This is a genomic window from Pseudomonas typographi, assembly GCF_014694385.1.
GTDB classification, from domain to species: domain Bacteria; phylum Pseudomonadota; class Gammaproteobacteria; order Pseudomonadales; family Pseudomonadaceae; genus Aquipseudomonas; species Aquipseudomonas typographi.
On sequence record NZ_JAAOCA010000032.1, the window covers coordinates 1 to 57,671 of the forward strand.

General features: G+C 62.3%; 45 protein-coding genes and 1 pseudogene (1 of these 46 running past the window's edge). 29 read left to right on the plus strand and 17 right to left on the minus strand.

Translation table 11 applies throughout. The annotated features are described in order from the left end of the window. Window positions 1-453 precede the first annotated feature (453 nt). Window positions 454-1,341, plus strand: coding sequence for a threonine/homoserine exporter RhtA (rhtA, locus tag HAQ05_RS21385; RefSeq protein ID WP_190424307.1), 888 nt, complete (start codon window positions 454-456; stop codon window positions 1,339-1,341). A 162-nt stretch (window positions 1,342-1,503) separates the two neighbouring features. Beyond that, the gene (locus HAQ05_RS21390) at window positions 1,504-1,785 is read left to right on the plus strand and encodes a hypothetical protein (RefSeq protein WP_190424309.1); all 282 of its coding nucleotides are present in this window, start codon (window positions 1,504-1,506) and stop codon (window positions 1,783-1,785) included. A gap of 27 nt (window positions 1,786-1,812) precedes the next feature. On the opposite strand, the gene HAQ05_RS21395 is transcribed toward HAQ05_RS21390, so the two are convergent. Then, window positions 1,813-3,606, minus strand: coding sequence for an aminopeptidase P family protein (locus HAQ05_RS21395; RefSeq protein WP_190424311.1), 1,794 nt, complete (start codon window positions 3,604-3,606; stop codon window positions 1,813-1,815). Between the two features lie 233 nt (window positions 3,607-3,839). On the opposite strand from HAQ05_RS21395, the gene HAQ05_RS21400 reads away from it, so the two are divergent. Beyond that, a complete protein-coding gene (locus tag HAQ05_RS21400; protein ID WP_190424313.1) occupies window positions 3,840-4,952 on the plus strand; it encodes a DUF3182 family protein in 1,113 nt (370 codons plus the stop codon). Next, window positions 4,885-5,697 carry an alpha/beta hydrolase family protein gene (locus HAQ05_RS21405; RefSeq protein ID WP_190424315.1) on the plus strand — a complete coding sequence of 271 codons (813 nt, stop codon included), beginning with the start codon at window positions 4,885-4,887 and terminating at the stop codon, window positions 5,695-5,697. The genes HAQ05_RS21400 and HAQ05_RS21405 overlap by 68 nt, the downstream gene beginning before the upstream one ends. 5 nt (window positions 5,698-5,702) lie before the next feature. On the opposite strand, the gene HAQ05_RS21410 is transcribed toward HAQ05_RS21405, so the two are convergent. Beyond that, on the minus strand, window positions 5,703-5,951 hold the full coding sequence (locus tag HAQ05_RS21410; RefSeq protein ID WP_190424317.1) for a hypothetical protein: 249 nt from the start codon (window positions 5,949-5,951) through the stop codon (window positions 5,703-5,705). Between the two features lie 274 nt (window positions 5,952-6,225). On the opposite strand from HAQ05_RS21410, the gene HAQ05_RS21415 reads away from it, so the two are divergent. Genes HAQ05_RS21415 through HAQ05_RS21440 form a run of 6 tightly spaced genes read left to right on the plus strand, consistent with a single transcriptional unit; the run spans window position 6,226 to window position 12,232 of the window. Beyond that, entirely contained in the window at window positions 6,226-9,141 is a 2,916-nt protein-coding gene (locus tag HAQ05_RS21415; protein ID WP_190424319.1) for a monovalent cation/H+ antiporter subunit A, read from the plus strand. Beyond that, complete coding sequence (locus tag HAQ05_RS21420; protein WP_190424321.1) at window positions 9,141-9,485, plus strand: Na+/H+ antiporter subunit C; 345 nt, start codon at window positions 9,141-9,143, stop codon at window positions 9,483-9,485. Before HAQ05_RS21415 ends, HAQ05_RS21420 begins: the two co-directional genes overlap by 1 nt. Beyond that, window positions 9,482-11,137, plus strand: a complete 1,656-nt coding sequence (locus tag HAQ05_RS21425; protein ID WP_190424323.1) for a monovalent cation/H+ antiporter subunit D — start codon at window positions 9,482-9,484, stop codon at window positions 11,135-11,137. Before HAQ05_RS21420 ends, HAQ05_RS21425 begins: the two co-directional genes overlap by 4 nt. Then, window positions 11,134-11,619 (plus strand): Na+/H+ antiporter subunit E, encoded by a 486-nt coding sequence (locus HAQ05_RS21430; protein ID WP_190424325.1) that lies wholly within the window; start codon window positions 11,134-11,136, stop codon window positions 11,617-11,619. Before HAQ05_RS21425 ends, HAQ05_RS21430 begins: the two co-directional genes overlap by 4 nt. Then, entirely contained in the window at window positions 11,616-11,894 is a 279-nt protein-coding gene (locus HAQ05_RS21435; protein WP_190424326.1) for a K+/H+ antiporter subunit F, read from the plus strand. The genes HAQ05_RS21430 and HAQ05_RS21435 overlap by 4 nt, the downstream gene beginning before the upstream one ends. Beyond that, a complete protein-coding gene (locus HAQ05_RS21440) occupies window positions 11,891-12,232 on the plus strand; it encodes a Na+/H+ antiporter subunit G (RefSeq protein WP_190424327.1) in 342 nt (113 codons plus the stop codon). The genes HAQ05_RS21435 and HAQ05_RS21440 overlap by 4 nt, the downstream gene beginning before the upstream one ends. Here HAQ05_RS21440 and HAQ05_RS21445 read toward each other — a convergent pair. Then, window positions 12,216-13,226 (minus strand): ABC transporter substrate-binding protein, encoded by a 1,011-nt coding sequence (locus HAQ05_RS21445; protein ID WP_190424328.1) that lies wholly within the window; start codon window positions 13,224-13,226, stop codon window positions 12,216-12,218. The genes HAQ05_RS21440 and HAQ05_RS21445 overlap by 17 nt on opposite strands. 67 nt (window positions 13,227-13,293) lie before the next feature. Further along, entirely contained in the window at window positions 13,294-13,761 is a 468-nt protein-coding gene (locus HAQ05_RS21450) for a hypothetical protein (RefSeq protein WP_190424330.1), read from the minus strand. Between the two features lie 278 nt (window positions 13,762-14,039). Between HAQ05_RS21450 and HAQ05_RS21455 the strand changes: the two genes are divergently transcribed. Further along, on the plus strand, window positions 14,040-14,324 hold the full coding sequence (locus tag HAQ05_RS21455) for a DUF2789 family protein (RefSeq protein ID WP_190424331.1): 285 nt from the start codon (window positions 14,040-14,042) through the stop codon (window positions 14,322-14,324). A gap of 615 nt (window positions 14,325-14,939) precedes the next feature. Here HAQ05_RS21455 and HAQ05_RS21460 read toward each other — a convergent pair. Then, window positions 14,940-15,344: a TraR/DksA family transcriptional regulator gene (locus HAQ05_RS21460; RefSeq protein WP_190424333.1), complete on the minus strand. Its 405-nt coding sequence runs from the start codon at window positions 15,342-15,344 to the stop codon at window positions 14,940-14,942. Window positions 15,345-15,701: 357 nt separating this feature from the next. On the opposite strand from HAQ05_RS21460, the gene efeU reads away from it, so the two are divergent. The 5 genes from efeU (at window position 15,702) to HAQ05_RS21485 (ending at window position 20,823) form a co-directional block, all read left to right on the plus strand. Beyond that, on the plus strand, window positions 15,702-16,547 hold the full coding sequence (gene efeU, locus HAQ05_RS21465) for an iron uptake transporter permease EfeU (RefSeq protein ID WP_190424335.1): 846 nt from the start codon (window positions 15,702-15,704) through the stop codon (window positions 16,545-16,547). A gap of 8 nt (window positions 16,548-16,555) precedes the next feature. Next, on the plus strand, window positions 16,556-17,746 hold the full coding sequence (gene efeO / locus HAQ05_RS21470; RefSeq protein WP_190424337.1) for an iron uptake system protein EfeO: 1,191 nt from the start codon (window positions 16,556-16,558) through the stop codon (window positions 17,744-17,746). Window positions 17,747-17,765: 19 nt separating this feature from the next. After that, a complete protein-coding gene (gene efeB, locus HAQ05_RS21475; RefSeq protein ID WP_190424339.1) occupies window positions 17,766-19,082 on the plus strand; it encodes an iron uptake transporter deferrochelatase/peroxidase subunit in 1,317 nt (438 codons plus the stop codon). Window positions 19,083-19,112: 30 nt separating this feature from the next. Further along, window positions 19,113-19,934 carry an iron uptake system protein EfeO gene (efeO, locus tag HAQ05_RS21480; RefSeq protein WP_190424341.1) on the plus strand — a complete coding sequence of 274 codons (822 nt, stop codon included), beginning with the start codon at window positions 19,113-19,115 and terminating at the stop codon, window positions 19,932-19,934. Between the two features lie 121 nt (window positions 19,935-20,055). Next, the gene (locus tag HAQ05_RS21485; RefSeq protein WP_190424346.1) at window positions 20,056-20,823 is read left to right on the plus strand and encodes an SDR family oxidoreductase; all 768 of its coding nucleotides are present in this window, start codon (window positions 20,056-20,058) and stop codon (window positions 20,821-20,823) included. A gap of 225 nt (window positions 20,824-21,048) precedes the next feature. Here the strand turns inward: HAQ05_RS21485 and nudC are convergent, their stop codons facing one another. From nudC to gnd, 6 genes are all read right to left on the minus strand, one after another. Further along, window positions 21,049-21,879, minus strand: coding sequence for an NAD(+) diphosphatase (gene nudC / locus HAQ05_RS21490; protein ID WP_190424347.1), 831 nt, complete (start codon window positions 21,877-21,879; stop codon window positions 21,049-21,051). Window positions 21,880-21,895: 16 nt separating this feature from the next. Beyond that, window positions 21,896-22,708, minus strand: a complete 813-nt coding sequence (locus HAQ05_RS21495; protein ID WP_190424349.1) for a crotonase/enoyl-CoA hydratase family protein — start codon at window positions 22,706-22,708, stop codon at window positions 21,896-21,898. A 73-nt stretch (window positions 22,709-22,781) separates the two neighbouring features. Then, the gene (locus tag HAQ05_RS21500) at window positions 22,782-24,626 is read right to left on the minus strand and encodes a glycoside hydrolase family 15 protein (RefSeq protein ID WP_190424351.1); all 1,845 of its coding nucleotides are present in this window, start codon (window positions 24,624-24,626) and stop codon (window positions 22,782-22,784) included. A gap of 23 nt (window positions 24,627-24,649) precedes the next feature. Then, the gene (locus HAQ05_RS21505; RefSeq protein WP_190424427.1) at window positions 24,650-25,471 is read right to left on the minus strand and encodes a Cof-type HAD-IIB family hydrolase; all 822 of its coding nucleotides are present in this window, start codon (window positions 25,469-25,471) and stop codon (window positions 24,650-24,652) included. Then, complete coding sequence (gene zwf / locus HAQ05_RS21510; RefSeq protein WP_190424353.1) at window positions 25,468-26,973, minus strand: glucose-6-phosphate dehydrogenase; 1,506 nt, start codon at window positions 26,971-26,973, stop codon at window positions 25,468-25,470. The genes HAQ05_RS21505 and zwf overlap by 4 nt, the downstream gene beginning before the upstream one ends. A gap of 65 nt (window positions 26,974-27,038) precedes the next feature. Then, a complete protein-coding gene (gene gnd, locus HAQ05_RS21515) occupies window positions 27,039-28,058 on the minus strand; it encodes a phosphogluconate dehydrogenase (NAD(+)-dependent, decarboxylating) (protein WP_338050274.1) in 1,020 nt (339 codons plus the stop codon). Window positions 28,059-28,331: 273 nt separating this feature from the next. Here gnd and HAQ05_RS21520 point away from each other — a divergent pair, with 273 nt between their 5' ends. Next, on the plus strand, window positions 28,332-28,514 hold the full coding sequence (locus tag HAQ05_RS21520; protein WP_190424357.1) for a DUF6026 family protein: 183 nt from the start codon (window positions 28,332-28,334) through the stop codon (window positions 28,512-28,514). Between the two features lie 56 nt (window positions 28,515-28,570). Here HAQ05_RS21520 and HAQ05_RS21525 read toward each other — a convergent pair whose 3' ends face one another. Further along, window positions 28,571-33,217 (minus strand): dermonecrotic toxin domain-containing protein, encoded by a 4,647-nt coding sequence (locus HAQ05_RS21525; protein WP_190424359.1) that lies wholly within the window; start codon window positions 33,215-33,217, stop codon window positions 28,571-28,573. A 405-nt stretch (window positions 33,218-33,622) separates the two neighbouring features. Here HAQ05_RS21525 and glgA point away from each other — a divergent pair, with 405 nt between their 5' ends. The 6 genes from glgA (at window position 33,623) to glgX (ending at window position 44,463) form a co-directional block, all read left to right on the plus strand. After that, a complete protein-coding gene (gene glgA / locus HAQ05_RS21530; protein ID WP_420825789.1) occupies window positions 33,623-35,125 on the plus strand; it encodes a glycogen synthase GlgA in 1,503 nt (500 codons plus the stop codon). Between the two features lie 17 nt (window positions 35,126-35,142). Continuing rightward, window positions 35,143-36,936 (plus strand): malto-oligosyltrehalose trehalohydrolase, encoded by a 1,794-nt coding sequence (gene treZ / locus HAQ05_RS21535; RefSeq protein ID WP_190424363.1) that lies wholly within the window; start codon window positions 35,143-35,145, stop codon window positions 36,934-36,936. After that, entirely contained in the window at window positions 36,937-39,033 is a 2,097-nt protein-coding gene (gene malQ / locus HAQ05_RS21540; protein WP_190424365.1) for a 4-alpha-glucanotransferase, read from the plus strand. Then, window positions 39,030-41,825 (plus strand): malto-oligosyltrehalose synthase, encoded by a 2,796-nt coding sequence (locus HAQ05_RS21545; protein ID WP_190424366.1) that lies wholly within the window; start codon window positions 39,030-39,032, stop codon window positions 41,823-41,825. Before malQ ends, HAQ05_RS21545 begins: the two co-directional genes overlap by 4 nt. A gap of 14 nt (window positions 41,826-41,839) precedes the next feature. Further along, window positions 41,840-42,184, plus strand: a complete 345-nt coding sequence (locus tag HAQ05_RS21550) for a DUF2934 domain-containing protein (protein ID WP_190424369.1) — start codon at window positions 41,840-41,842, stop codon at window positions 42,182-42,184. A gap of 131 nt (window positions 42,185-42,315) precedes the next feature. Continuing rightward, window positions 42,316-44,463, plus strand: a complete 2,148-nt coding sequence (gene glgX / locus HAQ05_RS21555) for a glycogen debranching protein GlgX (protein WP_190424370.1) — start codon at window positions 42,316-42,318, stop codon at window positions 44,461-44,463. Window positions 44,464-44,560: 97 nt separating this feature from the next. Here glgX and HAQ05_RS21560 read toward each other — a convergent pair whose 3' ends face one another. From HAQ05_RS21560 to HAQ05_RS21570, 3 genes are all read right to left on the minus strand, one after another. Further along, window positions 44,561-45,313, minus strand: a complete 753-nt coding sequence (locus HAQ05_RS21560) for a DeoR/GlpR family DNA-binding transcription regulator (RefSeq protein WP_190424429.1) — start codon at window positions 45,311-45,313, stop codon at window positions 44,561-44,563. 123 nt (window positions 45,314-45,436) lie between these two features. Continuing rightward, on the minus strand, window positions 45,437-46,786 hold the full coding sequence (locus tag HAQ05_RS21565) for a GntT/GntP/DsdX family permease (protein ID WP_190424390.1): 1,350 nt from the start codon (window positions 46,784-46,786) through the stop codon (window positions 45,437-45,439). Between the two features lie 61 nt (window positions 46,787-46,847). Next, window positions 46,848-48,221: a homoserine dehydrogenase gene (locus HAQ05_RS21570; RefSeq protein WP_190424392.1), complete on the minus strand. Its 1,374-nt coding sequence runs from the start codon at window positions 48,219-48,221 to the stop codon at window positions 46,848-46,850. A gap of 224 nt (window positions 48,222-48,445) precedes the next feature. On the opposite strand from HAQ05_RS21570, the gene otnK reads away from it, so the two are divergent. The 6 genes and pseudogenes from otnK (at window position 48,446) to HAQ05_RS21600 (ending at window position 56,161) form a co-directional block, all read left to right on the plus strand. Further along, window positions 48,446-49,741 (plus strand): 3-oxo-tetronate kinase, encoded by a 1,296-nt coding sequence (gene otnK / locus HAQ05_RS21575; RefSeq protein WP_190424394.1) that lies wholly within the window; start codon window positions 48,446-48,448, stop codon window positions 49,739-49,741. Further along, window positions 49,738-50,376, plus strand: a complete 639-nt coding sequence (gene otnC / locus HAQ05_RS21580; protein ID WP_190424396.1) for a 3-oxo-tetronate 4-phosphate decarboxylase — start codon at window positions 49,738-49,740, stop codon at window positions 50,374-50,376. The genes otnK and otnC overlap by 4 nt, the downstream gene beginning before the upstream one ends. Window positions 50,377-50,584: 208 nt before the next feature. Then, window positions 50,585-52,267, plus strand: a pseudogene (locus HAQ05_RS21585) (methyl-accepting chemotaxis protein). A gap of 117 nt (window positions 52,268-52,384) precedes the next feature. Continuing rightward, entirely contained in the window at window positions 52,385-53,107 is a 723-nt protein-coding gene (locus HAQ05_RS21590) for a gluconate 2-dehydrogenase subunit 3 family protein (RefSeq protein ID WP_190424398.1), read from the plus strand. A gap of 2 nt (window positions 53,108-53,109) precedes the next feature. Then, window positions 53,110-54,885, plus strand: coding sequence for a GMC family oxidoreductase (locus tag HAQ05_RS21595; RefSeq protein ID WP_190424400.1), 1,776 nt, complete (start codon window positions 53,110-53,112; stop codon window positions 54,883-54,885). A 10-nt stretch (window positions 54,886-54,895) separates the two neighbouring features. Beyond that, on the plus strand, window positions 54,896-56,161 hold the full coding sequence (locus tag HAQ05_RS21600) for a cytochrome c (protein WP_190424402.1): 1,266 nt from the start codon (window positions 54,896-54,898) through the stop codon (window positions 56,159-56,161). A gap of 440 nt (window positions 56,162-56,601) precedes the next feature. Here the strand turns inward: HAQ05_RS21600 and HAQ05_RS21605 are convergent, their stop codons facing one another. Beyond that, on the minus strand, window positions 56,602-56,919 hold the full coding sequence (locus HAQ05_RS21605) for a hypothetical protein (RefSeq protein WP_190424404.1): 318 nt from the start codon (window positions 56,917-56,919) through the stop codon (window positions 56,602-56,604). A 57-nt stretch (window positions 56,920-56,976) separates the two neighbouring features. Beyond that, on the minus strand, window positions 56,977-57,671 hold the end of the coding sequence (locus HAQ05_RS21610; RefSeq protein ID WP_190424407.1) for a hybrid sensor histidine kinase/response regulator. The gene runs 1,687 nt beyond the window's last position; 695 of the gene's 2,382 nt are visible here — the last part of the coding sequence; its start codon lies off the right edge, out of view; the stop codon is at window positions 56,977-56,979.

The following is a 57,671-nucleotide window of genomic DNA, read 5'->3' on the forward strand; positions in this document are numbered from 1 at the left end:
CCAACTCACAAGCACCCACACGAATTGCTTGATTCAGTTGTTAAAGAGCGGTGGGTTGAGCCTTCGCTTCAACCGAGGCGCGCATTCTACGCTAACCTCTCTTGCTGTCAAGCGGAATATTCAGAAGTTTTTCGAAGAAACCGTTCAACTTCAACCACTTGACACGCTTCAGACCTCTCGAAGCGGGAGGCGAATTCTACAGCCTTAACATCAGCTGTCAACCACCTTTTTCACCGCGTTCAATCCGGGGACTGAAGCCACTTCCCGCAGTTCGAAAACCCTAACCCCTTGATAAACAAAGTGTTTCGCGTTCCGTTGTCGCTGGAAGTGGTGCGCATTATAGAGGGCCGACGCGGCGCGTCAAGGTTTTTATGGCGCACCATACGCCATTTACTCTGCCAGCCCGTTTACAGCATGATGGGCGCCTTTTAACTACAGCATAAGCCCTCGTTCATGCCCGCTCCGAACCATGCTACCAGCAGCACTTTGTTACCTATCGGTTTACTCTTGATCGCCATGGCGTCCATCCAATTTGGCGCCACGCTGGCCAAAGGGTTGTTTCCGTTGGTGGGGGCCCAAGGTACGACTACCTTGCGCCTGGCGATTGCGGCGGTGCTGATGGTGCTCATATTGCGGCCGTGGCGCCTGCGTTTGGGTGCCACGGCGCTCAAACACGCCGCGCTGTATGGCCTGGCCTTAGGGGGGATGAATTTTTTCTTCTATATGGCAGTGCGCAGCGTACCCCTGGGCATCGCGGTTGCACTGGAATTCACTGGCCCGCTGGCGGTGGCTATCGCGTCTTCACGCAAACGCATCGATTTTCTTTGGATTGCCCTGGCCATCGTTGGGCTGGCGTTATTGGTACCGCTAGGCGCTACACAGCAAGGGATAGACCCCATTGGCGTCTATTATGCCCTCGGTGCTGGCGTATGCTGGGCGCTCTACATTGTGTTCGGGCAAAAGGCCGGCCAAGGCCATGGCGTGCAGATGGCCAGCTTGGGGGTTTTGTTCGCAGCCTTGGTTATTGCACCGATCGGCATTGCCCATGCCGGTAGCGCATTATTGTCCTGGGCGTTGCTACCGGCGGCGCTAGGGGTGGCGGTGTTGTCGACCGCCCTGCCCTACAGCCTGGAGATGATCGCACTCACCCGCCTGCCCGCCCGTACCTTCGGCACCCTGATGAGCCTTGAGCCCGCCGTGGCCGCGCTGTCGGGATTAATGGTGCTTGGCGAGCACCTCAGCCCTACCCAGTGGCTGGCCATTGGGTCGATCATCATCGCATCGGTGGGCGCCGCATTGACCCAGGGTGGTACCCAGCCCCCGGCGCTGGCAGCGGATTAAGACTTGGCGCAATCTTTGCCTACGCGGGTGGTAATTCATTGTTTTTCAAGCGAAGGTACTCGCGACTCGGATATCGCCATATTGCGCAGCTACCCTCTGAAACGCCACACTCGCCCGCACCTGCTCAAGTGCAAGCAGACCCGGCCCGATGCAAGGACTGACATGAAATCGCTTTGGTTTTTCGTTGCTGTTTCGCTGATAACCGGGTGCGCCGCCCATTCTCGAACCGAGATCAAACACGGCAAAAAAGGGCTCCACATCAGCTGTTCGGGGCTGAGTTCCAGCTGGGAGCAGTGCGACTCCAGCGCCCGAACTGCCTGCCCGAACGGTTACAAGGTACTTGCCAAATCCGGCCAGGACAACGAGGACACCTCTGGCGATTTCCTCTTTGGTATCAACCCCGCCGGGTATACCAGCCGCAGCATGATCGTTATGTGCCGCTGAGCCGCGGCACGCTGGCGTCGATGCTCGTCAGATGGCCTGTGTACGGGTATCCAACCATTGCAGGGCGGCCCCTTCCAGCAAGGGCGCCAGGCGCGCCCGCACCGTACCATGATACTCATTGAGCCAGTCCCGCTCTTCTTGCGTCAGCCGCTGCACCAGCAGGCAACGCGTATCTATCGGGCACAAGGTCAGGGTTTCGAATGCCAGAAAGTCGCCGAAACCGGCGGCCGCCGCCGGCTGGGCCAGTACCAGGTTTTCGATGCGCACACCCCACTGCCCTGGCCGGTAGGTTCCCGGCTCTATAGAGGTGATCATGCCGGCATGCATCGCCGTATGCGGCACTGGGTTGGCTTGGTAGGCAATCACTTGCGGGCCTTCATGAACATTCATGAAATACCCGACACCGTGCCCAGTGCCGTGGCCGTAGTTGACCGAGTCCGCCCACAGCGGTGCGCGCGCGATGGCATCGAGCATCGGCGAAAGAATGCCGCTTGGGAAACGTGCCCGTGACAGCGCGATCATCCCCTTCAATACCCGCGTACAGTCGAGTTTTTGTTCATGGGTAGGTTCGCCGATCGGCACCATTCGCGTGATGTCGGTGGTGCCGCCCAAGTACTGCCCGCCTGAATCGATCAACAGCAACCCGTCGCCCTCGATGCACGCGTGGGACGCCTCGGTTGCCCGATAATGCGGCATCGCGCCGTTGGCATTGAACGCGGCAATGGTCCCGAAGCTTGGGCAAACATAGCCGGCGCGACGGGCCCGGGCGGCGCCCAAGCGCTCATCGACGGTAAGCTCGGTGAGCACCTCTTGGCCTTGGGCCTGTTCGAACCAAGCGAAGAACTCACACAGCGCTGCGCCATCCTCTTCCATAGCCTGGCGAATATGTAGCGCATCGGCTTCGCTCTTGCGCGATTTGAACAGTGTCGAGGGGTTGATCGCCTCGACCCGCTGAACGCCGTCAGGGACCTGTTCCAGTAGCCCCAGGGTGACCCGCGCCGGGTCGACCAGTAAGCGGCTGCCTGGGGCCAGGCCGGCTAGCGCTTGGCCGATATCACCGTAAGGCTGTAATTGCACGCCATCGGCCGCCAGCGCGGCGGCCAGCGGCGCAGCAAGCTTGCCAGGCGCGACGAAGAGCCTCGCGGCATCGGCTTCTACCAACGCGAACGCGAGGAACACCGGGTTGTAGGGCACATCGCTGCCACGCAGGTTGAACAACCAGCCGATGTCGTCGAGCGTCGCCAGAAAATGCGCATCGGCGCCTTGTTCGGCCATGGCCTGGCGTAGGCGTGCCAGTTTTACCGCGACGGTTTCACTCGCATAAGGGGCCACATGCGCATACACCGGTTGCGCCGGCAGTGCCGGGCGGCCTTCCCACATTTGCCCGAGCAAGTCTTTGCTCGTATCGAGGATGATGCCTTTAGGTGCCAGTTGCTCACGCAACGCCCGTGCCGGCGTTATCCCTAATACTGCGCCATCTACTGCCACAGTACCTTGTGCCGGAACCTCGCGCCCAAGCCACTCGAACGGCCCGGGTTGGCCCGGCATCAGTTTCATCAAGGTGATACCCGTACCGTCCAATTCGGCTTCGGCCTGTTCCCAATAGCGGCTGTCAGCCCATAGCCCGGCAAAGCCCGCAGTGACCACTAATGTGGCCATGGAACCGGTAAAGCCAGACAACCATTGCCGGCCCTGCCAATAGGCAGGCAGGTACTCGGACAGATGCGGGTCGGCGGAAGGCACCAGGAGGGCGTCGACCGAGGCGTTTGCCAGTGTTTCACGCGCCCGGCGCAGACGCTGCGCAATAATAGCTGCAGTCATGAAGGCTCCAAAAACAGGAATATCGAATCACCGCGCGATCATGGAACACCCAGGCGCACCAGACAAGGCTCTGCCATTCGTTCAGTGGGTTGAACTTTTGCCGGCGCATGTCGTTTAACCTTTTTCACCTGCGCAAAAGGAGCAGCCCTATGCCCAGCGAACGCAGTGTACAAAGTGAACGCATGTGTGAGGCCGCCGCAGCCGCGACCGGCCCTCGGTGACGGCGGTGTTCCATGGCTAACCGTGAGCTACCTCATGACGCTGTGGTGTTGCTGCCGCCGAACGGTCCTTGGCCGGAGCATGAACGGCAAGTACACCGCTACATGGCTGCCTGTGTGGGGCAGTTATTGGGTATCCCGTTCATCGAACATGCAGAGGCTGCCCAGCGGCCCTATTTTGTACCGGCACGGACCCTGGTAGTGGGTGACCCCGGCCTGCCAACTGGGCTGCTCAGTTTGCATGATTTCTTCGGCGGGCTGGTGCCCCTACCGTTTCTGGCAACCAAAGCAGTGGCCCATGCGGCTTGGCCTGGCGGCCCGGTAGCACCGGGTTGGCAGCCACGCTGCGCGACCTTGGCAGGTGATGCGCTGCTGCCCGGCTGGACGGTATTCGACAGCGCCGGGGCCCGCGAAGCCGCCGCCCAATTGCTGGCAACAGGGCCCGTGCGCGTCAAGCCGGTGCGGGCCACCGGTGGCCGTGGCCAAACGGTGATCGAGAACCTCGGGCAACTGGATGCAGCCCTACATGACATTGAACAGGCAGAGCTGGAAAGCTGCGGGTTGGTGTTGGAAACCAACCTCACCGAGGTCACCACGTTCAGCGTGGGGCAGGCCACCATCGGCGGCTTCACCGCCAGCTATTACGGCACCCAACGGCTGGTTCAGGACAGCCAAGGCCAGTGGGTCTATGGGGGCTCGAACCTCTCGCTCGCGCGCGGCGGTTACGAGCAGTTGCTGCTACGGCCGCTGCCAGCAACGCTGCAAACCGCCGTGGATCAAGCCCGGCGTTATGAGCAAGCGATACTGGCCTGCTATCCCGGCTTGATCGCATCGCGCCGTAACTACGATGCCGTCGCTGGCCGCGACACCAAAGGCCGGTGGGTCAGCGGTATCATGGAACAGTCATGGCGAGTGGGTGGCGCCAGCGCGGCCGAGTTATTAGCACTGCTGGCGTTCCAGCGTGATCCGGACCTGACCACCGCCAAGGCAGCAACTTTCGAAGTGTATGGCACGGCGAGCATTCCCAGTGACGCGGTGCGCCTGTATCAAGGAAACGACGATGAGCTCGGACAACTCTGCAAATACGCAACCGTGGACTTCAACGGGGGTAAGCAGCCAAGCCGTTGAGTTACCGGTAGGCGAGAGCTGCCTGGCCGGCCACTTGGTGACGCCGGCGGCACGTATACCCGGCATATTGTTCATTCACGGCTGGGGTGGTAGCCAACAACGCGACCTGGCGCGGGCCAAGCATATTACCGGGCTTGGCTGCGTGTGCCTGACCTTCGACCTGCGCGGCCATGAGCGCACCGAAGGGCTGCGCCAAAGCGTCAACCGCCAGCAGAATTTCGAAGATGCCCTGGTTGCCTATGACCGCTTGGCGGCCCACCCCGCGGTCGATGCCAACGCGATCGCCGTGATAGGCAGCAGCTACGGCGGGTATCTGGCCACGTTGCTTAGCGCACGGCGCGCGGTGCGCTGGCTAGCCCTGCGCGTGCCGGCGCTTTATTGGGACGAAGATTGGGAGGTACCCAAGGCAGCGCTGGACCCGGCGGGTTTAGCCGCCTACCGCCGCACGCTGCAAACACCTGCGGATAATCGCGCGTTGGCGGCATGCGCCGAATTTGGCGGTGATGTGTTATTGGTGGAGTCCGAGCACGACGACTACGTACCGCACATGACCTTGATGAGCTTTCGTTCAGCGTTCGTCAGCGCCCGCTCGTTAACCCATCGTTTGGTCGAAGGCAGCGACCATGCGCTCACCAGCGACGCTAGCCAAAAGGCGTACAGTTCGATCCTTAATGCCTGGCTCAGCGAGATGGTTATCGGCGCCCGCGTCGGCAATTACCCGCATCACTCGCCGATCTACTCCTAAGCCCGTTAGCTCTGGTGGCCTTGCGCGGCATCCGACGACGGCGCCTCGGCGACGTCGCCCGCCGCGTGGTGGCGTTGCACCAATGCCGCACGTTGCCGCATGTACGTCTCGTACGGCAAACCTTGCCGGGCCAGAGACTCCAGCGCCAACTGATATTGCTCTTCGGCCGCAAACGGCCGGTCTTCAGGGTGGCTGGCACAGCCTGCCGCGGTGGCAGCGGCCAGCATTAGCACACTGAGCATTAAAGGTTTCATTGGGACCTATGCCTTCCTACACGGCTGACGCTTTGAGTGACAGTTACGCTACGCCACGGAGGGGCCCGCGAAAAATCATCTGGGGTGATAACGACCATCGCGCAAACCACTCGACCGGTGAGGTGGCCCATAGGGTGTTACGCTGTTTTCGACGGTGCTACGGATGACGACTACCGATGAAGAAAGAATTTGATATAAAAAACTGTGTCTTCAAGCCCGCACCACAGCCCAGCGCCACGTATCATCGGGCTCTTTTCCACCTTCTAGAACGCCCATGTCGCTGATTGCCCTGTTATTGCTGCCGTTCATTGGCAGTTGCCTGGCAGCCGTGCTGCCACACAATGCGCGTAACACAGAGTCGTTACTGGCCGGTGGCGTGGCACTGGTGGGCGCTGTACAAGTCGCTGCCTGGTTCGGGCCAATTTCCCGGGGCGAGGTGCTGGTAGAAAGCTATACGTGGCTACCGTCGCTGGGCCTGAACCTGGTTCTGCGGGTCGACGGGTTCGCCTGGTTGTTCGCACTGCTGGTGCTGGGCATGGGCGCATTGGTGTCGCTCTACGCGCGGTACTACATGTCACCGCAAGACCCTGTACCGCGATTTTTCTCGTTTTTCCTGGCGTTCATGGGCTCGATGCTAGGCGTGGTGATGTCGGGCAACCTGCTGCAGTTGGTGTTCTTCTGGGAGCTCACCAGCCTGTTTTCATTTTTGCTGATCGGTTACTGGCACCACCGCCGCGATGCCCGCCGGGGCGCCTACATGGCCCTGGTGGTCACCGGCATGGGGGGCCTGTGCCTGCTCGCTGGCGTACTGCTGCTAGGGCATATCGCTGGTAGCTATGAACTCGAGCAGGTACTGGCCAGCGGCGAACGCATCCGCCAGCACGGGTTGTATCCGGCCATGCTGGTGCTGGTGCTGCTCGGTGCATTGACCAAAAGCGCCCAGTTCCCCTTTCACTTCTGGCTACCTCGCGCGATGGCCGCCCCTACACCCGTCTCGGCCTACCTGCACTCAGCGACGATGGTCAAGGCCGGGGTTTTTCTGCTGGCCCGGTTGTGGCCGGCCTTATCGGGTAGCGAAGCCTGGTTCTGGATCGTCGCCGGTGCCGGAGCATGCACGCTGCTGCTGGGCGCATGGTGCGCGATTTTCCAGCACGACCTCAAAGGCCTTTTGGCGTACTCGACGATCAGCCACCTGGGACTGATCACCTTGCTGCTGGGTCTGAACAGCGACCTGGCCGCCGTGGCCGCGGTTTTCCACCTGATCAACCACGCCACTTTCAAGGCTTCGTTGTTCATGGCCGCGGGTATCATCGACCACGAAAGCGGTACCCGTGACATCCGCCGCCTCAGCGGGCTCGCCCGGATGCTGCCATTCACCGCCACCTTGGCGATGGTGGCGAGCGCCGCCATGGCGGGCGTACCGCTGATGAACGGTTTTTTGTCCAAAGAAATGTTCTTTGCCGAAACCGTATTCATCGACGCCACCCCCTGGGTGGAAGTGGCGTTGCCTGTGATCGCGACCCTGGCCGGCACGTTCAGCGTGGCGTATTCGCTGCGTTTTACGGTCGATGTGTTTTTCGGCCCGCCGGCGACCGACCTGCCTCATACGCCCCATGAGCCGCCACGCTGGATGCGCCTGCCCGTGGAGTTACTGGTATTGGCGTGCCTTGTGGTCGGTATCTTTCCCGCCTGGGCGATCGGCCCTATTCTGGCCACCAGCGCCGCACCGGTAGTGGGGGGGGTGTTGCCAGCCTACAGCTTGGCGATCTGGCACGGCTTCAACGCCCCCCTGATCATGAGCCTGATCGCTATGCTGGCCGGTATCGCATTGTATATGTCGATGCGCCGCCCCATGCGCGAAGGCCGCCTGCAGCGCCCTCCGCTGGCAGGCCTGCTCGATGGCCAGCGGATATTCGAGTGGTTGCTGCTGCACACCCGCCGCACGGCCGCCGCAGCCTACCGCCGGCTCGCCCCCCGCCCTCTGCAGGCGCAATTGTTCCTGTTGGTGGCCGCGGCGCTACTCGCCGCGGCCTGGCCACTGCTACCGCACGGATTAAGCTGGGGAAGCCGACCCAAAATTGCTGGGTCGGGCATGTTCGTGGTGTTGTGGGTCATCGCTATCGCCTGCGCCGTCGGCGCCGCCTGGCAAGCCAAATACCACCGCTTGGCGGCGTTGACGATGGTCGGCGTATGCGGCCTGATGACCTGTATCACGTTTATTTGGTTTTCCGCGCCAGACCTGGCATTGACCCAATTGGTGGTCGAAGTGGTGACTACCATCCTCATATTGTTGGGGCTGCGTTGGTTACCTCGCCGCCTGGAGTTGGCCGAAGCACCCGGCCAGCGGTTGCGTGCTCGGGCCCGGCGCCTGCGCGACGCGCTCCTGGCCATCGGCGTGGGTGGCGGCATGGCGGCCCTGGCCTACGCTATGCTGACCCGCCCTACCCCCAACGACATCTCTGGCTTCTATTTGCGCCGGGCCTTGCCCGAAGGCGGCGGTACCAACGTGGTCAACGTGATGCTCGTGGACTTTCGCGGCTTCGATACGCTAGGCGAAATCACCGTACTGGCCGTGGTGTCGCTCACAGTGTTCGCCTTGTTGCGACGCTTCCGCCCGGCCCGGGAATCCATGCAACTGCCGCCGCAGCAACAACGCCAGGAGCCGGACCTGGAAATGGACCTGATAAACGCCAGGAGCGCGCCAGACACGGCGCAGGGGGTGATGACGGTGCCTGCGGTGCTGGTGCGCTTGGTACTGCCCATTGCGCTGGTCGTGGCAGCATCCCTGTTCTTGCGCGGGCACAACGAACCCGGCGGCGGCTTCGTCGCCGGGCTGGTCGTGTCAGTGGCGTTCATCCTCCAATACATGGTCGCCGGTACTCAATGGGTCGAAGCACGCATGCCGCTACGGCCGCTTCGCTGGCTCGGCGCTGGGCTGCTATGCGCCACGGCCACCGGGCTTGGTGCAGTGGCGCTGGGCTACCCCTTCCTCACCACCCACACCGCCCATTGGGTACTGCCGCTGTTCGGTGAGGTTCACCTTGCCAGCGCCCTATTCTTCGACGTGGGTGTGTTCACCGTGGTAGTGGGGTCCACCCTGTTGATTCTCACCGCCCTGGCTCACCAAGCGGTGCGCGCGCACCGGCCCGGCCACCTGCCCCGTGCGACCGCCCCCAAAGGAGCTGCCTGATGGAAGAAATCATCGCCACCGCCATCGGCGCCCTTGCCGCGTCCGGCGTTTGGTTGGTGCTACGGCCCCGCACCTACCAGGTCATCATGGGCCTTTGCCTGTTGTCCTATGCGGTGAACCTGTTCATCTTCAGCATGGGCAGCCTGTTCATCGGCAAGGAACCGATCATTCGAGAAGGTATCAAGCAAGACTTGCTGCATTACACCGACCCGCTGCCCCAAGCCCTGGTGCTCACCGCCATCGTGATCGGTTTCGCCATGACCGCGCTGTTTTTGGTCGTGTTGCTGGCTGCCCGCGGGCTGACCGGCACCGACCACGTCGATGGTGGGGAGAAGCAGCCATGAGCCAACACTGGCTAATGGCGGTGATTCTGCTGCCCTTGGCGACCGCGGGCCTGCTGCTGTTGCCAGGTGAGCGCCACCGTGCCGCCAAGGGCTGGCTGAACCTGGCCAGTTGCTTGGCCGGCCTCGCGCTGGCCGCTGCATTACTTCACCATGCCGCTGGCGGCACCCCAGAGGTCTACCTGGCTGGCAATTGGGCCGCACCGTTCGGGATCGTACTGGTACTCGACCGCCTGAGCGCGCTGATGATTACCCTGGTCGCCGTGCTTGCATGCGCCACCCTGTTATTTGCCATGGCGCGCTGGACCCGGGCCGGGGCTAACTTTCACGCGCTTTTCCAGGTTCAATTAATGGGGCTGTATGGCGCATTCCTGACCGGAGACCTGTTCAACCTATTCGTGTTCTTCGAAGTGATGCTAGCCGCATCCTATGGCCTTGTATTGCATGGCTCCGGGCGCGCCCGGGTAGTGTCGGGCCTGCATTACCTGGCCATCAACCTGGTTGCGTCCTCGCTGTTTCTGATCGGTGCGGCGCTGATATACGGGGTCACCGGCACGCTCAACATGGCCGACATCGCGCTTAAGGTCCCACAGGTGGCGGTGGCCGACCTTGGCCTGTTGCACACTGGGGCGGCGATCCTGGCCATTGCATTCCTAGCCAAAGCCGGGATGTGGCCACTCAACGCCTGGCTGGTACCGGCGTACTCGGCGGCCAGCCCGCCGGTCGCGGCGCTGTTCGCTGTGTTGACCAAGGTCGGTTTTTATACCTTGCTACGGTTGTGGTTACTGGTGTTTCCGGCCAGCGCCGGTGCCAGCGCGCAGTTCGGCGAACAGTGGCTACTGTACGGCGGCCTGGCCACCTTGGCCTGCGCGACCCTGGGCTTGCTCGCCACCCGCCGCCTCGAACGCATCGCAAGCCTTAATATCCTAGTGTCTGCCGGTACCCTGTTGGCAAGTGTGGGGCTAGGCACGCCCGCGTTGGTCAGCGCAGCGCTGTTCTACCTGGTCAGCTCCACGTTGGCGCTCGCTGCGCTGTTCTTGCTGGCGGAACTGATCGAGCGATCACGCTCGGCCAATGAGCTACCGCTGGAAGAAGACGCCGACATCCTGCCCGGCTCGGTAGGGGCACTGCGCCCACCGCCCGGGGTGAATTTGGACGATGAACAGCGGGTGATCGTCGGTCGGGTGATTCCATGGACCATGGCCTTTTTGGGCATGAGCCTGATTTTTTGTGCGCTGTGGGTAATCGGCATGCCGCCATTCTCGGGTTTCCTGGCCAAACTGAACTTGATCGCGGCCGTGCTTGACCCCGCCGGCGTGGGCCAGGGCGGCCACTCGCCCTCGCCGCCCGGTTGGGTGTTCATTGCCTTACTGCTGCTGGCCGGCGTTGCATCGCTCATCGGGCTTGCGCGGGTGGCTATCTTGCGCTTGTGGGCACCAGTCGAGCGCCCCTCTCCGGCATTGCGCCCCTACGAATGCCTAGCTATTTCGGCCCTGTTCGGGATTTGCATCGCCCTCACCCTGCGTGGTGAAGTGCTGCTGCGCTATACAACGGCCGCCGCCAGCGACTTGTACAACCCGCCCCGTTACATCGGCCCAGTGATGGCTAAGCAGCCAAGCGCCGGCCCACGGGCCCTCCTCCAGGAGGCACCATGAATCGCTGGCTGCCCACCCCCTGGCTTTCGCTAGGCCTGTGGGCGTTATGGCTGGTGCTTAATGCATCGCTCAGTACCGGGCACCTATTATTGGGCGCGCTGATAGGCTGGGGGGCGCCGCGCTTGATGGCGCCGCTGCGCCCGCGCCATGCCCGCATAGCCCGGCCCTGGTTGATCGTGCGCTTGCTTGCGCGGGTGGCCATCGACATGGTGCATGCCAATCTGCAAGTGCTCGGCACGGTGCTTGGCCCACAGCCGTCGCACAGCCGTTTCGTAAGCATCCCGTTGGCCTTGCGCGACCCTCATGCATTGGCGGCATTGGCAGCGATCTGCGCGGTGGTCCCTGGCACCGTATGGTCGCAACTGTCGGCCGATCGCAGCACCCTGTTGATGCATGTATTGGTGCTGGTGGGTGACGAGGCGGCATTTATTCGCCGGTTCAAGGCCACCTACGAACAGCCGTTGCTGGAGATCTTCCCATGAGCGCATTGCTTACCACCGCGATAACCGCCAGCCTCGGCCTGCTCGGCGCGGCCATGCTGCTCACCCTGGTGCGGCTATTCATTGGGCCCAGCGCGCAGGATCGGGTACTCGCACTGGATTATCTTTACCTGCTGGGCATGTTGACCATGCTGGTATTGGGGATACGCTATGCCAGCGACACGTACCTGGAGGCAGCCGTGCTGATTGCACTGTTCGGCTTTGTCGCTTCTTTCGCCTTGGCGCGGTTTCTGCTGCGCGGCGAGGTGATCGAATGAATGCGATACCGCTATGGGTAGAAACCGTCATAGCAACGCTGGTCATACTCAGTTCGGTGTTCGCATTGGCCGGCGCGATAGGTTTGCTACGGTTCAGGGACTTCTTCCAGCGCATGCATGCCCCAGCGCTAGGCACCACCCTTGGCACTTGGCTGGCCGCAACGGCCAGCGTGGTGTTCTTCAGTGCTCAGGCAGGCATGCCGCAACTGCAAAGCTGGCTGGTACCGGTGCTGCTGAGCATTACCGCTCCGGTCACTACCTTACTGCTGGCCCGCACGGCCCTCTTTCGCAAACGCAGTACGGCCACGCCCATTGACCCGGTCAAAGCGAAGCGCTGACTTTCGCCGCAACGGGCGCTGGCAGCCAGCCCTGCAGCCACTGGGGGTTGGCCTTCAACAGCCGTTGGGCCACGGCTCGCGGTGCCTCATGGCGATCGCTCATTTGCGCCAGGGCTTCATTGAGCGGTTGCAATGGAATATCCACCTTGGAAAAAAACGTGGCGATGTCCGGGTGCTGCTGTTCGAACGCTGCGCTCACACCGATCGATAAACGCGACGGTGGTGAACGGCTAGCTCGCGGGTGAGGCTCGTTGGCATCGGTCAAGGTTTCCCAGGCCTGCTCGTCGAACGCCGGTTCCTCCAGTTGAACCAGCTTGTATTTGCCGATCAAGGGGGTGGGTGACCAGTAATAGAACAGCACAGGCTGGCCGCGACGAATAGCCGAGTTGATCTCCGCATCCAGTGCCGCCCCGGAGCCGGTGCGAAAGTTAGTGAAACTGCCCGCCAAGCCATAGGCCTTGAGCTTCTGGCCATTTACCACTTCGCTGGTCCAACCGGCCGGGCTGTTAAGAAAGCGCCCCATGCTGGGTGCTTCCGGGTCCCGGAACACGCTGGCGTACTTTTTCAGGTCGTTGACGCTGCGCAAATCCGGCGCCTTGGGGGTGATGCCACGGGCGGTATCGCCCTTGATCACGTATTCAGGCACCCACCAGCCCTCCGTGGCCCCCTTGACGGTATCGCCCAATGCCGCGACCTTACCCTGGGCTTGGGCCTGGTTCCAAACCGGGCTGCGCCCGGCCCACTCCTCAGCGATCACCTGAATGTCATTGCGCGCCAGCGCCGCCTCTAGGGTGATGGTGGTACCCGGCAACGTATCGGTGGGTTGGTCGAAACCATTTTCCAGCACCAGGCGCAGCATCTCGGTAATCAGGCTACCGCTCTCCCAGTTGAGGTCGGCAAAGTGGATGGGCACCTGCGCAGCCTGGGCCGTGGGGGCGAGCGTGATCAGCGCGTGGGCCATGGCCCCCAGCAAAACAGCACGTAGTCCTTTCATGCATAAACCTCACGAGGGGTAGAGAAGCTTCAGGCCGCAGCCGCCCCTACAGGTTCCGCGCAGCAGCTTATTCGCTGGGTTTGAAGGCCAATTCGCCTTTTCGCCACTTCGCGGCCTTCGCCACCGCGGCCTTCAGCGGTTTGGTCAAGCCGCCTTGCAACTGCTCGGTGGCGGCGAACACCATCAGCACACTCTGGCCATCCTTGAAGACGATACCGTTGCCCGTCGGGGTGGCCACAAAGGCATATTCGCCGAGGCCATAAACCGTGGCCTTGATTTCGCGAAAGCGAATCTCGAACTTGCCGCCTTCGCGGCTGGGCAATACCGCGGCGCGAAAATGATCGCCCACTTTCAACTCCAACCGGGCTTTATCGTCCACCACCAGGGCTGACTCGGTGTCGAGCTCAGCCATATAAATACCTTCGGCGCTTTGCTCGACCACATAGACAAAGCGCTGCTGGAATAACTTGACCAACTTCGCGCGCAAATCGCCTAAAACGAAAAGCGCATGCATTTCAAGATTGCTGACCGCCAATGACAGATCCTCAATGAAAAACGCCGGGTGCTGTTCACACGCTCGGCCACATGAAGCCACCCGCAGGGCTCGCACCCATAGACCGCACTGGCCCAAGGCACTGCCCGGTAATGACGAACGGTATGAAATAATCAGGGTGTAGCGTGCCGCGCGAGCATTCAAGCCCGGCTACCGCAGCGCGGCAATCGGCACTGGCTGCACGGCGAGGAAACTCTTGGCGAACCAGCGATTCAAAACCTGGACACCTTTTTCACGTCACATACTGCTAAGGAGCCACTATGGAACTCGAAACCCGTGACCTGAGTACTTTATTCCAGCAACTGGGGCTGGACAATACTGCAGAAGAAATTGACCTGTTCATCGAACAGCATCAACTGCAGAAAGACGTGAAGATGACCGAGGCGGATTTTTGGAAGCCGGCGCAATCAGACTTCTTGAAGCAGGCAATCATGGCCGATAGCCCTGATGCGCTGTGGGTAGACGAACTGAACGTACGCTTGCATGCCAACGCCAATGCCGACGCCAATACCAGTGCCGATGAAAAGCGCTCAGCCAGCCGCTAGTTCAGGCGCGGCCAGACCCAACTGGGCCTGCCAGCGATGTTGGCAGGCTTCGGCATCTGCGCGCCGCCCGAATGCCGGCTGTATCGCTTCGCCGTCTACCCATACGGCCCAGCACACGCTTACCCCCAGCAGCCGCAAGCTGACGGGCACCACGCCGCCAACGAGCGCGGCGATATGATATCTACACGTTTTTTCATGGACACCCCTAACGCCTGAACCCTTATGTCAAGAAAAATGGCGCCCATGTTGCCTTCCAATCGCTTCCGCGCAGAGTGCCACTATTTTAATATTACTCCACAGGTAAGTGGGGGCACCGCCCAGCCATAGCATCGATTACCTTAGCGCCGCCACACCCCGTCATTAATAGATCAGCGGCAAATGCTGCGAATGGGCCTTCAGCACGGGCGACCATGACAGCGGCGTCGGGCCATCGCGACGAGCGGCCACTGGGCTGGCGGTGAAGCCATGCGCCAATACCTAAAGCCGACGCCTGAAGAATGCTTTCATGGCGAGCGTGGAGCGCTGCGCATGGTAGAGGCATCGGGCGCGTGTGCGCGCGCCACACCAGTTGGCGGGAATGAATCCGGCCGCAGCGTGTGCCCGGCCTGCCGTTTATTAGACCTGCCGCTGGTGACGGTCGATCTGTTCGTGGCGCTCTTGGGCCTCGATGCAATATTTAGTGATCGGGCTGATCAACAGCCGCTTCAGGCCGATCGGTTCGCCGCTGTCGTCGCACCAACCGAAGGTCCCTTCTTGGATGCGGCCCAAGGCCTGCTCCAATTGTGGCAGCAGGCGCTGGTCGCGCTCGATGGTATTGACCAGCCAGTGCCGCTCCTCTTCCACCGACGCGACGTCGGCCGGATCGGCCGGCGAATCTAGGCTCTCGATCGCCGATCGGCTTTGTTCGATGCGCGCCTGGGTCTCGACCTTCATGGCCTGGATCACAGCCTGGAAATAGGCCAGTTGATCAGCTTGCATGTAGTCGTCGGCCGGCATGGCCAGCAGCTCTTCCTTCGTCATGGGTATCTCGATAAAAACCTGCGTTCAAACCTGGCGAGCGGCACGGCGGCGGCCACCACGTCGTTTATGAGGGGCGGGAGTCTAAGGGCGCGTGGCGCACACAGCAATAGATAAACGTAGCGATTTGACCGCTGGCCGGCCGCTAAGCCCGGTGCCCCTCCCTATTAACCGTGAGCCGTACCAGCCTGCTCATTACCTTGAGGCTAAGCTGCTGCCCCGGCGCGTATGCCGGCTGCCTCGCCGGCGGGCGGGCAACGCCCCAGTGTAAAAAGGAATGAATTTCGCTTGAGAACTATTCAGCAATGGTTCTCATTATGTTACAACTAGGCACTTTCATTAACGGATGGCTAGCGGTAAATGCTCGTTCCTTTACTCATCATGCTGCGCGAAGGGATTGAAGCCGCGCTCATCGTCGGAATCATCGCCAGTTACCTCAAGCAGACCGGCCGCGGCCAATGGATGCCCGCCGTTTGGCTGGGGGTGTTCCTCGCCGCGGCCGTGGCATTGCTGGTGGGCGGCGGCCTGGAATGGATGGCGGCGGAATTTCCACAGAAACAACAGGAACTGTTCGAGGGCGTGATAGGCCTGCTGGCCGTGGTGATGCTCAGTTTCATGGTGATCTGGATGCGCAAGATGGCGCGTTCGCTCAAAGCCGAATTGCAGGGCTCCCTCGACCATGCCTTGGCCGGTTCGCACCACCAGACGCTGGCGCTGGTTGCCATGGTGTTCTTCGCGGTCGCCCGGGAAGGCCTGGAAACCGTGTTCTTCCTATTGGCCATCTTCCAGCAAAGCGAAGGTTATGGCGCTCCCCTGGGCGCGTTGATCGGCCTGCTTGGCGCTATAGCGGTGGGTGTGGCGCTCTACCGCGGTAGCCTGAAGCTAAACTTATCGCAGTTTTTCCGTTGGACAGGGCTGTTTATCCTGGTAGTGGCCGCCGGCATTCTAGCCAACTCGGTACGCGCGCTGCACGAGGCGGGAGTTTGGAACACCCTGCAAGCGGTGGTGTTCGACGTGAGCGAAACGCTGCCGATGGATGGCCCAGTCGGCTCCGTACTGGCTGGCATGTTCGGTTACCAAGACGCGCCCACCGTGAGCGTGCTCGGTGCCTGGGCCCTGTACCTGGTCGTGGCATTGACGCTGTTCTTCATGCCCGGCACCCACAAAAAGCCTGTTCCGTCCACTTCCACCGTTACCCAGCATTAAGGCACCGCATGTCCAATCCTACTCAACAACCGCCGCGCTTGTTACGCGCGGCGGTGGCAGGTTCTGTCATCCTGATGATCGCGGCCGGGGGCCTGTTTTATTACGCCTCCCAGGTCGCCAGCGAAAAACGCAAGGCCAATGCCGGTAACGAAATCACGGTGACAATCCACCCTAAAAGTTGTGAACCCAACGCGCTCACGCTGCCCGCTGGGCGCGCTAGCTTCCGTATCGTGAACGCCTCGGACCGCGCCGTGGAATGGGAAATCCTCGACGGCGTGCTGGTGGTGGAAGAGCGCGAGAACATCACCCCGGGCATGAGCCAATTGATCAACGCCAACCTGGAGCCGGGTGACTATGCGATCACCTGTGGCTTGCTGTCGAACCCCCGGGGCACGCTGAAAGTCACCCCCACGGCCGAGTCCGACGCACGTGCCAAGGCGCGCCCAGCGATGACCGCTTTCATTGGCCCGTTGTCTGAGTACCGTGTGTACTTGAACACCCAGGGTGGTGCCTTGGTACAGGCGGTAGATGAACTGGCTGCGGCGATCCAAGCCGGTGACTTGGCCCAGGCGCGCGCCCTGTACGCCGCGGCACGGGTGCCCTACCAGCGCCTGGCGCCCGCCGCTCAGCGCTTCGCGCAATTGAACAACGCCGTGGATGCACGCGCCGACTATTATGAAAAACGCGAACAAGACCCCGCATTCACGGGCTTCCATCGCTTGGAATATGGCCTTTTCGCGCAAAACAGCACCGATGGCCTGGCCCCAGTCGCCCAGCAACTGCAGGCAGACGTCGCCACCCTCAAGGCACAGTTGCTGGCCCAGCCGATCCCGCCAGACCAACTGGTGAACATTGTCGCGCGCAACCTGCATACCCTAGCCGACACTCGCTACAACGGCGAGCAAGAACGCTACAGCCACCTGGACCTCAGTGGCTTCGCCGCCAACCTCGAAGGAACCGGCAAGGTCATCGACTTGCTGCGCCCGCTATTGGCTAAATCTGCGGCGAAGCTGCTGCCGCAGATCGACACTGCCCAGCAGAAGCTGGCCGGGCGCCTGGCGGGGCTACGCGAAGGCGATACATACAAGCCCTACGACCAAGTCAACGATGAGCAACGCAAAGCCATCGCCAGCGATGCCCGAGCCTTGGCCGACACCTTGGACGGCATCGACCAGGCCCTGGGCCTTTCTGCCCTGTAACACCGATGGATCCGTACCCATGAGCGATAAAGACCAAGCCCCGCATTCACCCGACCGGCGCCGCGTACTGCTGGGCCTCGGCGCAGCCGGTGCCGCCTTGGCCGGCAGCGGCCTGGCCTGCCCAATGATGGCGCATGCCGCTAGCAGCGAAGAGCATAAAGTCACCGAAGCGCCGAAGAGCGACAAGACCCAGGACCGCCACGTTTACGAAGGCGTACACCAAAGCGGTATCGTCAATGCACGCCCGGCCGCCGGAATGATGGTGGCTTTCGATGTGCTGGCCGCCGACCGCGAAAGCTTGCAACGGATGTTTCGCGTACTGGACGAACGCATTCGCTTTCTCATGCAAGGCGGCCCGGTCGAAGACATCGACCCCAAGCTGCCGCCACTGGACTCGGGGATCCTTGGCCCCAACGTTACCCCAGACAACCTCACCATCACGGTGTCGGTGGGCGCCTCGCTGTTCGATGAGCGCTACGGCCTGGCACCGCACAAGCCTAAGCAGTTGATCCGCATGGTGGGCTTCCCCAACGATGCGTTGGAAGCAGACCGCTGCCACGGCGACCTGACCCTGCAGTTCTGCTCCAACACCCCAGACACCAACATCCACGCCCTGCGCGACATCGTCAAAAACCTTCCAGACCTGCTCTATGTGCGCTGGAAGCAAGAAGGCAGCGTGCCCGCCCAGGCCCCGGCCAAACCCGGCGAACCCGAACAGAGCGCCCGCAACTTCCTAGGGTTTCGTGACGGCTCGGCCAACCCCGACTCCAACGATAGCCGGGCCATGGACCAGATCGTTTGGGTCCAGCCCGGCGGCCCGGAACCGGCCTGGGCCACCCACGGCAGCTACCAGGCGGTGAGGATCATCCGCAACTACGTAGAGCGTTGGGACCGCACACCGCTGCAGGAGCAAGAAACCATTTTCGGCCGTAAAAAAGCCAGCGGCGCCCCCATGGACGGCGCCCATGAGTTCGATATACCCGACTACCACAAAGACCCAGAGGGCAAGGTTACCGCGCTGAAGTCCCACATTCGCCTGGCCAACCCACGCACGCCCGAGGCCCAGGCCAACCTGATTCTGCGCCGGCCGTTCAACTACTCCAACGGCGTGATGAAAAACGGCCAGCTCGACATGGGCCTGCTGTTCATTTGCTACCAGGCTGACCTGCTCAAGGGTTTCATTACCGTGCAAACCCGGCTGAATGGCGAACCGCTGGAGGAGTACCTGAAACCCACCGGTGGTGGGTATTTCTTCACCCTGCCCGGCGTCACCGGCAAGGACGATTTCATCGGCCGCTCACTGTTGCAAGCGGCTGAGAAAGGCAAGACCGCGTGATCACTTAAGGACTTAACTGGGGAACCCTGCATGAAAAAGACGCCTTTGGCCCTGCTGTTCACCCTCGGCGCGCTGAGCGCACCGAGCTTCGCTGCTGACGCATCGTCGTTGGACTTGGTACAGCCGATTTCCGACTATAAGATCTACGTGACCGACGAAGTCGGCAAACTGGTTACTGAAACCAAGGCGTTCACCGACGCGGTGAAAAAAGGCGACATTGCCACTGCGAAAAAGCTGTACCCGACCACCCGCGTTCACTACGAAGCCATTGAGCCGATCGCCGAGCTGTTCAGCGACCTGGACGCGGCGATCGATTCGCGTGAAGACGACCATGAGAACGGCGTGAAAGCCGATGACTTCACTGGCTTCCACCGCATCGAATACGGCCTCTGGGCGCAGAACACCACCAAGGGCTACGAAGGCTTCGCGGACGGCCTTAACAACGATGTCTTGCGCCTGCAGAAGCAAATCGCCGACCTGACCTTTCCCCCGGAGAAAGTCGTCGGCGGTGCGGCCGCGTTGATGGAAGAAGTGGCCGCCACCAAGGTGTCGGGTGAAGAAGACCGCTACAGCCACACCGACCTGTATGACTTCCAGAGTAACGTCGACGGGGCGAAGAAAATCGTCGACCTGTTCAAGCCGCAGATCGTCAAAAAAGACAAAGCCTTTGCTGACAAACTCGATAAAAACTTCGCCACCGTCGACGCTATCCTGGCCAAGTACAAAACCAAGGGCGGCGGTTTCGAAACATACGACAAGGTCAAGGACGCTGACCGCAAGGCGCTGATTGGGCCGGTCAACACCCTGGCCGAAGACCTGTCTACCCTGCGCGGGAAACTGGGCCTGGACTGACCCACAGATGGGGCCCCATTGCCGGGGCCTCATACATCTGCCCTACCCCCTGCCACATTCCCCGCTTGCCCCTACCGTTGCGCCCCTCTAGTTTGTGTGCATCACCTTTGAGGAGCCGCCCATGACCGCCCCAGACTTGTTCGACCTCACCGGCAAGGTGGCCTTCGTCTCCGGCGCCAGCCGTGGCATTGGCCAAGCGATCGCGCAGTTGCTTGCCCAGCATGGCGCCCATGTGATTGTCTCTAGCCGCAAACTTGACGGTTGCCAAGCGGTGGCCGACGGCATCGTCGGCAGCGGTGGCCAGGCCACGGCCCTACCCTGCCACATCGGCGAGCTCGCCTCTATCGATGTAACCTTCGAGCGGCTTCGTGAACGCTTCGGGCGCCTCGACATTCTGGTCAATAACGCCGCCACCAATCCGCAATTCGCCCATGTGCTGGACGCTACGCCGGCGGCCTTCCAAAAGACGCTGGACGTGAACATTCGCGGTTATTTCTTCATGTCGGTGGCGGCCGGCAAGCTCATGCGCGAGCACGGCGGCGGCAGTATCATCAATGTGGCCTCTATCAACGGCAGGTCGCCAGGTGCCTGCCAGGCGGTGTATTCGCTCACCAAAGCAGCGGTGATCAACATGACCCAAGCCTTCGCCAAGGAGTGCGCACCACTGGGTATACGCTGCAACGCCATACTGCCGGGCCTTACCGACACGCAATTCGCCACCGCGCTGGTTCACAACGCGCAGGTGTTGGCGCAGATACTGCCGCATATTCCCATGAACCGGGTCGCCCAGCCCCGCGAAATGGCCGGTGCCGTACTTTACCTTGCAAGTGACGCGGCCAGCTATACCACCGGCGTTGCGTTGAATGTAGACGGGGGGTATTTGGCGTGAGGCGGCACCCTCCACGCAATGGCGTTTCCCTTACCGCTCGTCGCTGATTCGGCTCCCATCGGCGCCCGCTCACTGCTCTCTGATCCCTGTTCCTCGATCTGGTAGAGCTGAGCATGGGACTGGGGATGATGCCCGGTGCCTTCTTTGGCGCACGCATCGCCATTGGGCGGGGCGATGTTCATTCGCCCGGCATTCATCTGCGTGGTACGGGTATTGACCGCGCGCCTAGCCAGGCAGCACTGGTTCGGCCAAGCCCAGGCGGCGGGCCACGTAGAGGTCGATCAGGTAACGGGCAATGGAGCGCCCTGCCGGCAGCGGCGGTAGGTCGTTGACCCGAAACCAACGCGCGTCTTCGATTTCATCCGGTTGCGGCACGATCTCGCCGCCCGCGTATTCGGCATGAAAGCCCAGCATCATCGAATGCGGGAATGGCCAGCATTGGCTCGCCACATACTGGATATTGGCCACTTCCAGCCCCACCTCTTCGCGCACTTCCCGCACCAGGCAGTCCTCGGCCGACTCACCTGGTTCTGCGAACCCTGCCAACGTGCTGTACATGTTGATGGCGAAGCGTGGTGAACGCGCCAGCAAAATCTCATCGCCCCGGGTAATCAGTACGATCATGCTGGGCGAGATCCGTGGGTAGGCGCGCAGGTCGCAGCGGTCGCAGTACATCGCGCGTTCGCCCGGCACTTGCACGGTGGCCCTGCCGCAACTGCCACAAAACCGATGTTCACGGGCCCAGGTGCCGATCTGCGCGGCATAAGCCAACAGCCGGAAGTGTTCGAAGTGAGGCTGCAGCATGAACTGGCGCAGCCCTTGCCATTGGCAGTTATCGATATGCACGCTGCCTTCGAACTCGATCAGGTAGATCGGCTGTTGGTCAAAATGGCCGATGCCGTGTTCGAAGAGGATCGGTACCCCCAGGCCCTTGAGCCAATCGCGGGAGAACAGCACGCCCTGGCTGTCGTACAGGAACCCCTGGGCCGAACGGGCCACGGCCCAGCCGCCGCTGGCAGCGGGGTCAAGCACAGCGGTGATCCAGCGTTCAGGCATAATGGGTCTTTCCTTCTTAGTCGTCATACTCCGCGCATGTGCGGGTCAGTGTAGCGGCCATGGCGCGTTTCAGGTCCGCCGACTGCAACATGGCGGCGTTCCAAGTGGCGACGTAGTCCAGGCCGTCGTCTATGCGATGGTCACGCATGTAGTCGATCATCCGCTTGCTGCCTTGCACCGCCAATGGGGATTTTGCGGCAATAGCCCGGGCAATGGCAAAAACGCCCTCTTCAAGTGCCGCTTCGGTGTCGTACACGCGGTTGACCAGCCCCGCTGCGAGGGCCTCTTGGGCGTTTATGTCACAGCCGGTGTAGGCCCATTCGCGTAAGCGGCCTTCACCCACGATCCGCGGCAAACGCTGCAAGGTGCCAACGTCGGCGGCCATGCCCATGTCGATTTCCTTGATGCAAAAGTTCGCCTCGGCACTGCAGTAGCGCAGGTCACACGCGGCGATCAAGTCTACCCCGGCGCCCAGGCAATGCCCGCTGGTGGCTGAAAGTACCGGTTTAGTACACTGCGCGACACGGTTGAACACGCTTTGCAGGCGCAGGATTTGCCGGCGCAACAGCCGCGCGTTGCGCCCGGCGTCGGGGCCCATTCGTGCGGCCAGTTGGCCGAGCAGCGCCAAGTCAAGGCCAGCGGAAAAATGCCCACCATGGGCACCGAGCACCACTAACCGAACCGCGTCGTTTTCATCCAGGGCCTGGAACAACGGGCCCAACTCGTCCCAAAACATTTGGTTCATGGCGTTGCGTTTTTCCGGGCGGTTCAAGCGTACGTAAGCAATCGCCTCCCGGTACTGCACATCGAGGGTTTGATAGGCCGGCATGGGTCACTCCTGGGATGAATGCCCCGCCATCATAGCGACGCCAGGGCCAGCGCTGGCGTGGCATAAACGCCAATCAGCCGCCGGCTTCAGACGCGCGCTGCTGTACCGGAGCCTGCGCCTCCCGGCGCGCCCGTACTTGGGCCGGGCATTCAGCGCGGTGCAGGTTGAGCGCGGTATTGATGATGCCGATATGGCTGAAGGCCTGGGGGAAGTTGCCGAGCATGCGCTGGCCCTGCTGATCATATTGCTCGGCCAGTAAGCCCACATCGTTGCACAGGCCGCTCAGCCGCTCGAACATCGCTTGCGCATCACCCATGCGCCCGAGCAGCGCGTATACGTCTGCCAGCCAGAACGAGCACACCAAAAAGGTGCCTTCACCGGGCGTCAAGCCGTCGTCGACCCTGTGCGACAGATAACGCAGCACGAAGCCGCCTTTCATTAACTGGCTTTCGACAGCTTGCACGGTCGCGACGAAACGCGGGTCGTCCGCTGGCAAAAAGCCGGTCAGGCCAATGTGTAGCAGGCTTGCATCCACTTCCTTGGAGCCGTAGCTTTGCACGAAATGCCCCAGTTCCCTGTCAAAACCCTGCTCGCACACTTGGGCATGAATCCGGTCAGCCACCCCCCGATAGTGGCGGCTCATGCCTTGGCCCTCCTCGGTGGCAAGGTCGGCCAAGTTCGCCGCACGGTCGAAGGCCACCCAGGCCATGACTTTCGAATGCACGAAGTGCCGTGGCTTGGCACGGATTTCCCAAATGCCTTCATCCGGCTGCTGCCAGGCGTTTTCCAGGTAGCGCATGATCAACCGGAACACCGAGGCGCTGCGCGGGTGGCGCGGCATACCGCCGCGAATGGCCTGGCTCATGGCATCGGTAACTTCGCCGTAGACGTCCAGTTGGGTCTGGGTCGAAGCGGCATTGCCGATCCTGACCGGGCGCGAGCCTTCATAGCCGGGCAGCCAATCCAACTCGTATTCCGGCAAACGCCGCTCGCCGCCCAGGCCATACATGATCTGCATTTGCTCGGGGCTGCCGGCCACCGAGCGCAACAACCATTCACGCCACGCATGGGCTTCGTCGAGATAGCCGAGGTTGGTGAAGGCCAGCAGGGTCATGGTCGCGTCACGCAGCCAACAGAAACGGTAATCCCAGTTGCGTTCACCGCCCAACCGCTCGGGCAACGAGGTGGTGGCGGCGGCGACGATACCGCCACTGGGCTCGTAGGTCAGCGCTTTAAGGGTCAGCAGGGAACGTTTGACCTGCTCAGTAAAACGCCCTACGTCTGGGCACCGGCCGGCAAACGCTAGCCAGTACGCCTCGGTGGCCTGCAGGGCCTGTTCGGCATCGAATTGGTCGGCCAACGGCAGCACCGAGGGCTGGTGGGTCAGGGTAAATACTAGCCGGTCGCCGGGGCGCACGGTAAATTGGCTGGTCGTATGGTGGTCGCGGGCCTCCAGCGTCTTGGCGCTGTATAGCACCAAGCGCTCCGGCCCAGCCACTGCGCTGAGCACACGGTCACGGGGCTGTTCCACCCACGGGATGCTGCTGCCGTAATCGAAGCGCATGGTCAGGTCCATGGCCATTGGCACCTTGCCGTCCAGCCCCACCACGATTCGGATCACGCTGTTATGGCCCTGGCCCACGGGCATGCAGTCGATCAGCAACACCCGCCCGCTGGGGGTGTCGAAGGTGGTTTCGAGTATCAAGGTGTCGCCCCGGTAACGGCGCGACACCCGCGCCCCCGGTTGCGCGGGGCCAATTCGCCAGCGGCCGTTTTCTTCTGTACCGAGCAATGCGGCAAAACAGGCGGGCCCATCGAAACGGGGAAAGCACAGCCAGTCGAGCGAGCCGGTTTTGTCAATCAAGGCGGCGGTGCGGCAGTTGCCGATCAGGGCGTAGTCTTCGATCAATGCAGGCATGCCGTCAGGCACCTCGTGTGTTGTTATAAGGGCACTCGCGGGAGAATGTACTGCGTAATGGCCGTGGCGACCCCGTGTTCGGTATTGCTGCCGGTCACGGCGCCGGCCTGGGCTTTAACTTCTTCACTGCCCTGGCCCATGGCAATGGCCAAGCCGGCACGGCGGAACATCGCCACGTCGTTTGGGCCATCGCCGATGGCCGCCGTTTGTTCCAGGCCAATGCCCAGGTGCTTGGCCAAGCTCGCCAGGGCATCGCCCTTGTTCGCCTGCAGCGCCGTGATGTCCAGGTAATAAGCTTGCGAGCGGGCGGCCAGCGCCTGGCCCTGCAAGGCGCCTTGGGCCAAGCCTTCGAGGCGTTCGAGCAGGGCGAAATCGGCGCAGGTGGCAACGATCTTGTCGACCCGATCCAGGTAGGGTGTGAAATCCGCCACCTGGGTAGGACCATAGCCCAGCGCCGCATGCTCCCTTTGCAGATAATGAGCCGCCAGTTCCGTGACCAACCATTGGTCATCGGCGAACAACCATACCGACACTGGGTACTGCGCGAACAAGGCCAATGCACGTTTCACCGCCACCGGTTCCACGAAGTGCTGCAGCAGATAACTGCCGTCGGGCTTGACCAGCGTGCCACCATTGAAGGCGGCGGTAGGGACATCATCGATGCCCAGCGCCTGTACTTGTGCGCGCATGGCCCGCGGCGGCCGGCTGCTGGCCAAGCTGACGCGGCAGCCTTTGGAACGCAGTAATGCTACGGCGTCCTTAACCGGCTGGCTGATCGAGTGGTCCGGCATCAGCAGCGTGCCGTCCATATCACTCAGGACGAGGCGAATCGGCCCGGCGCTCATCTGAGCGAATGCCATTTGCGCCCATCCCGGGCTAGCAGTTGGTCGGCCGCTTCGGGCCCTTCGCTGCCGGCGGGATAGGCGTGCACCTCACCGGCCTCGGCCCAGGCGTCGATAAAGGGCTGCACCGCGCGCCAGCCGTTCTCGATGTTGTCGGCGCGTTGAAACAGCGTTTGGTCACCGGTCAGGCAGTCGTAGATAAGCGTTTCGTAACCGGTGGAAGGCGCCATCTGGAAATAATCCTTGTAGGCGAACCCCAGCTTCACGTCTTCCATAACCAACGCCGGCCCAGGGCGCTTAGCCTGCAGGTCGAAAAAAATGCCTTCGTTGGGTTGGATTTGAATAGTCAGGTAGTTGGGCTTCAGGCGGGCCACTTCAGTGTCGCGAAACTGCGCATAAGGCGCCTGTTTGAAGCAAATGGCGATTTCCGTGTCGCGCACGGCCAGCCGCTTACCGGTACGCAGGTAGAATGGCACCCCCACCCAGCGCCAATTGTCGACCATCACCTTCAGTGCCACGTAGGTTTCGGTCTGGCTGGCGGGGTCCACCTTCGGTTCTTCGAGGTAGCCGGGCTGGCCGTTGCCCGCAGCGTATTGTGCGCGCACCGAATTGGCCAAGGCCTCTTGCCGGGTCCAAGGGCGAATGGCACCGATCACCTTGGCCTTTTCGCCCCGTACAGCGTCCGCGCCAAACGCGGCGGGTGGCTCCATCGCCACCATGGCCAACAGTTGGAACAAGTGATTGGGCACCATGTCGCGCAGTGCCCCGATGCTGTCGTAGAAGTTGCCGCGGCCTTCCACGCCCACCGTTTCGGCGGCGGTGATCTGTACGTGGTCGATGTAGTGGTTGTTCCAGAACGCTTCGAAGATGCCGTTGGAAAACCGGCTGACCATGATGTTCTGCACGGTTTCCTTGCCCAGGTAATGGTCGATGCGGTAGATCTGCGCCTCGCTCATGTCTTGCAGCAGGTCGTGGTTCAGGCCTTCGGCTGAAGGCAGGTCGGAGCCGAAGGGTTTTTCCACGACCACCCGGCGATAGGCCTGTGGCTTTTCGTAAAGCAAGCCAGCCTTGCCCAACCGCCGCGACACCTCACGGAAAAACCGCGGCGAGGTTGCCAAGTAGAACACCGCGTTACCGATGCCCGTGTCCTGAATCTTGCGGCCGATGGTTTGGTAGGTTTCGTCGTCGGTAAAATCGCCGGTGATGTAGCTGATGCGTTCGGCCAGCGTGGCCCATACCTTCGGGTCAATGGCCTTTTCCGCCCCCTCCGGGTCTTTGGCGCGAGCTTGTTCAAGGATAAAGTCGTGCAAGCGGTCGGCGAATTCCTGGTCACTGACCTGGTTATGATCGACGCCTACGATGTGCAAGTCGGTATCGAGCAGCCCATCACGGGCCAAGTTGTACAACGCCGGCATCAGTAACCGTTTGACCAGGTCGCCATGGGCGCCGAACAGAAACAGGGTGGAAGGGGGGGCCGGATCGACCGTGGATTTGCCTCGCTTCATCGTGCTACCTCGCTCTGCGCACAGCACCACACCCCGGCCCACGCTGTGGGCCAGGGCGCATGGGTTTACTTCTTGACCTCGATGTGGCCGCCGAAGCCAAAGCGCATCGCCGACAGCATTTTGTCGCCGTAGGTGGCATCTTGGCGTGAGCGGAAGCGGGCAAACAACGATGCGGCCAGCACCGGGGCGGGCACCGCTTGCTCCACCGCCGCATCGATCGTCCAGCGGCCTTCGCCGCTGTCGGACACCGAGCCCGAATATTTGCCCAACTCCGGGTCACTGGCCAGCGCATCGGCGGTCAGGTCCAGCAGCCACGATGAAACCACGCTACCGCGGCGCCACACCTCGGCGATGTCCGCCATGTTCAGCGCCAAGCGGTGCTCCTGCGGCAGTTGTTCGCTGTTGCGGGTCTTGAGGATATCGAAACCTTCGGCGAAGGCCTGCATCATTCCATACTCGATACCGTTGTGAACCATCTTGACGAAGTGGCCGGAGCCCACCGGGCCGGCGTGGATGTAGCCATGCTCGGCGCGGCTGTGCTCGCCCTCGCGGCCCAGCGTACGGGGGATATCTCCCACGCCAGGGGCCAAGGTGGCGAACAACGGGTCGAGGCGCTCGAACACATCGGTTTCTGCGCCGATCATCATGCAGAAGCCGCGCTCAAGCCCCCATACGCCGCCTGACGTGCCGACATCGACATAGTGCAGCTGTTTTTCAGCCAGCGCCTTGGCGCGGCGGATGTCGTCCTTGTACAGCGTGTTGCCGCCATCGATGATCACATCACCCGCCTCGAGCAGCTCGCTGAGCGTGTTGATGGTGTCTTCGGTCGGGGCGCCGGCGGGCAACATCACCCATACCGCTCGCGGTCGTTCCAGTTGAGCGACCAAATCGGCAAGATCCTTGGCTGGCAGGGCACCATCGCTCGCCAGCGCTTGGACGGCTTGCTCACTGCGGTCGAAAACCACCGTGTCGTGACCACCGCGCATGAGGCGTCTTGAAATATTGCCACCCATGCGACCCAGTCCCACGATTCCCAATTGCATGCCGATAACTCCAGAAAATAAGAAATAGCCCTGCCAGCTTATCGCAGAGCGCGCGTTGTTCGTTAGTCCAGCCTGGCTTTAGAAGGTTTCGTTAAACCTTCGGCAGCTTTCCGACGAACGGTAAAAGCCGCGCAAGCCCCTGTAGGCGGCCACTTGGGGCAGGTTAAACCTGCGTTAGAGCGACCATGAAAAATAAAAAAGTTCCGCGTACAGGCTAAAGAAATCAAAATCCGGCCCGACAACGGTAGCAGCCAGGTTCTTTACACATCCCGGCCAAGGCCGTTTATCACAACCCTTTGCCATGCGAGGTTTGCCATGGGAACCGTCATCGTTGCCAACATCCCCCAGACCCTTTACGTCACCATTCGCCGCGACGAGCTGAATGAACTGAAGGACCAACACGCCGAACTCAAGCATGAAGTCGCCCGGCTCAGCGCCCTGCTGGCCGAGGCCCAACGCAAGGTATTGGGTTATCAAGCACAGGCGCAGATTGCCTGAGCCCGGAGCGGCCTGATACCCGGGCAAACGCCGCACTGGGCGGCGCTTGCCCCCCCTTAGCGCTGCGCGGTCATCGCGTCTGGAAACAATGCCCTGACCACCGCCTCTGGCAGCTTGCCACGGTAGATGGCAGTCACGTGCTCACCGCGCTGTTGTTGTTGCAGGTGGGCTGCCACCCCCTCAAAGCGTTGCGCCGGGGTTTTCAGGTGGGCCGCTAACAAGTTGCCCACTTGGTTGTAGTGAAAGTGGGCGTACCACAGCGGTTGGTCGTGTTCGTCGTTGATCTGCGCTTCGCGCAATACGTTCCCCTCCTCCTTGCGCTTGAGCGTTTTGGCGTGTGAAAGCGGCAATATTTTGACCTTGCCTTTCCCGTGCAGGTATTCAAGCGCTTGAGCGGTGGGCTTGCCGCGCAGGTACGTCTCGATACGCAAGCGCTGGCCTTCCGCCCGCAGTTGCGCCGCCGCCCCGTTCAAGCGCACGCCCAGGCGCTCGGCGGAGCCTGCTTCAGTGGTAAGGTCGGTTTGGTTCTGCCGGGCCACCCATTGGTCTATCCTGGCCGCCAGCCTTTCTAGCGTTTGCGCAGGCCCAGTCAGTAATTCCTCCATCTCAATGGCGATACGTTCGCCGCTCAGCCAGCGCCTGGCCTTGGCGGTCAACGCAGGCACCTCGGCCAACCGCTGTTCGGCTTGGCGGGCCAGCTCGTTCAGCGTGCGCTGGCCTGAATCGATTTCCAGCGCCCTCATCGGCTCGATCAGCTCCAGCGATTTAAGGATGGTAACGGCATCGGTTGGCTTAGCGGCAGCACCCTGCTCTGGCTCATTCGGCCGTACCGCCAAAGACGACGATGGCCCGGGCCTGTCACTGGGCTGGGCGCGGTGGCCGGCCCGGTACTGGCGCCGCTTGCTCTTTTGCTTGGCTTTGCGCAAGCGGCGGCGTTCACGCACATCTTCCTGCAGTACGTCTTCCAGTTCTCTTTCCACCTCAGTGCGCAACGCCTCGGCTTCCTGGATAATTTTGCTCAGGTACGTGTTGCCGGCCAATGAAGGTTGCCCTTCGCACATAAACGCCAGGCCGTCGCGAACCGCGGTCAGTTCCAAGGCAACGGTATCCAGGGTTGCCGCCGATTGGGACCAGGTGGCAGGCGCAGGTTGAACGCTGCCCACCGAACGCGCCGCGATCCCATCCAGCGCAAGGTCGAATGAGCCCAATGCGCGCTGGGCTTGCGGTAAGTACCCCGCCAGGTCCACCCCTGCCTCGGGCAGCGCATCGGTGACCTCACGCAAAGCCAAAGTGCCCCAAGCGCGCAAACGGGAGATACGCCAATCCAGCGCAGAGGGGATCTCGGCGAACTGCGGCAATAACGTGCGCCGATGCTTCACGCCTTCGCCGGGTATTTCCCCGAGCGCCTCTATGGTTTCATCCATGCGATGGTTCAGTTCGACCAACTCACTCATCCATTGGCTAACCGTTCGCAAGTACTCAAGGTAGCTGTCGTCATTGATTTGTTCGCGCGCGCCCTCGGCCAAGCCCCGGCGCCGGCGGAAGGTTTGCTCGATGATCTGCAACTGGCGGTTGCGGGCCAGGTCCACCAGCAGTGAAGCTTCAATGTGCCGCGCCGCCGCCACGCGCGAGGCGTAATTAGGCACCGCGGCATGCCGGTTTACCTGCTCTAACGCCTGGCGGATCTCAACGGCTTCGGTCACCAGCCCAGTGGCGGTCGCCTGGTAGTTATCGCGCAGCCGAATGGCTTCTTCGTAGCGATGCGGCCGGTCGCTTTTCAGCGTTGTTTCGATCAAGTTGAAGGTAAATAGCATTTTCTGGGACTGTGCGTTCGAACGCTTCAGCCAGTCGTTGAATTGCCTGTTCACCTCATTCACCCGCGGGTCGCTGGCAGGTCTGCGCACCTGCCCTCCGCGTAAACGCAGGCCCAGGTCAAGCTGGAATCGGCCCGCTTCATCGCGTCGTATAGGTGGGCCCCGCCGCTCCGGTGCGGCGGGGTCGACAATGAACATGTCTTCACTGTCAGCCACCAGGGCCACTTCGAACCAGCCCTGCGGCAGCGCCGCCAAGAAACGATCGCCCGCCAGTACCAGCCCGCGCGCGGGCCCGAATGGCACGGGGCTGCCTACGTTATTGGGCGCATCCACCCGCAAGGCGAGCAGCGCGTTGTACACTTTAGGGGCCAATTGCCCCCGGGGGCTTGCCCAGTTCAGCTCAAGCGGGCCTGAATCCAGAACGCGGGGCACCGTTTGCTCCGCGCCGTGGTCCGTGGTGCCCAACCGCGGCCGTAGCGCACCGGGCAATACCGACTCGGCGGCTGCTTCAGTGGCCGCGCGCGCGGGTGGAAGGGCCCACGCACCGGGCAGCTTGAGTGCCTCGGCGAAAAGATAAAATGCCAAATTGAACAGTAATTCGTTGAAGGCCGCTTCGGCTTGTTGCGGCTGCTGGCCGGCTTGAGCCTCGAACACCTCATTGAGGGCTTCGAATGCCTGCAACATCCAACCGGCGGTCGCGACCGGGCCGCTCAACACCGGTAGCAAACCGTTGAACACCACCCAGCCCAATGCCTTGTACGACACCCAGCGGTTCTCTGCATTGGACACCGAGCGGCGGTCGGCCACGGTGATCAACGCAGCCACACATTCATCATATACGGCCTCGCCCCACTGCTGCGTGATGGGTTGCTCTCGCAGCGTCGCAGGCCCCGGCACGTTCAGGGGGGCGAACTCATTGCCTTGGCCGAAGCGTATGATGTGAGGCTGGTCCAAGCCACCACCGCTGTAACGCGCACGGACCGCATCCGGTAACCACGCGAGCATGAAGCCCTGCAAGTCACCTTCTTCGCGCAGTGCCTGGTCCAGTGCCTGCTGCGAGGCGAACCCGCGCAGTACGGTGCGATCCAGCGGCGTATAGAGCACCCTGGGGCCATCGCGGCCGTCACGGGGGGCAATCACATACACCGCGCGCACCACATCCAACGGTAACTGCGGGCCCGCTTGCCAAGCCAGGCGGAACAGCGCCGCGGGCATGTCGCACGCAGCCACATCAGCAACGGCATGGCGAACCAGGCGCACCGTATCGTTGGTCAGGCCATTTTGGCCTTTTAGCTTTAGCTCCAGCGCTATGAGCGGCAGTTGAATCTGCAACTGATGGATAAACGCCGAACGCCGCGCTGCGACGCCCGGCCCCTGGCCCGTCAACTGGCTCTGGAGCAGGGCGAGGTAGTTGCGGCCAATGTCGACCGCGGTCACCAGCCGCTGCACATAGGCCGCATTACACCAAGCCGGCAACACGGTGCCATGGGCGGCGGCAACGCTCAATTGCCCTGGTGGGCGGCCAGCCAGGTTGTCGATGGCTAGTTCCACCACGCTGATACGTTGCTCTTGGACGGTGAAATCGCCCGCATTGACGATGCCGAGCAGTGCATTGGGTACCCTGGACAATACGATCTCGATATCTTCTACCGCCGGCAGCACCTGGTCGGGTTGGTCGGCGCGCATCTGCTCGCTCAAGCGCTCAGCGGTAAACGCCTCGATAGTCCCAATGCCATTAAACAGCACCGAGGTCGAAAAGGCCGCTGGGCTCACGGCCAGCCTGCCCAAGCCTTCGGCGTAGCGGCGTTTGTCGGCATCCGAAGCGTTGGCCAGCCACGCCGGCAATTGCTCTTTTATGCGTTTGGCATCGCGTTTTTCGCGCACGCGGTCCACTTCGAGCATGCAGGTGATCAAGTCATAGATCAGGTCCAGCGAGGGAGCCTCTACCGACGTACCTTGGGTAAGGCGCCGTACCTGCGCCAGATGATCGAGCTGCTGCTCCAACAAGCGCCGCGCCATCGCATCGAAAGCATTGCCCAGCGGGGCTTCGATGGTCAATTCCGGCGCTTGCGTGAACACCTCGGCGTCCAACTGGTCGGCTATATGGCTGGCCAGTTGCTGGGAGGTCTCGAAACGCTTCAGGCCGGCAATGGGTGAGTAGGTCACCCAAGGGCCCTGGCCGTTCATGGCACCCGGTGCCGCCAGCGCCAGGCACGGCTCCATCATAGCCGGCAAAGGCAACATGGCCGTGCCCGTGCCGATGGCCAGAAAACCATCGGTGGCTGCTAATGCAGCGGCGTCGGCCGAGGGCGCCGCGGCGGCGGTCAATACGGCGGCCTCTGGCACGCTGAGCCGCCCCTCCCGCCGGGCCAGGTCCGTTTCATGCCGGGCGCTCTCACGCAGCGCCCGCCCCACCCACTCCCATAGGCTAATGCCCGTATGATCATGGGCGTTCCAAAAACTCACCAGGCTTTCACAGTAACGGCGGGTCAAGCCACGGCTTAATTCATCGACCCACCGCGTGACGTCATCCATTCGTATAGGCAATTTGCGCGGTCGCTCGGCCTCCGGCTGATCAGTGATAAATTGATATCCCTCAACGAAGTTGAGCGTTTGATCGTGTATATGTCGGTCTATCAACACCCAAGCCAAGCCACTGCAGTCATACCCCTGAAACACCTGGTGGTCTTCATCCTGGTAAATCGGGGTAACGAGCGTCAGATACTTGGGCTGCACGGAGGTACCGGGGTAGTCCACTGCATAAGCTTGGGCTATCAGTTGGTTGGCCAGATGATAAAGCGAGGGGCGTTTGACTAACCGCCGCGCCACGTCGCCAACGAGGCTTGCATGCAACGCTACCTCATTGAATACAGAAAGGGTCGTTTTCATAGGTGAGCTCGTGGGTTGGAAAAGCGCTATCCAACCCGAACCGCGCGCGGCGCCGGCGGTATACGTTTAAGGCGTTTAAGACGCCCCAGCAGCGCTGGCCTGTACACGAATTTTCAAGAAAAAAGTCGAAACTTATAAAGGCCATTCGGGGTCAGCTAAGGGGTAGGCCGCGACCGTTCTGGATCACGCCCTGCCCTCCCAATGAAAACCAGGACTGCCAACGGTCGGCCAGGGTGGCAAGTAAACTGTGCCTGCCCCTTGCATGGTGAAACGTGGACGAGGAACACACCCATAACGAATTGAGTATCGCCAGTTGTAACTTTAGCCCGGGAGAAAGTAATGATCAGTGCTGCTGTCGAAACCCATGGAGAGCGCTTCAACCAGCAGGCCAGCGAGGTGCACCCTATGCCGGCCATCACTTCGACGAGCAAGGTACTGCAGGGCGACCCAGCGACCCAGGCCAACCGTAAGCGCGTGCTATTCGTGACCTCCGAGATGGCCGAACTGGTCAAAAGCGGCGGCCTGGGCGACGTGTCCGCTGCGCTGCCACGGGCGATGGCACATGTACATGATGTACGGGTGCTGATCCCAGGTTACCCGCAGGTGGTCAACAGCGGCCACCCGATCCATACCGTGGGCGAGTTGGGGGGGTATGCCGCACTGCCGCCCTGCAAGATCGGCCGCATGGACATGCCTGATGGCCAGGTGATCTACGTGCTGCTGTGCCCAGAGCTATATGAGCGCGACGGCACCCCTTATGGCGCCAACAATGGCCGCGATTGGCCAGACAACCACATCCGCTTTGCCCGCTTGGGCATGGCGGCATGCGAGATCGCCGCAGGCCACGCAATGGTGCACTGGAAGCCCGATTTGGTGCACGCCCATGACTGGCCCGCGGGGCTGGCCCCGGCCTACATGCATTGGCGCGGGGTGAATGTGCCCACCTTGTTCACCATTCACAACCTCGCTTACCAAGGTACCGTGAGCTCGGCGTGCTGCCCAGAGCTGGGCATTCCCGAACAAGCGCTGCAACAAGAAGGCATGGAGTTCTACGGTAAGCTTTCGTTTCTCAAGGCAGGCCTGGCCTACTCCAGCCACATCACCACGGTCAGTGCTACGTACGCGCGGGAAATCACTACGCCCGAATTCGGTTGCGGGCTGGACGGTTTTCTCAGCAGCAAAGCCCACCAAGGCCTGCTTAGCGGCATCCCCAATGGTATCGACGAAAGTTGGGAAGCGGCCACCGACCCCCACTTGATTGCGCCGTTCAGCCTCAACGATTGGGACGGCAAGCGGGTAAATGCCGATTACGTGCGCCAGTTGTTCAACATCGACGACAGCGACGGGCCATTGTTCGCCGTGGTGTCGCGCTTGGTTTACCAGAAAGGCCTGGACCTTACCGCTGAGGTAACCGACTACATCATCGAGCAGGGCGGCCAGATGGTAATCATTGGCCGTGGTGAGCCGGAAGAAGAGCAAGCCATGCGCGAGCTTGCCCAGCGCCATCCCGGTAAGGTCGGGGTACGCATTGGCTTCAACGAAACCGATGCACGGCGCATGTTCGCCGGCAGTGACTTCTTGCTGATGCCCTCGCGCTACGAGCCGTGCGGCCTGAGCCAGATGTATGCGCAACGTTTCGGCTCGCTACCGGTGGCGCGCAACACCGGTGGGTTGGCCGACACCATTGAGGACGGCGTCACCGGTTTTCTGTTCAATGAGCCTAGTGTCGAGGCCTACCGGGAAGCCTTGCACCGCGCGTTCTACACGTTCGGCAAGCCAGACCTGCTCGGCGCCATGCGTTGCCGGGCAATGACCCAGCCGTTCAACTGGTCCCAAGCCGTGGAGCCCTACGCCGAGCTCTATGTAAAACTGGTGCAGCGCGCTGTCGCCCGGCAGGGCCGTTATTGACTGTGGGGAACGACGGGATGTCGCAAAACGAGAACTGGACCCACGGCGCGATTAGGCTGGACTCGGGGTTGACACGCTTTGCCTTGTGGGCGCCCGACGCGGACACCGCCAGCGTTGAATTCGAAAACGGGGTGTCGTGCCCCCTGTTACCGAAGCCGCAAGGCTGGTTCGTGATCGAAACCCACTGCCCCGTAGGCAGCGCCTACCGTTATGAGGTCAGCACCGCTGCGCTCGGCAAGCCATTGCAGGTACCCGACCCCGCGGCCCGCGCCCAGCAAAGCGACGTGCATTCGCCCAGCGTGGTGGTGGACCCGGGCAGCTACCCATGGCGCCACACCCAGTGGACCGGCCGCCCCTGGCACGAAGCGATAATCTATGAAGTGCATGTGGGCGCCATGGGCGGCTTCGATGGCGTGCGTGCGCAACTGCCACGGTTGGCAGCGCTGGGCATCACCGCCATCGAGCTGATGCCCATTGGCGAATTCAGCGGTAACCGCAACTGGGGCTACGACGGCGTGCTGCCCTATGCGCCGGAAGCGTCTTACGGCAGCCCCGACCAACTCAAGCAATTGATCGATGCTGCCCATGGCCACGGCATTACGATGATCCTGGACGTGGTGTACAACCACTTCGGCCCCGACGGCAATTACCTTGGTGTATATGCTTCGGCTTTTTTTCGGGAAGACAAACACACCCCGTGGGGTGCGGCAATCGACTTTCGCCGGCCCCAGGTGCGCCAGTTCTTCATCGATAACGCGCTGATGTGGCTGTTCGAATACCGCTTCGACGGCCTGCGTTTCGACGCAGTGCATGCTATCGACTCTCCAGATTTCCTGCTGGAAATGGCCAAGCGCATTCGTGCCAGTACCCCTCACGGCCGGCACATTTACCTCACGCTGGAAAACGAACACAACCAGGCCAGCCTGCTTAAGCAAGGCTATGACGCGCAGTGGAATGACGACGGCCATAATGCCCTGCACGTATTGCTGACCGGCGAAACTGACCATTACTACGCCGACTACAAAGACGACACGACCGAAAAACTCGCCCGCTGCCTGGGCGAGGGATTCGTGTTCCAGGGCCATGTGAACCGCCATGGCCACGCCCGCGGCGAGCCCAGCTGGCAGTTGCCGCCACGGGCCTTCGTGTTGTTCTTGCAAAACCACGACCAGATCGGTAACCGGGCCTTCGGCGAACGCCTGGCCCGGCTGTGCCCGGCACCCGCGCTACGCGCAGCGACCACCTTGCTGCTGGCAAGCCCGATGATCCCGCTGATGTTCATGGGCGATGAATGGGCGGCCGAGCAACCCTTTCAGTTTTTCACCGACTTCCACGGTGACCTCGCCGAAGCGGTGCGCAATGGCCGGCGCTCGGAGTTCGCCGACTCCAGCGCGTTCAAAGACCCGGCGCTACGCGAGAAAATTCCCGACCCAAATGCGCTGAGCACCTTCGAGGCCTCCACCCCGGACTTCGCTGCATTCGGTGCCCAGCAACATGGCCCGTGGGTCAGCCTATACCGGGAGCTATTGACGCTACGCCGGCGCGAACTGTTCGCACGGCTGCCGGGCAGCCGCAGCCTGGGTTGCAAGGTTATCGGGCCAAAGGCAGTCAGCGCCCGCTGGCGCCTGGGCGACGGCAGCACCTGGCAAATCGATTTGAACCTGGATAGCCAACCATTGGAGGTGGCCTTGCCCTTCAGCCGCTACCGCCTATTCGACAGCCGGGAGCAGGCCGAGGGTTCGCCCGACCAACTGCCTGGCTATTGTGCGGTGGTCAGTTCGATCCCCGCCGACGCCTTGGAGATGCACTGAATGGCGTATGACGCATTGGAACAGTTGGCCAGTTTGGCCGGTATTGCAGTGGATTGGGCCGATGCCAATGGCCTACCCCAGCGCGTTCAGCCAGTGGTGTTGCAGCGTGTTCTGGCCGCACTGGGCCACCCTGCGGACAGCGACGAACACATCGCCCACAGCACACAAGCCCTGAAACAGGCGCAGCAGGGTAGCCAGCTACCACCGATGCTAACGGTGGACTACGGCCAGCCGCTGGCATTGGCCCGCTGGTGCGGCCCTGGCACGCCATGCCGGGTGTTGCAGGAGGATGGCGCACAGGTGGAGTTGCGCCTCGACGAGCAGGCGCAACTGCCCGGCATGCTGCCGGTTGGCTACCACCAAGTGGAAATCGACGGCCGCGACTTCACCATGGCCGTGGCACCGGCGCACTGCTACAGCGCCCAAGAAGTGGTAGGCAGTGACGCGCCCCGGCTGTGGGGGTTGGGCGCGCAATTGTATTCGCTACGCCGTCCCGGCGATGGCGGCTTCGGCGACATGCAAGCGCTGGAGGCGCTGGCCCGCGCCGCCGGCCAGCGTGGCGCCGACGCCTTGGCGATCAGCCCGATACACGCCATGTTCTCCAGCGACACCGAGCGCTACAGCCCCTATTCGCCCTCCAGCCGGCTGTTTCTCAACAGCCTATATGCTTCGCCTGCAAGCGTGCTGGGGGCAGATGCGGTGCGCAGCGCCATCGAACGCACCGGCCTGGGCCGCAGCTTGAGCGAACTCGAAAAACTCGACTTGGTTGATTGGCCAGCCGCTGCCGGGGCGAAGCAAGTGTTGCTGCGCAGCTTGTTCGATGAGTTCCAGGCCAATGACAGCCCGCTGCATGAGGACCTGCGGCAGTTCCGCCACACCGGCGGCCAGGCGCTGGAAAACCATTGCCGGTTCGAAGCCCTACAAGCCGACCACGCCCGCCGTGGCCAACCCCAAGACTGGCGCCAATGGGCCGCGCCATTACGCGAACCGCGCAGTGAAGAGGTCGCCGCGTTTGCCCAGGAACATGCTGACGAAGTGGCTTATTACGCGTTTTGCCAATGGTTGATCGCGCGCAGCCTGGAGAACGCCCAACGCACCGCCAAGGCCAGCGGCATGCGCGTTGGGCTGGTGGCCGACCTGGCGGTGGGTGCAGACGGTGCTGGCAGCCAAGCCTGGGGCCGCCAGGACGAACTGCTGGCTTCGCTCACCGTGGGCGCGCCGCCCGATATTCTCAACCGCGCCGGGCAAAGTTGGGGCATCTCGGCGTTCTCCCCGCAGGGCCTGGTACGCCATGGCTACCGTGCGTTCATCGAGATGCTGCGGGCTAATTTCGCCCATGCCGGTGGCCTGCGTATCGACCATGTATTAGGGCTGAACCGGTTGTGGGTGATCCCCCAAGGCGACTCACCACGCGATGGCGCCTACCTGCATTACCCGCTGGATGACATGCTGCGCTTGTTGGCGTTGGAATCCCAACGCCACCGCGCGATCGTGCTGGGGGAAGACCTTGGTACCGTGCCGGAGGGCCTTCGCGAAAAACTCGCGGCGCGCCGTATCCTCGGGATGCGCGTATTGCTGTTCGAGCAGCACCACACCGGGCAGTTCAAACGCCTCGAAGAATGGCCGGACAACGCCCTGGCCACCAGCACCACCCACGACCTTGCACCGCTCAAAGGCTGGTGGCGGGCCAACGACATCGACTGGAGCCACCGCCTGGGCTTGATCGACGACACCGTCGAGCGCGACTGGCGGCAAAGCCGCGAATTGGAGCGCCAAGGCCTGCGCCAGGCCTTGGCCCAGGACGAACAGACCTTTCAAGAAGACCTTCACACCCCCGAGGGCGACGAAGCCGACCCGATAATCGACGCCAGCGTGCGTTTTCTTGGGCACACCCGTGCGCCGCTGGTGCTGTTGCCCGTCGAAGACGCCCTTGGCTTGGTCGAGGCGCCCAACCTGCCCGGTACGGTAGACACCCACCCCAATTGGCGCCGCCGCCTGCCTTTGCCCTGCGAGGTATTACTGGACGACCCCCATGCCGCGCGGCGCTTGGAACTGCTCGCCGCCGCACGGCAACAAGCCCAAGAGCGTGATCGATGAAAGCACTGAGCGCCACCCTACGGCTGCAATTTCACAAAGGTTTTACGTTAGATGATGCCGTACCCTTGGTGCCCTATTTCGACCGCCTCGGCATCAGCCACGTGTACGCCTCGCCCATCCTCAAGGCGCGGCCTGGTTCCATGCACGGCTACGACGTGGTCGACCCTACGCAGGTCAACCCGGAGCTTGGCGGCGAAGCCGCCCTGCGCCGCTTGGTCGCGGCACTACGGGAACACGGCATGGGGTTCATCCTGGACATCGTGTCCAACCATATGGCCGTCGGCGGCCCACACAACCCGTGGTGGTTGGCGCTATTGGAATGGGGCCAGCGCAGTCGCTACGCAAAGTTTTTCGACATCCAGTGGCACTCGCCCGACCCGTTGCTCGAGGGGCTATTGCTGGTCCCCTTCCTCGGCAATGACTATGGCAAGGCCCTGCAGGATGGAGAGCTACCGCTGCGGTTCGATGCGGACACCGGCGGGTTCTATGTAGAGCATTATGAGCACCGTTTCCCGATTTGCCCGCCAGGCTATGCTGACCTGCTGGCGGCCACCGGCGAACCCACCCTGTTGGCACTGGCTGGCCGTTTCGCCGATTTGACCCACGCGGCGGACGCACCAGCCCGCGCCGAGGGGCTACGCACCGAATTGGCGGCGCTAGTGCGTGACCCCGCCATAAGCAGCGCGCTGGCCACGGTTTTGAAACAGTACGATGGGCGCGACCCTGCCGGGCTTCAGCGGCTGCATCAATTGCTGGAGAAGCAGCATTACCGCTTGGCCAGTTGGCGCACCGCTGCGGATGACATCAACTGGCGGCGCTTTTTCGACATCAATGAATTGGGCGGGCTACGGGTCGAGCGTAGCGAAGTGTTCGAAGCCACCCATGGCAAAATCTTCGAGCTGGTAGCCCAGGGTCTAGTCGACGGTTTGCGCATCGACCATATCGACGGCCTGGCCGACCCGCATGGTTATTGCCGCAAGCTTCGCCGGCGCGTCGAGCGGCTGTTGCCGGCAAGGCCAGCAGGCACAGAGCTTGGCCATTTTCCCATTTATGTGGAGAAGATTCTGGGCCAGGGCGAGCACCTGCATACCGACTGGGGTGTAGACGGCACTACCGGCTATGAATTCATGAACCAAGTGTCGCTACTGCAGCATGACCCGCGCGGGCAGGCGCCGTTGGCCCAATGCTGGGCGCGCACCAGCGGCCGCCCTGCCGACTTCATGGAAGAAGCCCGCGCCGCCCGTGAAATGGTCTTGGCAGGCACGCTGGCCGGTGATTTTGAAGCCGTCGCGCAGATGCTGCTTCGGGTCGCGCGCAACGACCTGATGAGCCGCGACCTCACCCTTGGCGCCATTCGCCGCGCTCTGCAAGCGCTGATCGTGCATTTCCCGGTGTACCGCACTTACATCAATGCTTGCGGGCGCCCGGTCGCCGACGAGCCATTCTTCCAGCAGGCCCTGGAAGGCGCCCGGGCCAGCATCAACGAAGGTGATTGGCCGGTGCTCGACTACTTGGCGCAGTGGCTCGGCGGCCAACCGTGGCGCAAATTAGGCCCGGGCAGTGCGCGGCGCACGTTGCGCCACGCTTGCACGCGCTTTCAGCAACTGACTTCGCCGGCCGCGGCCAAGGCGGTGGAAGATACCGCGTTCTACCGCAGCGCTGTATTGCTTTCGCGAAACGACGTGGGCTTCGACCCACAAGTGTTCAGCGCCCCAGCCGAAGCCTTCCACGCCGCCTGCTTGGAGCGCCACCGGCATTTTCCAGGTAACCTGCTGACCACGGCCACCCATGACCACAAACGCGGTGAAGACAGCCGCGCGCGGCTGGCCGTGCTCAGTGAGCGTGGGCCGTGGTACAGCGCACTGCTCACCCATTGGCAAGCCTTGGCAACGCCCCTTCGCAGTGAGCAGGAAGGCACCACGGTACCCACCGGTGGCGACGAGGCCATGCTCTACCAAGCGCTGCTCGGCAGTTGGCCTTTGGGCTTAACGCCTGATGACGATGAGGGCTTGGCCGCCTATTGCGAGCGGATGCTGCAATGGCAGCAGAAGGCCCTGCGCGAAGCCAAGTTGTTAAGCAGTTGGAGTGCACCCAACGAGGCTTATGAACAAGGCTGCCGGGATTATCTCAGCCAGTTGCTCACCTCGCCCCATGCCCTGGACCTGCGCCAGTCTATTGCATCGGCCGTGAACCTGATCGCACCCGCTGGCGCGCTGAACAGCTTGGCACAATGCCTGCTACGCATGACCGCGCCGGGCGTTCCAGACCTTTACCAAGGTGCCGAGTACTGGGATTTCAGCCTGGTCGACCCGGATAACCGCCGCCCCGTGGACTACACTGCTCGAAGCGTGAGCCTGGGGCAGGCGCCGAACGATCCAGCAGCACTGATCGGGCGCTGGGACAATGGGCAGATCAAGCAGGCGTTGATCGCCCGTGTATTGAACCTGCGCCGGTCACACGCACAACTGTTTACGCAGGGGGATTACCAACCATTGGAAGTCGCGGGGGAGCATGCGGGCAACGTGCTCGCCTTTGCCCGCAGTTGGCAAGGGCAAAGGGCGATCGTAATCGTGCCCCGGTTGTACAGCGAGGGCCTAGGCGATAGCCGCCAGCCACTGATCGAAAGCGATAAATGGGGAGATACCCATATCAAGCTGCCTCTGAGCCCTGCCCTGCCCACGACGTTGAAGGGACTTTTTTCGGACCTTGCAGTCACAGCAAATGCTACCGTGCCGATTGCCGAGGCCCTGAAGGAGTTTCCCGTCAATCTCTACCTACAAAGTGACTTGTGATTAGGAGCGTTGAAATGAGTGTGAGCGATAAGCGCATCGAAGAATTCGCCTACTACCTTTGGGAGTCAGAGGGGCGGCCGGAAGGTAAGCATTTGGAGCACTGGCAGAAAGCGCACAAGCTGGCCGAGGCCGAAGCCCTGGCACCGGCGAAATTACCCAGGAACGCCCCGAAAAAACCCAAAGACGCGGTAGCCGCGGAGGCCGCATCCAAGCCTGCGGCCAAGAAGGCCGCAGTGCCGAAAAAACCCGCGGCGGCCAAACCCGCGGCGGCAGCGAAACCCGCCGCTAAACCTGCAGCGGTGAGCAAACCTGCAGCGGAGAAAAAACCCCGCACACCGAAAAAACCCGCTGCTACGTGACGCCTGCTGGCCGCCACCCGGCGGCCCGTTCGCTTCACCGCCCGTAAGCCCAGCCGGGGCCAAGGCCCGGCCGGTTGCGCCGGTTGCTCACAGGTTAATACAGCATTATTGGTAGCTACCAAGGATTTGCCATGCCCCGGTCAACGAAAACTGAAGCCCTGCCCCTGCCACAACCTTCTCGCATCCGCGAAGGCCAGCCATTCCCCTTGGGTGCCACCTGGGATGGCTTGGGCGTTAACTTTGCGCTGTTCTCAGCCCATGCCACGAAAGTCGAGCTGTGTTTGTTCGACGACGACGGCAAGGAAGAACTCGAGCGCATCGAACTGCCGGAATATACCGACGAGATTTTCCACGGTTACTTGCCTGACGCCCACCCGGGCATGGTCTATGGCTACCGCGTCCATGGGCCATATGACCCCTTGAACGGCCACCGTTTCAACCACAACAAACTGCTGATCGACCCCTATGCCAAGCAGCTCGTGGGCGAGCTGAAATGGTCCGAGGCGTTGTTTGGCTACACCATCGGCCACGCCGACGACGACTTGAGTTTCGATGAGCGCGACAGTGCGCCCTTCGTGCCCAAGAGCAAGATCATCGACCCAGCCTTTACCTGGGGCCGCGACCAACAGCTGCAAACCCCTTGGGATAAAACGATCATTTATGAAGCGCACGCCCGTGGCATGACCATGCGCCACCCGGCGGTGCCAGAGGCGGTCAAGGGCACCTTCGCGGGCTTGGTGCACCCAGCGGTAGTCGCCCACCTCAAGCAGCTGGGTATCTCAGCCATCGAGTTGTTGCCGGTTCATGCGTTTGTGAACGACCAGCACCTGCTCGAAAAAAACCTCGGCAACTACTGGGGCTACAACAGCATCGCGTTCTTTGCCCCGCACGCCCGTTACCTGGCCAGCGGCAAGATCGCCGAATTCAAGGAAATGGTTGCGCGCCTGCACCACGCCGGCCTTGAGGTGATCCTCGATGTGGTCTACAACCACACCGCCGAGGGCAACGAGCGCGGCCCGACCTTATCGATGCGAGGCATCGACAACGCCTCTTACTACCGGCTAATGCCAGACAACAAGCGCTTTTACATTAACGATTCGGGCACCGGCAACACCCTGGACCTAAGCCACCCCTGCGTACTGCAAATGGTGACCGACTCGCTGCGTTACTGGGCCACCGAGATGCATGTGGATGGCTTTCGCTTCGACCTGGCGACCATCCTGGGCCGCTACCATGATGGTTTCAGCGAGCGCCACAGTTTCCTTACCGCCTGCCGCCAAGACCCTGTGCTGCGCTCGGTCAAGCTGATCGCCGAGCCTTGGGACTGCGGCCCGGGCGGCTACCAGGTCGGCGGTTTCGCACCGGGCTGGGCAGAGTGGAACGACCGCTACCGCGACAATGTACGGGCCTTTTGGAAGGGCGACGATGGTAAGCTGGCCGAATTCGCCACCCGCCTGACCGGCTCGGGGGACACCTTCAACCAGCGTGGCCGGCGGCCGCACACCTCGGTGAACTTCGTGACCGCGCACGATGGCTTCACCCTCAGGGATCTGGTGTCGTACAACCAGAAACACAACGAGGCCAACGACGAGGACAACCGCGACGGCAGCGACAACAATATCTCCTGGAACTGCGGTGTCGAAGGCGAAACCGACGATCGCGATATCATCGACCTGCGCCTGCGGCAGATGCGTAACTTTTTCAGCACCCTGTTGTTCAGCCAAGGCACGCCGATGATCGTGGCCGGCGACGAATTCGCGCGTACCCAAGGCGGCAATAACAACGCCTATTGCCAAGACAGCGAAGTGGGTTGGATCAACTGGCAAATGAATGACGACGGCGCCGCGCTGCTCAAGTTCGTCCAGCGCCTGATTCGCTTGCGCTTGGCGTACCCGATCCTGCGGCGTAACCGCTTTTTGGTGGGCACCTATAACGAAGACATCGGCGTCAAGGACGTTACCTGGCTGGACCCCGCCGGTAATGAAATGAACGACGAGCAGTGGCAAGACCCCCACGGCAAGGCCTTGGCCATGGTGCTGGATGGCCGTGCGCAACCCACCGGCATTCGTAAGCGTGGCGACGATGCAACGCTGATGGTGATCGTCAACGCCCATCACGACGTGGTCAACTTTACCCTGCCGGAAGTGCCCGATGGCGACCATTGGGTTTGCCTGCTCGATACTAACCGCACCGACGCCGACACTAGCGAACAGCTCGCCTTCGGCCAGGAGTTCATGGTGACCGGGCGCTCATTCCTGCTGTTTGAACTGCGCCGGTAAGCCACGGCGGCACGCACGTTCAGCGCCTTGACACGCGCTAACGTGCCGGCTGCTGTCAACGGTGTTAATTCACGGCCAAGCACCCATGGCGCCGGCTCTATACCGGCTCTGGCGCTACCATCGCCAACTCTATCCCCAACTGCGCCACCCCGGCGGCGGCGCCTTCAGCGAGGCCGGTGTCGGTCACGATCAGGTCGAAATCGCCCAAGGGCGCGATCTTGTACATGCCGAAGGTGCCGTATTTACTGCTGGTGGCCACCAGCACCCGCTTCGATGCGCCGTCCATGGCTGCGCGCTTGACCGCGACCTTGGCCGCTGCGGGGGTGGTGATGCCACGCTGCAGGTCCCACGAGGCGGTGGACATGAACGCGATGTCGGTGGCAATGCGCGACAGCGTGGCGGCTGCCAATTCGCCGACGCCGGAGCGGTTGGGGTGGTCCAGTTGCCCACCGGTATGGATCACGTCCACCTCATCGGCGTCGGCCAGGGCCATCACAATGGAGAAGTCATTGGTGACCACGGTCATGCCGCTGAGCGCGCGGATGTGCGGGACCAACGCCAACGTGCTGGTCCCGGCGTCCAGGTACAGGGTCATGTTCGGGCGCAACAGGGTCGCCGCACGTTTGGCCATGGCATGCTTGTGCGGCATTTCGGCCACCGCCTTGCTTTGGTGGCTCGGTTCAGTGGCCACGGGGCTGGCGATGCGCACGCCCCCGGCCACCGAATAGGCGCGGCCTTCTTTTTCCAGCACGGCGATGTCGCGGCGGATGGTCATGTGCGAGCAACCGAACATGTCCACCAATTGATGCACGCTCAGTACTTGCTGGCGGCGCAACTGGCGCAGGATCATTTCACGGCGCTGATCCGGGATGATCGGCGTAGCGCTTTCGGCCGCCGTGCCCGCCGGTTCGATGAGTTCTTTCACACGTTCTCCGCTGAAGCGCCCCGCAGCCAACGCGGGGCGCCGGCCATGTTAGCCGATCACCGCCTCGATCAACAGCACCCCTGCCAGGCCGAGCACCGACTGCACGCACAGCATCAGCGTCCAGGTACGGAAGGTTTGCGCCACCGAGAGCTGGAAGTATTCCTTGAACAACCAGAACCCTGAGTCGTTGACGTGCGAGAGCATCACCGCGCCAGAAGCCGTTGCCAACACCAGCAACTCCGGCGACAACGCCGGGTGGGCCAGCGCCAGGGGCGCGACGATACCGGTGGCCGCTACAGTGGCGACCGTGGCCGAGCCCACACAAATACGCAGCAACGCGGCGATACCCCAGGCTAGAATCAGCGGGTTCACCGGCCAGCCAGAAGCGTGGTGGGTGATCACTTGGTCAAGGTCCACGGCGCTAAGCATTTGCTTGAAGCCACCGCCGGCGCCAAGGATCAACAAGATCGCCCCCAGGGGCGCGAGGCCCTTGTTGGCCATCTTGCCGACCTGCCCCAGGTTGAACCCCGAGCGCAGCCCCAAGGCGAAGAAGGCGAAGATCACCGCTGCCAACAGCGACAGAATCGGGTTGTTCAGCGCACCGAAGGCCCCGTAGGCCAGTGTGCCTTTGGCGCTGTAGGCCATGCCCAGGGTACCGATCAGCATCAGCCCCGGTGGCAGCAGTACCGACACAATGGCAGGCAATAGCCCCACTTCACCGGCATTGCCACCTTCTTCACGGGCCCCGACTGGCCCGGCAGAAAGGTCCGGCGCGGGGCCAAACCAGGGGGCTACCAGTTGGGTGAACACCGGCCCGGACAAGATTGCGGTAGGAATGGCGATCAGCAAGCCGTAGAAAATGGTCAGCCCGGTGTTGGCATGGAATGCAGCCACCGCCAGCATCGGCGCTGGGTGCGGCGGCAGCAAGCCATGGGAGGTGTACAGGCCGGCCGCCAACGGCAAGCCGATGTACAGCAAGTGGCTGTGGGTGCGCTTGGCCACCGTGTACACCAGCGGCGCAAGCATGATAAAGCTGACATCGAACAAGTGCGGCATGCCGATCAACAACGCAGCGGCGCACACTGCATAGGGCGCATATTGCACCGGCCGTTTGCCAATGAACGCATTGGCTATGCGGTCGGCCCCGCCTGAGCCCAGCAGGATACCGCCGAGCAACGTTCCCAAACCGATCACCGGGCCGGTTTTGGCCAGCGCCCCGCCAAAGCCTTTGGCGAATTGCTCGATCGTGTCATTGGCCCCTACCCCGGCCACCAAACCAAGGCCGATAGCCGCCAAGGTCAGCGCCAAGAAGGGGTTTAACTTAAGCCGGGTGATCAGCAGGATCAACACCACGATCGCACCGGCGGCCAGCGCGAGAGTAAGCAGTTCGTTATTCATATTGTTATGGAACCAAAGTCAGTCGAAAAGCGTGCGCCCGATCAGGGCGCACGGGGCATGCTCAGGCCGGTTGCAACCCTGCCTGCCAGGCCTGGCCCAAGTCGCTGGCATAGCCTTCTATGGCGCCCAGCATAAGCAACTCACCCGGGGCGATATCACGGGTGACGGTGGCGTGAGCGGCCAGGTACAGCGGCGCCACGCCGGCCGGTGCCTCGCTGGCGGGCAGCAGCACGGCTTGTACGCCCGTAACGTCATGGTGGTGGCCGCCCATGTGCAGCACGGTCCCGGCAGCGATCGCAGTGGTCGCCCGGCCGGCCAGGATCACGCATTGGCTTGGGCGGTCACTGCCCGAAGCGCGTTTATGCAGCACCGCGTTGAGCAGGGTGATCGGTGTTTCCACACCCATGAAGTGATACGGCAAGTACAAGCAGGCATAGCGGCGGTTGCGGCTAACCACATGGCCTTTCTGCGCCAACAGTTCCCAGGTTGGGCCGTCGGTGGTTCGCACCACCACGAACACACCACCGGCGAAACTGGCTTCATCAGGCAGGCGCAGCACATTGAACACGTCGATGATGCCGGGCTTTTGCACGATCCCGCCGTCCTCACGCAAGGCATAGACATCCGCCAGTTCCGCGGTGCGGGCGATGGGGTAATGCATCAATTCAACATCCGACACCAGCCCGGTGTTGGTGCCGACCACGCTCATTTCACAGTAATCGGCCGTGGCGCTGGTTTTGCGGCCTTGCAGTGCGGCCCGGCGTGCCGCCAGGGTGGCCGGGATGTTTTCGCCCAGCGCGAGCAGCCCGGCCAGCTTAGGGGCGGGGAAGGTTTGGTCCAACTGGGTGACTTGGCCAGTGCTGGGGTCGAAGATCAAGTCATATTCGCTGGATTTACCCGCAGCGATCACCTCCAAGCCCAATGTGCGCGCCCAACTCACCCAGCCGATCAGGTTGGCCGGCTGGTCGCCGTCGGCGGTGGTATAGACCACGCCGTGTTGGGCCGCCAGGCGCGACAGGGCTACACCCGCTACCGAGTCGACTTCCTTGCTGACCATGGCCACATGGCGACCGGCTTCGATGGCGCGCACCGCGCTACGGTAGCCGACCGCCGGGTTGCCGGTGGCCTCGACCAGAATGTCATAGCGTGTAGGGTCAAGCAGCGCGACATCGGCCACCAGCACAATGGCCTGCGCAGGCGCGGCAGCCACGGCGGCAGCGCTGTCGCATTCCACCAGTTGCTCGGCGGCGAACCCCAGATCCAGGCACAACGCGCGCAAGCCGGGTACATCCAGGTCGCAGAGAATGGCCGGCAGTAACCGCGGCAACAACCGGGTTTGCGCCAGCAGGGTTCGGGAAAACCCGCCCTTGGCACCGGTGAGTGCATAACGCACGCACGTGTCGGCAGGGTCAGCGAACAGCAATTGGAAATTCATGGTCGTCCTCTGAAGGGCTTTTGTTTTAGGCCAGCCAGGCCATGGCGCAACGGCGTGACCGATGCCGTACCTTAGTGAAGTTTTAACATGCGCGTCAATTTATTTAACAAATATTAACACCATGGGTTAGCATTACCTTAGCGCAGGCGCCAAGCGGCGGCACTTGGCGGCAAAACCTGTGCAAATATGTGAACCACCGTGTGCCCATTCGATCAGGAGCCAGCATGACACCCCCCACTTCCCGCCCGCTGCTGGGCTGCATCGCTGATGACTTCACCGGCGCCACCGACCTTGCCAACATCCTGGTGCGTGGCGGCATGCGCACGGTGCAAACCATTGCCGTACCGGCCGCGGACGCTGCCGCCAACCTGGACGCCGATGCCCTGGTGGTCGCGCTCAAGTCACGCACGGTGCCCGCGGCGCACGCCGTCGAAGCCTCCCTGCAAGCCCTGCGCTGGTTGCAAGCGCAAGGCTGCCGGCAGTTCTTCTTCAAGTATTGCTCCACCTTCGATTCCACCCCCGCCGGCAATATCGGCCCGGTCGCCGAAGCCTTATTGAACGCCCTGGGCAGCGACTTCAGCATTGCCTGCCCGGCCTTCCCGGAAGCAGGCCGTACCGTGTTTCGCGGCCACTTGTTCGTGCACGACGCGCTATTGAGCGAGTCGGGCATGGAACACCACCCCCTCACGCCCATGGGCGATGCCAACCTGGTACGGGTGCTACAGGCGCAAAGCGAGGGCGCGGTGGGCTTGCTGCGCTATGACTCTGTGGCCGCCGGGGCCGAGGCAATCGCCAGCGAATTCCAGCGCCTGCGCAAAGCGGGCGTTCGCCTGGCCATCGCCGACGCGATCAGCGATGCCGACCTCAACGCCCTCGGCCTAGCCTGCGCCGGCCTGCCGCTGATTACTGGCGGCTCCGGCGTCGCCCAAGGGCTGCCAGGGAATTTCCGCCGCCAGGGCCTGCTGCGCGAAGGCGAGGCCGCGGCAGTACCCGCCGTCCATGGGCCCGCCGTGGTATTGGCCGGTAGCGCCTCGAAGGCCACGCAAGGCCAGGTCGCCGCCTGGCTCGACAGCGGCCGCCCAGCGCTGCGTATCGACCCGTTAGCCTTGGCCGCGGCCGAGCCGGTGGTAGCCCAGGCCCTGGCGTTCGCCGCTGAACACACGCAGCCAGTGTTGATCTACGCCACCAGTGCGCCAGAGACCGTCAAGCGCGTGCAAGCCGAATTGGGCGTAGAGCGCGCAGGCGCCTTGGTGGAAAACGCCCTCGGCCAGATCGCCAAGGGCCTGAGCGAGGGCGGCACCCGCTGCTTCGTGGTAGCCGGCGGCGAAACCTCCGGCGCGGTGGTGCAGGCATTGGGTATCAAGGCGCTGCAGATCGGTCGGCAAATCGACCCCGGGGTGCCTGCCACACTGGCTTTAGGCGGCGCCGTGCCGCTAGCGCTAGCACTTAAATCTGGCAACTTCGGCAGTGTGGACTTTTTCGACAAAGCCCTGCGCCGGCTGGCGGGGGACTGGGCATGAGAGACGAACACGCATTGCGCGACGAAATCTGCAGCGTGGGGCACAGCCTATATGCCCGGGGCTACACGGTCGGCAGTGCCGGCAACATCAGTGCACGGCTCGACGACGGTTGGCTGATCACCCCCACCGACGCCTGCCTGGGCCGGCTGGACCCCGCGCACATCGCCAAGGTGAGCCTCAGCGGTGAATGGGTCAGTGGCCACAAGCCCTCCAAGACCCTGGCACTGCATCGGCAGGTGTATGACCGCAACCCCTCGGTGGGCGGCGTGGTACATACCCACTCCACTGCGCTGGTGGCGCTGACGCTGGCCGGCGTGTGGAGCAGCGCCAGCATTTTGCCGCCCATCACGCCCTACCAAGTGATGAAAGTGGGGCAGATTCCGCTGCTTAGTTATCAGCGCCCGGGTTCTAGCGCCGTGGCCGAGCAGGTGGCGCAGTTAGCCAATAGCGTACGCGGGGTAATGCTCGAGCGCCTGGGCCCGGTGATATGGGAAAGTTCGGTGAGCAAGGCCAGCTTTGCCCTTGAAGAGCTGGAAGAAACCGCCAAGCTGTGGCTGATGACCCAACCGCGCCCAGCCCCCTTGGGCCCCGCCGCATTGGCGGAACTCGCAGAAGCGTTCGGCTGTCGGTGGTAGTACATGGCCGAACGCGGCGCTGCGAGTGGGGTGTTGCTGAACTTGGCGGTGAGCGATGCCCGTTAGCGACTGGGCACCGCTTAACGCCAACCGGTGTGGAGCGCTTGAAACACCACGGTGAGCGGTACAACCCAGGCATGAAAGAATTCAAGGATATGGGCCCAGCGCCGACACGCTGGCAACCCCATGACACAAGGAACTTGCCGTGATCCGCCTGTCGATCAGACAAAAACTGCTAGGGCTAGGTATCGCCCCCGCGCTGGTTTTCGCCGTGGTGCTGACCAGCGTCGCCGGGATCGTGCTGGAACGCAGCGCCGATACCGAACTTAGCGATGCCCGGGCACGCTTGATAGACCGCAGCCGAGCAACATTGAAGAACTACGTCGATATCGCCCTGAGCACCGTACAACCAATCTACGATGCCTCGGCCCCTGGCGACGTGGCCGCACGCGACCAAGCGCTGGCGCTGCTCAAGCCCATGAAGTACGGTGCCGAAGGTTATTTTTTTGGCTACGACAGCAAAGGCGTGCGGGTTTTCCGGGGCACCAATGCCGCAGGCGTCGGCCAAAGCTTTTGGGACAGCCGCGACCCGGATGGCACTTACCACTACCGCACGTTCGTGGAAGTGGCGAAGAATAACAGCCACTTTATCGATTACTTCGCGCCCAAGCCCGGCCAGGACGACGTGCAGGTCTCCAAGCTGGGTTACACCGCATAGCTGCCCAAGTGGGATTTGGTGCTGGGCAGCGCCATCGACATGGGCGACATCGCTACCCTGATGGCCGCCGATGAGGGCACCAAGGCCGCCAGCGTGCGCAAGGTGCTGACCACCGTGGCGGTGGCCACGCTGCTGCTGGTGCTCGCCGCTGCATTGGCTGCTGCACTGGTGGCCAACCGCGTGGTGCGGCCGCTGCGCCTGCTCAAGGCCAACCTTGACGACATCGCCGCTGGCGAGGGCGACCTTACCCATCGCTTGCACATTGGCAGCCGCGATGAACTCGGCGAGCTGGCAGGCTCGTTCAACCGTTTCATCGATAAAATCCATACCATGGTCCGGCAGATCGCGCACGTTACCCAAACCCTTGGCGGCCTGCTGGCCGAGGCTGCGCACCAAACGCAGCGGGCCGAACAGGCGATGCAGCGCCAACGCGAGGAAACCGATCAGGTAGCCACCGCCATCAACGAGATGTCCAGCGCCGCCCAGGAAGTCGCCGGCAGCGCCCAGCAGGCGGCGCTCGCGGCGGCGCAAACCGACGAACAAGGCCAAGCCGCAAGGGCCGTGGTCAAGAGCAGTATCGAGCACATGGGCACCCTGGTCGGCGACATCCGCGACAGTGGCAGCAGCCTGGATACCTTGCAGCAAGACGTGCAGTCGATCGTCAGCGTACTGGATGTGATCCGCGGCGTGGCTGAACAAACCAACCTGCTCGCGCTCAACGCGGCCATCGAAGCCGCCCGCGCCGGTGAAGCCGGGCGCGGTTTTGCGGTGGTTGCCGACGAAGTTCGCGCCTTGGCCAGCCGCACCCAACAAAGCACCCAGGAAATCCAGGGCATGATCGACCGCTTGGAAAACGGCACCCAGGCCTCGGTGGCGGCAATGCGCCGCTCCAGCCATGCCGGTGAAGGCGCCAGCCAGCAAACCCAGGAAGTGGGCACGGCCCTGCAGAACATCGCAGGCCTGGTAGGTACCATCAATGCCATGAATGCACAAATCGCCAGCGCCGCTGAAGAACAAACGTCAGTGGCCGAAGAAATCAACCGCAGCGTGCACAAAATCGCCACCGCCGTAGATAGCCTGGCCGGCGAAACCGAACAAAGCGCCGCCACCTTGCGCCAGGTCTCCGCCTTGGGCGGGGAGCTTTCCGGTTTGGTCGGGCAATTCAGGATCTAACGCCAACGGGCCCGCCTAGCCTTGGCCAGAAAGTAGCGTTAACAGCAGCACCCATAGCACGCGCTGGCCATGCCCCAGCGTATCCACCGTGACACAACGCCATTGAGAGAGAACACGATGTCCGATGATGCCAATGTCCCGGCGCGGCGCGATTTTCTTCGCAAGTCGCTGACCTTGATCCCCGTGGTCACCCTCGCCGGCACCGGCTTGCCACGCCTGGTCCAAGCCGCCGAACCGGCCACCGCCCCGGCAAGCCCCGAGGCGCCCTACCAACCCACGCTGTTCAACGCCCAACAATGGGCCTTCGTAGTGGCCGCCTGCGACCGCTTGATCCCAGCCGACGCTACCGGCCCAGGTGCGGTCGAATCCGGCGTACCGCAGTTTCTCGACCGCCACCTGCAAACGCCCTATGCCAATGGTGCCATTTGGTACATGCAGGGGCCGTTTCTGGAGGCTGCGCCTGAGTTTGGCTACCAAGGCAAATTGAACCTGAAAGAAATCATCCAAGTGGGCATCAAGGCCTTCGACGCCTTTTGCCAGACGGCCGACGGCAAAGCATTCGCCGAACTGCCGCACCCGCGCCAGGAAGAGCTGCTGAAGGCGGCCGAGGGCGGCAAGCTGGAACTGGACAGTATCAGCGCCAAATTGTTCTTCTCCAACCTGCTGAACGAAGTGCGCAACGGCTATTTCGCCGACCCTTCCTACGGCGCCAACAAAGACATGGCCGCCTGGAAAATGATCGGTTACCCCGGTGTGCGCGCCGATTTCACCGACTGGGTCACGGTGCGCGACAAACCATACCCGCTGGGCCCGGTGGACTTGGCCGGGCGGAGGGGCTGAACATGGCGAACATTCAACCAAAAGTAGACGCGGTCATCGTCGGCATGGGCTGGACCGGCGCGATTTTGGCCAAGGAACTGACAGACGCCGGGCTCAATGTAGTGGCCTTCGAACGCGGGGCCGACCGCGATACCCAGCCAGATTTCGCTTACCCGCGGGTGGTTGACGAACTCGAAGGCTCGGTACACCGGCGCTACCTGCAAAGCCTGGCACAAGAAACCGTGACCGTGCGCCACACCCCAACCGCCACGGCGGTGCCGTACCGGCAAATGGGCTCGTTCAAGCCCGGCACAGGCGTGGGCGGCGCCGGCAGCCACTGGTCGGGGTGCCATTTCCGCGCCCTGCCGGAGGACTTCAAGCTGCGCAGCAATGTGGAGCAACGTTACGGGCGCAACTTCATTCCGCAAGACATGACCATCCAGGATTTCCCGGTCAGCTACGACGACCTCGAACCGCACTTCGACCATTTCGAGTACGTGTGCGGCACTTCCGGCAAGGCCGGAGTGATCAACGGCGTGAAACAGCCCGGCGGCAACCCCTTCGAAGGCTCGCGCTCGCGTGAGTTCCCGCTGGGGCCCAACCCCAGCTATCTGGGCGCCGAAATGTTTTACAAAGCGGCCCGGGAGGTAGGCTACAACCCGTATCCGATCCCCGCCTCCAACGCCTCGGCGGCTTATGTGAACCCCTACGGCTGCCAAATGGGCCCTTGCAACTTCTGCGGTTTTTGCAGTGACTATGGCTGCCTGAACTACTCCAAGGCCAGCCCCAACGCGTGCATCCTGCCGGTGCTGCGCCTGCGCAAGCAGTTCGAGTTGCGCACCCATTCGCAGGTGCTGAAGGTCAACCTGGACAGCGACGGCAAAAAAGCCACCGGCGTGACTTACCTCGACGCCCAAGGCCGCGAATGCGAACAACCGGCAGAGTTGGTGCTGCTGTGCGCGTTCTCGCTGTACAACGTGCACCTGATGCTGCTTTCGGGGGTGGGCAAACCCTATGACCCGGCCAGCGGTGAAGGCACGGTGGGGCGTAATTATTCCTACCAGAACTTGAACCGGGTGATGATGTTCTTCGGCAAGGACACCCAGGCCAACGGGTTCATCGGCATCGGTGGCGGCGGCACGACCATCGACGATCTCAACGGCAACCAGCTCGACAACGGTAAGGCCGGCTTCGTCGGTGGCGGCATCATTTGGGCGCGCCAGCCCGGCAGTGGCCCGGTGCGCGGTGTTAGCGTGCCCAGTGGTACACCCAACTGGGGCCCACAGTGGAAAAAGGCCGCAGCCGATGCGTTCCGCCATTCGTTCTACTACGAAGTACAGGGCGCTTGCATGAGCTACAGGCAGCACTACCTGAGCTTGGACCCTACTTACCGCGACGCATTCGGCCGGCCGCTGCTGCGCATGACCTTCGACTGGCACGATAACGAGATCAAAGCGTCGCAGTTCCTGGTAAACAAGGCCCTGGACATGTGTAAGGTGCTGAGCCCGCAGTCGATGGCCGGCGATGCGAAAAAAGCCGGTGGCCACTACGACATCACCAAGTACCAGAGCACCCACACCTGCGGTGGCGCGATCATGGGCAGCGACCCAAAAACCTCGGCGCTCAACCGTTACCTGCAATCCTGGGACGTGCACAACGTGTTCGTCATCGGCGCTAACGCCTTCCCGCAAAACAACGGCTACAACCCCACCGGCATGGTCGGGGCGCTAGCGTACTGGGCGGCGACTGCGATCCGTGAGCAATACCTGAAAAAACCAGGCCCGCTGGTACAGGCGTAAGGACACGACCATGAAAAAACTTCTGCTTTCGCTGGTTTGCCTGGCCGTGTTGGTATTCATCGCCGTGTTCGCCTACGCCCTGTGGCCCACCCACACCGCCGCGCTGCAGCCGCCGGCGGACCTTGCAGACGCGGCGCTGGTGGCGCGCGGCAAATACCTGGCCGATGCTGGGGACTGCACCGCTTGCCACACCGCCAATGACGGCAAGCCGTTCGCCGGGGGCCTGCCGATTGCCTCGCCGATTGGCACGCTATACAGCACTAACATTACCCCGAGTAAAACCCAGGGGATTGGCAACTACAGCCTGAACGACTTTGAACGGGCGCTGCGCCATGGCATCGCCGCCAACGGCGACAGCCTCTACCTGGCCATGCCCTACCCGTCCTATGCGCGCGTCAGCGACGACGACCTCAAGGCGCTGTATGCCTACTTCATGCACGGCATAGCCCCGGTTGAACAAGCCAACCGCGCCAACGACGTGCCCTGGCCGTTGTCGATGCGCTGGCCCCTGGCGTTGTGGCGCAAGTGGCTGGCGCCCGCGCCGGAGCAGGCGAAGTTCGACGCCGCGCGCTACAGCGACCCGGCAGTGGCGCGGGGGGCGTACTTGGTGCAGGGCTTGGGCCACTGTGGCAGTTGCCACACACCCCGCGCACCGACCTTGCAGGAACGCGCGCTGGATGAAAGCGGCGCACAATACCTGGCAGGCGGCCCGCACATCGACGGTTGGCTGGCGGTGAACCTGCGTAGCAACGACGCCACTGGCCTGGGTGCCTGGAGCATCGATGACATCGTGACGACCTTGCGCAGCGGCCGCAACCCGCACCGTGCTGTGCTTGGCGAAGCCATGGGTAACGTGGTGCAACACAGCACCCAATACCTGAGCGATGCCGACCTTACGGCCATCGCCAAGTACCTGAAAACCCTGCCAGCCAGCCCAGGTGAAACCTCGCGATTCAAGGCCGACCCAGCAACCGCCCAGGCCCTGGCCAGCGGCCAGGAGAACAGCCGTGGCGCGCAACTGTACCTTGACAACTGCGCGGCCTGCCATCGCAGCAATGGCCTAGGCAACGCCCACGTGTTCCCCGCCATCGCCGGTAACTCCACGGTGCTCGCCGGCGACCCGGTGTCGTTGATTCGCCTGGTGTTGGTCGGTGCCAAGCTGCAAGGCAACGCCGCGGCGCCTTCGCCATTGGGCATGCCGGGGTTCGCTTGGCGCCTGTCGGATGATGACGCGGCGCAGTTGCTGACGTTCATCCGCCAAAGCTGGGGCAACTAAGCCCCGGCGGTGCAGGCCGGTGACGTAGCAACGCTGCGCAAAACCCTACCAGACGCTTCGCCGGCGGTGTCGCGCACCGAGATCGTCCGCTAAGCGTCGAGCTACCATGGGCGGGGTAAGCTCGCCCTGCCCTTGGGTGGTTTACAGGCGACCCTCGGCGAGCGCCATCGCTGTGCAAGGCTTTTATTAAACTATTCAATGCCCAGCGCCCACGTGTTAGTGGGCGCTGGGCATTAGTGTGGTGTTGTAGAAGTTGAGTGCACGATGTTGGCGGTGCCTTTTGCCGCCGTGATACGTTGCCGTTCCTCGCCATAGCCGTGCTATGGCGAGGAACGGCGCCTTGCCCGACCGAAAAATTCCCGCGTCGAGAGGGTCTGAACACCACATTAGAGCGTAACTACCGAGGTTAAAAAGCCTGCGCCGTGCAGCGGCCCACGGCTTCAAATCGGCGTTTTTTGGTTGTGGTTGTCCAGCGGAACCCCGACGTGGCCGCCGGCATGGCGCTTGGCCTCATCGATACCGAATAACAGCACTTGTGACGCGGGGCCTGGGTCGTTCTTGCGTGGTTTGGACTCCTCATGGACCTTTGCGCCATTGGCGTCGTACACGCGCATCACCACCTTGTAGTCGCTCGCCCCGATCTGGTAAACCTCGACCTCGATCCTCGCGTTATTCTCAAGCACCAGGGTGCGCTGCGCATCTGCAGCTACCTTACCCTCCGTGCCGCTGTGCCCTTGCCCTTGCCCATGCTCTGCCATGCTTGTTCCCCTCATCCGATGGACCTACTACAACCGACCCGGGCGCTATCGCAAGGTTCAAGGCATGGCCACCGGTTGGGCCAGGGCCTGTCGCAGCTTCGCGGCCAGTTCGTCTTCGCGGTAGGGCTTTTGAACGATCAATTGCTGGCCATCGTCCAGCCCGCCCAATTCAGCATAGCCGGTAATGAATACCACCGGCAGCTCGGGCCTGCGCCGGTGTAACTCAGCAGCCAATTGGGCGCCATTCATGCCCGGCATGGCGTAGTCGGTGAGCACCAGGTCGATACCGTCGTGCAGGCGCATCAAGGCCTGTTCGCCGCCGTCTGCTTCGATCACGCAATAGCCCAACCCGAGCAAGGTCGAGGTGGTAATTCCGCGCACACTGGCGTCGTCGTCCACCAGCAACACTGTGTGCTGCGGGCCGGCCTGCGGCACTGCGGCCGCGATGGGCTCGGGCACGGCGTGCGGCGCTTGCGGCCCACCCGGCAGGTACACCTTCACCGTAGTCCCCTGCCCCGGCACGGACTCGATCGCCACGCCGCCGCCGGATTGCTTGGCAAAACCGAACACCTGCGCCAGCCCCAACCCCGAACCTTTGCCCACCTCCTTGGTGGTGAAGAAAGGCTCGAACGCTTTGGCCAGTACAGACTCGCTCATGCCGCTGCCCGAATCTTGAATCGACAGCACTACGTAGTTGCCTGGGTCTGGCGCTTCTGGCCGCTGCGCCGGTGTATCGATCACTTCATTGCGAG

Excerpts from the sequence above, each read along its gene's own strand:
- rhtA (WP_190424307.1), top strand. The coding sequence starts at position 454 with ATGCCCGCTCCGAACCATGCTACCAGCAGCACTTTGTTACCTATCGGT.
- HAQ05_RS21390 (WP_190424309.1), top strand. The coding sequence starts at position 1,504 with ATGAAATCGCTTTGGTTTTTCGTTGCTGTTTCGCTGATAACCGGGTGC.
- HAQ05_RS21395 (WP_190424311.1), bottom strand. The coding sequence starts at position 3,606 with ATGACTGCAGCTATTATTGCGCAGCGTCTGCGCCGGGCGCGTGAAACA.
- HAQ05_RS21400 (WP_190424313.1), top strand. The coding sequence starts at position 3,840 with ATGGCTAACCGTGAGCTACCTCATGACGCTGTGGTGTTGCTGCCGCCG.
- HAQ05_RS21405 (WP_190424315.1), top strand. The coding sequence starts at position 4,885 with ATGAGCTCGGACAACTCTGCAAATACGCAACCGTGGACTTCAACGGGG.
- HAQ05_RS21410 (WP_190424317.1), bottom strand. The coding sequence starts at position 5,951 with ATGAAACCTTTAATGCTCAGTGTGCTAATGCTGGCCGCTGCCACCGCG.
- HAQ05_RS21415 (WP_190424319.1), top strand. The coding sequence starts at position 6,226 with ATGTCGCTGATTGCCCTGTTATTGCTGCCGTTCATTGGCAGTTGCCTG.
- HAQ05_RS21420 (WP_190424321.1), top strand. The coding sequence starts at position 9,141 with ATGGAAGAAATCATCGCCACCGCCATCGGCGCCCTTGCCGCGTCCGGC.
- HAQ05_RS21425 (WP_190424323.1), top strand. The coding sequence starts at position 9,482 with ATGAGCCAACACTGGCTAATGGCGGTGATTCTGCTGCCCTTGGCGACC.
- HAQ05_RS21430 (WP_190424325.1), top strand. The coding sequence starts at position 11,134 with ATGAATCGCTGGCTGCCCACCCCCTGGCTTTCGCTAGGCCTGTGGGCG.
- HAQ05_RS21435 (WP_190424326.1), top strand. The coding sequence starts at position 11,616 with ATGAGCGCATTGCTTACCACCGCGATAACCGCCAGCCTCGGCCTGCTC.
- HAQ05_RS21440 (WP_190424327.1), top strand. The coding sequence starts at position 11,891 with ATGAATGCGATACCGCTATGGGTAGAAACCGTCATAGCAACGCTGGTC.
- HAQ05_RS21445 (WP_190424328.1), bottom strand. The coding sequence starts at position 13,226 with ATGAAAGGACTACGTGCTGTTTTGCTGGGGGCCATGGCCCACGCGCTG.
- HAQ05_RS21455 (WP_190424331.1), top strand. The coding sequence starts at position 14,040 with ATGGAACTCGAAACCCGTGACCTGAGTACTTTATTCCAGCAACTGGGG.
- HAQ05_RS21460 (WP_190424333.1), bottom strand. The coding sequence starts at position 15,344 with ATGACGAAGGAAGAGCTGCTGGCCATGCCGGCCGACGACTACATGCAA.
- efeU (WP_190424335.1), top strand. The coding sequence starts at position 15,702 with ATGCTCGTTCCTTTACTCATCATGCTGCGCGAAGGGATTGAAGCCGCG.
- efeO (WP_190424337.1), top strand. The coding sequence starts at position 16,556 with ATGTCCAATCCTACTCAACAACCGCCGCGCTTGTTACGCGCGGCGGTG.
- efeB (WP_190424339.1), top strand. The coding sequence starts at position 17,766 with ATGAGCGATAAAGACCAAGCCCCGCATTCACCCGACCGGCGCCGCGTA.
- efeO (WP_190424341.1), top strand. The coding sequence starts at position 19,113 with ATGAAAAAGACGCCTTTGGCCCTGCTGTTCACCCTCGGCGCGCTGAGC.
- HAQ05_RS21485 (WP_190424346.1), top strand. The coding sequence starts at position 20,056 with ATGACCGCCCCAGACTTGTTCGACCTCACCGGCAAGGTGGCCTTCGTC.
- nudC (WP_190424347.1), bottom strand. The coding sequence starts at position 21,879 with ATGCCTGAACGCTGGATCACCGCTGTGCTTGACCCCGCTGCCAGCGGC.
- HAQ05_RS21495 (WP_190424349.1), bottom strand. The coding sequence starts at position 22,708 with ATGCCGGCCTATCAAACCCTCGATGTGCAGTACCGGGAGGCGATTGCT.
- HAQ05_RS21500 (WP_190424351.1), bottom strand. The coding sequence starts at position 24,626 with ATGCCTGCATTGATCGAAGACTACGCCCTGATCGGCAACTGCCGCACC.
- HAQ05_RS21505 (WP_190424427.1), bottom strand. The coding sequence starts at position 25,471 with ATGAGCGCCGGGCCGATTCGCCTCGTCCTGAGTGATATGGACGGCACG.
- zwf (WP_190424353.1), bottom strand. The coding sequence starts at position 26,973 with ATGAAGCGAGGCAAATCCACGGTCGATCCGGCCCCCCCTTCCACCCTG.
- HAQ05_RS21520 (WP_190424357.1), top strand. The coding sequence starts at position 28,332 with ATGGGAACCGTCATCGTTGCCAACATCCCCCAGACCCTTTACGTCACC.
- HAQ05_RS21525 (WP_190424359.1), bottom strand. The coding sequence starts at position 33,217 with ATGAAAACGACCCTTTCTGTATTCAATGAGGTAGCGTTGCATGCAAGC.
- glgA (WP_420825789.1), top strand. The coding sequence starts at position 33,623 with ATGCCGGCCATCACTTCGACGAGCAAGGTACTGCAGGGCGACCCAGCG.
- treZ (WP_190424363.1), top strand. The coding sequence starts at position 35,143 with ATGTCGCAAAACGAGAACTGGACCCACGGCGCGATTAGGCTGGACTCG.
- malQ (WP_190424365.1), top strand. The coding sequence starts at position 36,937 with ATGGCGTATGACGCATTGGAACAGTTGGCCAGTTTGGCCGGTATTGCA.
- HAQ05_RS21545 (WP_190424366.1), top strand. The coding sequence starts at position 39,030 with ATGAAAGCACTGAGCGCCACCCTACGGCTGCAATTTCACAAAGGTTTT.
- HAQ05_RS21550 (WP_190424369.1), top strand. The coding sequence starts at position 41,840 with ATGAGTGTGAGCGATAAGCGCATCGAAGAATTCGCCTACTACCTTTGG.
- glgX (WP_190424370.1), top strand. The coding sequence starts at position 42,316 with ATGCCCCGGTCAACGAAAACTGAAGCCCTGCCCCTGCCACAACCTTCT.
- HAQ05_RS21560 (WP_190424429.1), bottom strand. The coding sequence starts at position 45,313 with ATGATCCTGCGCCAGTTGCGCCGCCAGCAAGTACTGAGCGTGCATCAA.
- HAQ05_RS21565 (WP_190424390.1), bottom strand. The coding sequence starts at position 46,786 with ATGAATAACGAACTGCTTACTCTCGCGCTGGCCGCCGGTGCGATCGTG.
- HAQ05_RS21570 (WP_190424392.1), bottom strand. The coding sequence starts at position 48,221 with ATGAATTTCCAATTGCTGTTCGCTGACCCTGCCGACACGTGCGTGCGT.
- otnK (WP_190424394.1), top strand. The coding sequence starts at position 48,446 with ATGACACCCCCCACTTCCCGCCCGCTGCTGGGCTGCATCGCTGATGAC.
- otnC (WP_190424396.1), top strand. The coding sequence starts at position 49,738 with ATGAGAGACGAACACGCATTGCGCGACGAAATCTGCAGCGTGGGGCAC.
- HAQ05_RS21590 (WP_190424398.1), top strand. The coding sequence starts at position 52,385 with ATGTCCGATGATGCCAATGTCCCGGCGCGGCGCGATTTTCTTCGCAAG.
- HAQ05_RS21595 (WP_190424400.1), top strand. The coding sequence starts at position 53,110 with ATGGCGAACATTCAACCAAAAGTAGACGCGGTCATCGTCGGCATGGGC.
- HAQ05_RS21600 (WP_190424402.1), top strand. The coding sequence starts at position 54,896 with ATGAAAAAACTTCTGCTTTCGCTGGTTTGCCTGGCCGTGTTGGTATTC.
- HAQ05_RS21605 (WP_190424404.1), bottom strand. The coding sequence starts at position 56,919 with ATGGCAGAGCATGGGCAAGGGCAAGGGCACAGCGGCACGGAGGGTAAG.